The organism is Micromonospora sp. NPDC002296, from assembly GCF_040296145.1.
Taxonomy (GTDB): Bacteria; Actinomycetota; Actinomycetes; order Mycobacteriales; family Micromonosporaceae; genus Micromonospora.
This window is the reverse complement of record NZ_JBEOWQ010000012.1, coordinates 57672-115342: the sequence shown is the minus strand read 5'-3', so window position 1 is coordinate 115342 and position 57671 is coordinate 57672. Positions and strand designations below refer to the sequence as shown.

Annotated in this window: 36 protein-coding genes, 2 pseudogenes and 1 riboswitch (1 of these 39 only partly in view); of the genes and pseudogenes, 14 read left to right on the top strand and 24 right to left on the bottom strand. The window is 70.6% G+C overall.

Features of this window, described 5'->3' with window-relative positions:
- The first annotated feature begins 9 nt into the window (after window positions 1–9).
- From ABT023_RS12935 to ABT023_RS12905, 6 genes are all read left to right on the top strand, one after another.
- Window positions 10–2019, top strand: coding sequence for a VWA domain-containing protein (locus ABT023_RS12935; protein WP_350884772.1), 2010 nt, complete (start codon window positions 10–12; stop codon window positions 2017–2019).
- The gene (gene cobO, locus ABT023_RS12930; RefSeq protein ID WP_350884770.1) at window positions 2019–2633 is read left to right on the top strand and encodes a cob(I)yrinic acid a,c-diamide adenosyltransferase; all 615 of its coding nucleotides are present in this window, start codon (window positions 2019–2021) and stop codon (window positions 2631–2633) included. Before ABT023_RS12935 ends, cobO begins: the two co-directional genes overlap by 1 nt.
- Window positions 2627–5050 (top strand): bifunctional hydrogenobyrinic acid a,c-diamide synthase/histidinol phosphate aminotransferase CobBC, encoded by a 2424-nt coding sequence (gene cobBC, locus ABT023_RS29115; protein WP_502890660.1) that lies wholly within the window; start codon window positions 2627–2629, stop codon window positions 5048–5050. The genes cobO and cobBC overlap by 7 nt, the downstream gene beginning before the upstream one ends.
- Window positions 5041–6063, top strand: a complete 1023-nt coding sequence (gene cobA, locus ABT023_RS12915) for a uroporphyrinogen-III C-methyltransferase (RefSeq protein ID WP_350884768.1) — start codon at window positions 5041–5043, stop codon at window positions 6061–6063. Before cobBC ends, cobA begins: the two co-directional genes overlap by 10 nt.
- 19 nt (window positions 6064–6082) lie before the next feature.
- A riboswitch (adenosylcobalamin (AdoCbl) riboswitch) is annotated at window positions 6083–6170 on the top strand.
- A 39-nt stretch (window positions 6171–6209) separates the two neighbouring features.
- Entirely contained in the window at window positions 6210–6419 is a 210-nt protein-coding gene (locus ABT023_RS12910) for a CbtB domain-containing protein (protein WP_350884765.1), read from the top strand.
- Between the two features lie 102 nt (window positions 6420–6521).
- A complete protein-coding gene (locus tag ABT023_RS12905) occupies window positions 6522–7307 on the top strand; it encodes a CbtA family protein (RefSeq protein WP_350884763.1) in 786 nt (261 codons plus the stop codon).
- A 42-nt stretch (window positions 7308–7349) separates the two neighbouring features.
- Here the strand turns inward: ABT023_RS12905 and ABT023_RS12900 are convergent, their stop codons facing one another.
- A complete protein-coding gene (locus tag ABT023_RS12900; protein WP_350884761.1) occupies window positions 7350–8090 on the bottom strand; it encodes a cobalt-precorrin-6A reductase in 741 nt (246 codons plus the stop codon).
- Between the two features lie 471 nt (window positions 8091–8561).
- Here ABT023_RS12900 and ABT023_RS12895 point away from each other — a divergent pair, with 471 nt between their 5' ends.
- Window positions 8562–9356, top strand: coding sequence for an SCO2525 family SAM-dependent methyltransferase (locus ABT023_RS12895; protein WP_350884759.1), 795 nt, complete (start codon window positions 8562–8564; stop codon window positions 9354–9356).
- Between the two features lie 9 nt (window positions 9357–9365).
- Here the strand turns inward: ABT023_RS12895 and ABT023_RS12890 are convergent, their stop codons facing one another.
- From ABT023_RS12890 to ABT023_RS12880, 3 genes are all read right to left on the bottom strand, one after another.
- The gene (locus ABT023_RS12890; RefSeq protein ID WP_350884757.1) at window positions 9366–9878 is read right to left on the bottom strand and encodes a hypothetical protein; all 513 of its coding nucleotides are present in this window, start codon (window positions 9876–9878) and stop codon (window positions 9366–9368) included.
- Window positions 9868–11676 carry a RyR domain-containing protein gene (locus tag ABT023_RS12885; RefSeq protein ID WP_350884754.1) on the bottom strand — a complete coding sequence of 603 codons (1809 nt, stop codon included), beginning with the start codon at window positions 11674–11676 and terminating at the stop codon, window positions 9868–9870. The genes ABT023_RS12890 and ABT023_RS12885 overlap by 11 nt, the downstream gene beginning before the upstream one ends.
- 117 nt (window positions 11677–11793) lie before the next feature.
- Window positions 11794–15999 (bottom strand): HEAT repeat domain-containing protein, encoded by a 4206-nt coding sequence (locus ABT023_RS12880; protein WP_350884752.1) that lies wholly within the window; start codon window positions 15997–15999, stop codon window positions 11794–11796.
- A gap of 299 nt (window positions 16000–16298) precedes the next feature.
- Between ABT023_RS12880 and ABT023_RS12875 the strand changes: the two genes are divergently transcribed.
- Window positions 16299–17255 carry an SCO2521 family protein gene (locus ABT023_RS12875; protein WP_350884750.1) on the top strand — a complete coding sequence of 319 codons (957 nt, stop codon included), beginning with the start codon at window positions 16299–16301 and terminating at the stop codon, window positions 17253–17255.
- Between the two features lie 9 nt (window positions 17256–17264).
- Here the strand turns inward: ABT023_RS12875 and ABT023_RS12870 are convergent, their stop codons facing one another.
- The 5 genes and pseudogenes from ABT023_RS12870 to ABT023_RS12855 all read right to left on the bottom strand — a co-directional run bounded on the left by ABT023_RS12870 (window position 17265) and on the right by ABT023_RS12855 (window position 22571).
- Window positions 17265–18242, bottom strand: coding sequence for an SCO2522 family protein (locus ABT023_RS12870; protein WP_350884748.1), 978 nt, complete (start codon window positions 18240–18242; stop codon window positions 17265–17267).
- Entirely contained in the window at window positions 18227–19156 is a 930-nt protein-coding gene (locus ABT023_RS12865; RefSeq protein WP_350884746.1) for an SCO2523 family variant P-loop protein, read from the bottom strand. Before ABT023_RS12865 ends, ABT023_RS12870 begins: the two co-directional genes overlap by 16 nt.
- Window positions 19157–20995, bottom strand: coding sequence for an SCO2524 family protein (locus ABT023_RS12860; protein WP_350884744.1), 1839 nt, complete (start codon window positions 20993–20995; stop codon window positions 19157–19159).
- 140 nt (window positions 20996–21135) lie between these two features.
- Window positions 21136–21243: pseudogene (locus ABT023_RS29110) on the bottom strand (transposase); the annotation flags it as partial.
- 47 nt (window positions 21244–21290) lie between these two features.
- Entirely contained in the window at window positions 21291–22571 is a 1281-nt protein-coding gene (locus ABT023_RS12855) for a DUF4386 domain-containing protein (RefSeq protein ID WP_350884742.1), read from the bottom strand.
- 113 nt (window positions 22572–22684) lie between these two features.
- On the opposite strand from ABT023_RS12855, the gene ABT023_RS12850 reads away from it, so the two are divergent.
- Together ABT023_RS12850 and ABT023_RS12845 are read left to right on the top strand one after the other, a co-directional pair.
- On the top strand, window positions 22685–23347 hold the full coding sequence (locus tag ABT023_RS12850; RefSeq protein ID WP_350884740.1) for a TetR/AcrR family transcriptional regulator: 663 nt from the start codon (window positions 22685–22687) through the stop codon (window positions 23345–23347).
- Window positions 23328–23465 (top strand): hypothetical protein, encoded by a 138-nt coding sequence (locus tag ABT023_RS12845; protein WP_350884865.1) that lies wholly within the window; start codon window positions 23328–23330, stop codon window positions 23463–23465. Before ABT023_RS12850 ends, ABT023_RS12845 begins: the two co-directional genes overlap by 20 nt.
- A 50-nt stretch (window positions 23466–23515) precedes the next feature.
- Here ABT023_RS12845 and gdhA read toward each other — a convergent pair whose 3' ends face one another.
- Together gdhA and ABT023_RS12835 are read right to left on the bottom strand one after the other, a co-directional pair.
- Entirely contained in the window at window positions 23516–24862 is a 1347-nt protein-coding gene (gene gdhA, locus ABT023_RS12840; protein ID WP_350884738.1) for an NADP-specific glutamate dehydrogenase, read from the bottom strand.
- A gap of 867 nt (window positions 24863–25729) precedes the next feature.
- The gene (locus tag ABT023_RS12835) at window positions 25730–32200 is read right to left on the bottom strand and encodes an NIDO-like domain-containing protein (RefSeq protein WP_350884736.1); all 6471 of its coding nucleotides are present in this window, start codon (window positions 32198–32200) and stop codon (window positions 25730–25732) included.
- A 411-nt stretch (window positions 32201–32611) separates the two neighbouring features.
- Here ABT023_RS12835 and ABT023_RS12830 point away from each other — a divergent pair, with 411 nt between their 5' ends.
- Window positions 32612–34603, top strand: coding sequence for an acyl-CoA dehydrogenase family protein (locus ABT023_RS12830; protein ID WP_350884734.1), 1992 nt, complete (start codon window positions 32612–32614; stop codon window positions 34601–34603).
- A 79-nt stretch (window positions 34604–34682) separates the two neighbouring features.
- Here the strand turns inward: ABT023_RS12830 and ABT023_RS12825 are convergent, their stop codons facing one another.
- From ABT023_RS12825 to araB, 9 genes are all read right to left on the bottom strand, one after another.
- Window positions 34683–35675: a LacI family DNA-binding transcriptional regulator gene (locus ABT023_RS12825; protein ID WP_350884732.1), complete on the bottom strand. Its 993-nt coding sequence runs from the start codon at window positions 35673–35675 to the stop codon at window positions 34683–34685.
- A 385-nt stretch (window positions 35676–36060) separates the two neighbouring features.
- On the bottom strand, window positions 36061–38148 hold the full coding sequence (locus tag ABT023_RS12820; protein WP_350884730.1) for a family 43 glycosylhydrolase: 2088 nt from the start codon (window positions 38146–38148) through the stop codon (window positions 36061–36063).
- 73 nt (window positions 38149–38221) lie between these two features.
- A complete protein-coding gene (gene araA / locus ABT023_RS12815; protein ID WP_350884728.1) occupies window positions 38222–39724 on the bottom strand; it encodes an L-arabinose isomerase in 1503 nt (500 codons plus the stop codon).
- A 26-nt stretch (window positions 39725–39750) separates the two neighbouring features.
- Window positions 39751–40740: a galactofuranose ABC transporter, permease protein YjfF gene (yjfF, locus tag ABT023_RS12810; protein ID WP_350884726.1), complete on the bottom strand. Its 990-nt coding sequence runs from the start codon at window positions 40738–40740 to the stop codon at window positions 39751–39753.
- Entirely contained in the window at window positions 40737–41807 is a 1071-nt protein-coding gene (locus tag ABT023_RS12805) for an ABC transporter permease (protein WP_350884724.1), read from the bottom strand. Before ABT023_RS12805 ends, yjfF begins: the two co-directional genes overlap by 4 nt.
- Window positions 41804–43345, bottom strand: a complete 1542-nt coding sequence (locus tag ABT023_RS12800; RefSeq protein ID WP_350884722.1) for a sugar ABC transporter ATP-binding protein — start codon at window positions 43343–43345, stop codon at window positions 41804–41806. Before ABT023_RS12800 ends, ABT023_RS12805 begins: the two co-directional genes overlap by 4 nt.
- Window positions 43346–43415: 70 nt before the next feature.
- Entirely contained in the window at window positions 43416–44402 is a 987-nt protein-coding gene (locus ABT023_RS12795; RefSeq protein WP_502890663.1) for an ABC transporter substrate-binding protein, read from the bottom strand.
- Window positions 44403–44500: 98 nt separating this feature from the next.
- Entirely contained in the window at window positions 44501–45193 is a 693-nt protein-coding gene (locus tag ABT023_RS12790) for an L-ribulose-5-phosphate 4-epimerase (RefSeq protein ID WP_350884717.1), read from the bottom strand.
- Entirely contained in the window at window positions 45190–46872 is a 1683-nt protein-coding gene (gene araB / locus ABT023_RS12785; RefSeq protein ID WP_350884715.1) for a ribulokinase, read from the bottom strand. The genes ABT023_RS12790 and araB overlap by 4 nt, the downstream gene beginning before the upstream one ends.
- A gap of 190 nt (window positions 46873–47062) precedes the next feature.
- Between araB and ABT023_RS12780 the strand changes: the two are divergent.
- The 3 genes and pseudogenes from ABT023_RS12780 to ABT023_RS12770 all read left to right on the top strand — a co-directional run.
- Window positions 47063–47200: pseudogene (locus ABT023_RS12780) on the top strand (DUF72 domain-containing protein); the annotation flags it as partial.
- A gap of 507 nt (window positions 47201–47707) precedes the next feature.
- A complete protein-coding gene (locus tag ABT023_RS12775; protein ID WP_502890659.1) occupies window positions 47708–49486 on the top strand; it encodes a family 43 glycosylhydrolase in 1779 nt (592 codons plus the stop codon).
- Window positions 49487–49604: 118 nt separating this feature from the next.
- Window positions 49605–51932, top strand: a complete 2328-nt coding sequence (locus ABT023_RS12770) for a beta-L-arabinofuranosidase domain-containing protein (protein WP_350884714.1) — start codon at window positions 49605–49607, stop codon at window positions 51930–51932.
- 306 nt (window positions 51933–52238) lie between these two features.
- Here the strand turns inward: ABT023_RS12770 and mmsB are convergent, their stop codons facing one another.
- The 4 genes from mmsB to ABT023_RS12750 all read right to left on the bottom strand — a co-directional run.
- A complete protein-coding gene (gene mmsB / locus ABT023_RS12765) occupies window positions 52239–53489 on the bottom strand; it encodes a multiple monosaccharide ABC transporter permease (RefSeq protein ID WP_350884712.1) in 1251 nt (416 codons plus the stop codon).
- On the bottom strand, window positions 53486–55024 hold the full coding sequence (gene mmsA / locus ABT023_RS12760; RefSeq protein WP_350884710.1) for a multiple monosaccharide ABC transporter ATP-binding protein: 1539 nt from the start codon (window positions 55022–55024) through the stop codon (window positions 53486–53488). Before mmsA ends, mmsB begins: the two co-directional genes overlap by 4 nt.
- Window positions 55025–55110: 86 nt before the next feature.
- Window positions 55111–56253 (bottom strand): multiple monosaccharide ABC transporter substrate-binding protein, encoded by a 1143-nt coding sequence (chvE, locus tag ABT023_RS12755; protein WP_350884708.1) that lies wholly within the window; start codon window positions 56251–56253, stop codon window positions 55111–55113.
- A 332-nt stretch (window positions 56254–56585) separates the two neighbouring features.
- A protein-coding gene (locus ABT023_RS12750; RefSeq protein WP_350884847.1) for a glycoside hydrolase family 27 protein crosses the window boundary here: on the bottom strand, window positions 56586–57671 show its 3' portion. The gene runs 426 nt beyond the window's last position; 1086 of the gene's 1512 nt are visible here — the last part of the coding sequence; the start codon falls outside the window, past its right edge; it ends in the stop codon at window positions 56586–56588.

Here is a 57671-nt window from a genome sequence, read left to right as displayed (position 1 = left end):
GAGCCCTATATGCCAGCGCAGTACCCCTTTTGTGCCGTCGTCGGCTCCGACGACATGACTCTCGCCCTCACCCTGGTAGCGATCGATCCGCTCATCGGCGGCGTCCTGGTCCGCGGGGAGAAGGGCACCGCCAAGACCACCACCGTGCGCGGCCTCGCCGAGGTGCTGCCGTTGGTACGGACGTATGCGGGCGACCGGTTCTCGGTCGACCCGGACGATTCCCTGGCGGTCTGCCCCGACGGGCCCGTCGACGCGTCCACGCCCGTCGTGGAGCGGCCGGTGCGGCTCGTCGAGCTGCCCGTCGGTGCGAGCGACGACCGGGTGACGGGCTCCCTCAAGCTCGACGTGGCGCTGCGCGACGGCGTGGTGGCGTTCGAGCCGGGCCTGCTCGCCCGAGCCCACCGCGGCCTGCTCTACGTCGACGAGGTCAACCTGCTGCACGACCACCTCGTCGATCTGCTGCTCGACGCGGCGGCGACCGGCCGGGTCAGCGTGGAGCGCGACGGCTTCTCAGTCGAGCACGCCTCCCGGTTCGTGCTGATCGGCACGATGAACCCCGAGGAGGGCGAGCTGCGCCCGCAGCTGCTCGACCGGTTCGGCCTGACCGTCGAGGTCGCCGCACCGCGCGACCCCTCCCTGCGGGTGGAGGTCGTGCGTCGCCGGCTGGCGTTCGACGCCGACCCGGAGGGCTTCACCGCACGCTGGGCCGACGAGCAGGACGCCCTGCGCGCGCGGCTGGTGGCAGCCCGGCGGCTCGTGCCGGACGTCGTGCTCGACGACCGGACGCTGACGACCATCGCCGAGGTGTGCGCCGCGTTCGACGTCGACGGCCTGCGCGCGGACCTCGTCACCGCCCGCACCGCCGCGGCGCACGCCGCCTGGCAGGGACGCGCGCACGTGACCCGCGAGGACGTCCGCGTCGCCGCCCGTCTCGCGTTGCCGCACCGCCGGCGCCGCAACCCGTTCGACGAGCCCGGCCTGGACGAGGACCGGCTCGACGACCTGCTGGGCAACGACGACCCGGACCCCGGACCGGACGGGCCCGACGACGGGCCCGGTGGTCCCGGCGGCGGGCCGCCGGACGACGCCCCGCAGGACGGCCGGTCCCGGGACGTCCACGACTCCCCCGCCGGAGGATCGCCCGCGCCGGACAACGCGCCGCAGCCTGCCGTTGCCGGATCGGTCGCGTCCGCCGGTGAGCCGGCACGCGCCCGCCTGCTCGTCGTACGGGGCACCGGCGAAGGCCAGGCCGGCCGCCGGTCCCGGGCACGCACCCCTCAGGGCCGGGTCGTCGGGCAGCAGCGCGGATCGTCCGTCGCCGGCCGCCTGCACCTGCCGGGCACCATCACCGAGGCGGCACCGCACCAGCGTTCCCGTGGTGGCTTGGTCGAGGGCCGCGGTCTCGTCTTCGCCCCGGGCGACCTGCGCCGCGCAGAAACCGTCGGGCGGGAGTCGAACCTCGTCCTGCTGTGCGTCGACGCGTCCGGCTCGATGGCCGCGCGACGCCGCATGGAGCAGGTCAAGACCGCCGTGCTCGCGCTGCTGCTGGACGCCTACCGCCGCCGGGACAAGGTCGCGCTGGTGACGTTCCGCCAGCGCACCGCCGACGTCGCCCTGCCGCCGACCGGGTCCGTCGATGTCGCCTCCCGGCGCCTGGCCGACCTGCCGGCCGGCGGGCGTACGCCGCTCGCCGAGGGCCTGGAGCGCTCCGCGGAGGTGCTGCGCCGCGAGGCGCTGCGCGACCCGTCCCGCCGGCCGCTGCTGGTCGTGGTGACCGACGGCCGGGCAACCTTCGGGCCGGACGCGCTCGGTCGTGCCCACCGCGCCGCGACGCACCTGGCCGCTTCCGGCGTGCAGAGCGTCGTGGTCGACTGCGAGACCGGACGGTTCCGGCTCGGCCTTGCCGCGCAGCTGGCCGCATACCTACAGGCCGAGCACGTGCCGCTCGGTGAGGTGACCGCCGAGGGGCTCACCGGCGTCGTCCGCACGGCGACCGCGCCGCGCGAGGGGGTGGCCTGATGCCGCAGGGCAAGCCGCTGGTCGTCCCGGACGACGGCATCAGCACCCGCGCACGGCGCAACCGCCCGCTGCTGATGGTCCACACCGGCAACGGCAAGGGCAAGTCGACCGCTGCCTTCGGCCTGGCGATACGCGCCTGGAACCAGGGCTGGGACATCGGGGTCTTCCAGTTCGTCAAGTCGGCCAAGTGGCGCATCGGGGAGCAGACGGTGCTCGAACGGCTCGGCCGCCTGCACGAGGAGACCGGCGAGGGCGGGCCCGTCGAGTGGCACAAGATGGGCTCGGGGTGGTCCTGGAGCCGCAAGGGCGGCACCGAGGCGGACCATGCCGCTGACGCCGCCGAGGGCTGGGCGGAGGTGAAGCGGCGCATCCAGGCCGAGCGGCACCAGCTGTACGTCCTGGACGAGTTCACCTACCCGATGCAGTGGGGCTGGGTCGACGTCGACGACGTCGTGGAGACACTCGCCAACCGTCCTGGCCGCCAGCACGTCGTCGTCACCGGACGCCGCGCCGACCCCCGCCTCGTCGCGGCGGCCGACCTGGTGACCGAGATGCTGCACGTCAAGCACCCGATGGACGTCGGCCAGAAGGGTCAGCGAGGCATCGAGTGGTGAGGCTGCCACGCGTGCTGCTCGCGGCACCCGCCTCCGGCCACGGCAAGACCACGGTCGCGACCGGGCTCATGGCCGCGTTGGCCGCCCGCGGGCATGCCGTCTCGGGGCACAAGGTCGGGCCCGACTACATCGACCCCGGCTACCACGCGCTGGCCACCGGGCGTCCGGGCCGCAACCTCGACCCGCATCTGACCGACCCCTCGCTCGTGGTCCCGCTGCTGCTGCACGGCGCCCAGGACGCGGACGTCGCGGTCGTCGAGGGGGTCATGGGCCTGTTCGACGGCCGCATCGGCGGCGACGGGTTCGCCTCCACCGCCCACGTCGCGACGCTCACCCGGACGCCGGTCGTCCTGGTCGTGGACATCTCACACGCCTCGCGCAGCGTGGGGGCAGTCGTGCACGGGATGGCGACGTTCCAGCCCGGCGTCACGATCGCGGGTGTCGTGCTCAACAAGGCCGGCTCCCCCCGCCACGCCTCCGAGGCGGCACGCGCGGTGGAGTCCGTCGGCGTCTCCGTGCTGGGGATCCTGCAGCGCGACGATGGGGTCAGCGCGCCTTCGCGCCATCTCGGGCTCGTCCCCGCAGCCGAGCGCGACGAAGCCGCCGCCTCGCTGGACAGACTGGCCGAGCAGGTCGCCCGCCACGTCGACCTCGACGCCGTGCTGGAGGTGGCGCACACCGCGCCCGACCTCGACTCCGAGCCGTGGGACCCGGCCGCGCACGTCCGCCCCTCCGGCACCGGGTCCCCGATCATCGCGGTCGCGGCCGGGCGTGCGTTCACCTTCCGGTACGCCGAGACGACCGAGCTGCTGCGGGCGGCGGGCTGCACCGTCGTGCCGTTCGACCCGGCCCGGGACGAGCGGCTTCCCGCCGGGACGCGCGGTCTGTATCTCGGCGGAGGTTTCCCCGAGATGCACGCGGCCGCGCTGAGCACCAACACGGCCCTGCGTGACGAGCTGCGTCAGGCTGTCCTCGACGGCATCCCGACGGTGGCCGAGTGCGCCGGACTGCTGTACCTGTGCCGCTCCGTCGACGGGCACCCCATGGTCGGGGCGCTCGACGCCGACGCGGTCATGACGCCCCGGCTCACCCTCGCGTACCGCCGGGCCGAACTCGGCTCGGACCAGCTCCTCGGCGCACGTGGAACCGGTGCCACGGCGCACGAGTTCCACCGCACCATGGTCACTCCCGTGCACGGCGAGCGTCCCGCGTGGACGCTGGAGGGCGGCGACGTCGGGTTCGCGGGCCCGACGCTCAGCGCGTCCTACCTGCACGTGCACTGGGCCGGGCACCCGCGAATGGCCCAGTCGTTCGCGGACGCGGTGCACCGGGCGGACGCGATCGCGGCACCCGGTGTGCCACGAACGCACGCCGTCGCCGTGCCGCTGGGTCCCGAACCGCCCGCGGCCCCGTCGCGCCACCACGGCGACGTCGAGCTGTCCGCCGGCCTGCTGGACCTGGCGGCCGACGTCGGCCAGCTCCCCCGCCCCGAGTGGCTCGAACGGGCGTTGCGCGACGCAATCGCGACCTCCGACACCTACCCCGAAGCCACCGCGGCTCACGTCGCTGTGGCGCGTCGCCACGGTCGTGACGAGTCCGAGGTGCTCGTCACGGCCGGCACCGCCGAGGCGTTCTTCCTGCTCGCCCGAGCACGTCCTTGGCGACGCCCGGTCGTCGTGCACCCCCAGTTCACCGAGCCCGACGTCGCGCTACGCGCCGCGGGCCACACCGTCACCCATGTCCTGTGCCGGACCGAGGACGACTTCGCCCTCGACCCCGACGCCGTCCCTGACGACGCGGACCTCGTCGTGGTGGGCAACCCCGCCGACCCGACCGGGCGCCTGCACACCGCCGCGACCCTGCGCGCCCTGTGCCGCCCCGGGCGCGTCGTCGTCGTGGACGAGACGTTCATGGGCTTCGTGCCGGGCGAGCCGCAGACCCTCACCTCGCACCGGCTACCCGGGCTGGTCGTGGTGCGAAGCCTGGCCGAGCTGTGGTCGATCCCCGGCATCCGCGCCGGGTACGTCGTGGGCGACGCCGCCGTGGTCGCCGACCTCCGGACCCAGCAACCGCCCTGGTCGGTCGGCACCCCGGCGCTGCATGCCGTCGTCGCGACCACCGGGCCGCAGGCCGAGGCCGAGGCGGGGCGCCGGGCCGCGCTGTGCGTGCGGCAGCGGCGCACGCTCGTGGACGGGCTGAGCGAGCTCGGCCTCACGGTCGCGGAGTCCAACGCCCCGTTCGTCCTCGCCCGTCTGGGCTCCGGGGCGCACGCGCGCCTCAGGGACGCGGGCGTGGCTGTGCGCCGGACCGACGTCTTCCCCGGTCTCGACGGCTCGTGGGCGCGCATCGCCGTCCGCGAGCCGGCCGCCACCCGCCATCTGCTCACCACGTTGGGACTCACCGTCGCATGGAACTGAACGTCACCGGTCGCAGCGTGCTCGTCCTCGACGGGGGCCCGCGCGCCATTGCCACGGTCGCTGCGCTGCTGCGTGAGGGTGCAGCTGTCACCGTCGCAGCGCCGACCGTGTGCGCCGCGCTGGAGGACCTCGCCCTCCGTCGGCGCCTGACCTGGGTCACGGCACCCGTGGACGAGGGCTGCTTCGATGTCGTGCTGCGGGCCGTCGCGCCCCCGACGACTGACGCACCCGCCCGGACGGGCCGGGCCGGTCATGTCACGCTGGTCGGCGCAGGCCCCGGGGACCCCGGTCTGGTCACCGTCGCCGGACGTGCGGCCATCGAACAGGCCGACGTGATCATCGCCGACCGGCTCGCGTCGTGGGAGGCGCTGGCGTGGGCCCGCCCGGAGGCCGAGGTCGTCGACGTCGCGAAGATCCCCTACGGGCGAAGCACCAGCCAGGAGGCGATCAACGGTCTCCTCGTAGAGCACGCCCGCGCCGGGCGTCACGTCGTGCGGCTCAAGGGCGGCGACTCCTACGTGTTCGGCCGCGGCTTCGAGGAGGTTGCCGCGTGCGCCGACGCCGGGGTCGCCACCACCGTGGTGCCCGGCGTGACGTCCAGCGTCGCGGGCCCCGAGCTCGCCGGCATTCCGGTCACCCACCGCGGACTCGTCCAGGGCTTCACCGTCGTCTCCGGCCACGTACCGCCGGGCCACCCCGATTCGTCGATCGACTACCCGGCCCTCGCCCGCTCCGGCACCACGATCGTGGTGCTCATGGGCGTGCGTACCCTTCCTGCCATCGTCGAAGCGCTCATCGCCGCCGACCTGGACGAGGGCACGCCGTGCGCGGTCGTGGCGGACGCCAGCCTGGCCAGCCAGCAGGTCGTCCGCAGCACCCTCGCCCACATCGTCGCCGACACCGCCGCGGCCGGCATCGGCGCCCCGGCCGTCGCGGTCATCGGTCACGTGGCCGCGCTGGAGCCGGGTCCTGCGCGGACGGTCGTGACAGTCGCCGCACCGTTTCCCGCTTGAATACCTGCTATGGTCGTCCCACCTTGCTGAAGGAAGCCGGTGCGATCCCGGCGCAGTCGCGCTACTGTGACGCCGCTTGCGGCGAAGCCAGACCCTCCAGCCAGGTGAACATTCATCGACGGGACGCAGAATTCCCAAGGAGTGTCATGTCTCAGGCAACCACGGCCGCTCCGGCCGCCGTTCCCACCATCCCCGTGCGCGAGCTCGCCCCCTGGGCGCTGTTCTTCGCGCTGCTCACCGCCGTCGTCCTGTTCTTCGTGGGCGCCGAGCAGGGAGCATTCTCCGTCTTCGAGGGCACCGCCGTCCACGAGTTGGTGCACGACGCACGACACGTCCTGGGCTACCCCTGCCACTGACGCTCGCGCGTCCGCCGTCCGGTCGGCCGGATTCTTCTTCCTCTCGCTCCCGGCCCGCCGGCGGCTCGTGCTGCCCGCAGCCGGCTCTCGAACGGACCCTCGATGGCCCCTCGTACCTTCCTCGTACACGGCCTGCTGGCCGGCCTGATCGCCGGCTTCGCAGCCTTCCTCGTCGCCTACGTCGTCGCTGAGCCTCAGATCGACACCGCCATCGCCCTGGAGGAGGCGGGCTCGGCCGAAGACGGGCACACGCACGACGACGCGACCGCCGAGCAATCCCACAGCCACGGTGAGGAGGCCGAGGTCTCCCGCGACACGCAGTCGACGTGGGGCCTGGCAACCGGCACCATCCTGCTGGGCGCGGTTCTCGGCGGCGCCACGGGGCTCGCTGCCGCGTTCGCCGTCGGGCGTCTGGGCAGGCTCTCCGCACGAGCCTCCACCGCGGTGGTGGCCGGCGTCGGCTTCGTCGCCACGGGGCTGGTGCCGTTCTTCAAGTACCCCGCCACGCCGCCGGCGGTGGGCTCGGGCGACACGATCGGCGAGCGGACCGCCCTGTACTTCGGCTTCTGGGCGCTGAGCCTCGTCGCGGCGATCGGCGCCGTGCTCCTGGCCCGGCGGGTCCTGCCCCGGCTGGGCGTGTACGCCGCGGTGTTGGTCGGTGCCGCCGCGTACCTCGTGGTGGTCGTGATCGCCGGCGCCGTCCTGCCGACGGTCAACGAGGTCGGCGACTTCCCGGCCGACACGCTCTGGTACTTCCGCCGCTCGTCGGTCGTGACCCTGGCCGCGACGTGGACCGTCCTCGGCTTCGTGCTGACCGGCCTGGTCGGACGTGACGCGGACCGAGCCGCCGAGCGGCTGCGCCGCCAGGAACTGGCCGCCACGCTCTGAGCCGCCCCTGGCCGCAGCCGCGCACCACCCGCGCGGCTGCGGTCAGCGTGCCGACAGCGCCCGCACCCAGGCCAGCGCGGCGTCGACGTCGCGGACGACCCGGACACCGCCCGGCGGGCCGGCTCGGCGGACGACGACCACCGGCATCGCCCGCTCGGCGGCGACCTCGAGCTTCGCGACGGTGTGGTCACCGCCGGAGTCCTTCGTCACCAGGACGTCCGCGTCCGCCATCACCTGCCGCTCGTGCTCGATCGTGTACGGTCCACGGCTGCGCAGCAGCATCCAGGGGGCCGGCAGGCGGATGTCCGGCTCGTCCACCACGCGCACGAGGCACGCGTGGCGGCGCAGCGGCTCGACGAAGCGTCCGAGCGACTGCCGCCCGACGGTGAGGAACGGCCGTTCCCCCAGTCCTGCCGCCACTCGGGCGGCTTCGTCGTGGTCGCCGACCCAGTGCCAGCCGGACGCCTCAGGCCGTCCGGCCCAGCCGGGCCGCTCCAGGCGGAGCAGCGGAACGCCGACCGCCGGGCACGCCGCAGCCGCGTTGGCGCTGATCCTCTCCGCGAACGGGTGCGTCGCGTCGACGACAGCACCCACCCCGGCCCCCTCCAGGTACGTCGTCAGCCCCTCGATCCCTCCGAAGCCACCGACACGCACCCCTCCGACCGGCAGCCGCGGACGCGCGACACGTCCCGCAAGCGAGGTCACGACTTCGGCACCGTCCTCGACGAGCGCGGCCGCCAGCGCGCGGGCCTCCCCCGTCCCGCCGAGCACGAGGATCCTCACGCGTGAGGTCCGATCGCCGGGACGGTGGGAACGCCATGCCCGGCCAGGCCCAGCAACGCGTCGACATCGAGATGCTTCCTGCCCGCGTCAGGGGTCGTGCCCGTCACCAAGAACCGGGCGGTACGGCGAGCCTGTGCGTCCACCGCTCCAGTATCGCTTCCCGTCTGCCCGGCGGACCGGCGGGCCCGAAATTCTCCGAGCCGTCCCTCGTTGCCTTCCCTGCCCGGACCTGGGCGTCAGGGTGGGTGAGACCAACGGCGCAGGGCAAGCAGCCCGCCGGGGGAAGGATGCATGCTCATTCGATGATGACCCATCGAAGGACATTGCTGGCGGCAGCGCTTCGTCGATCGCCGGAGTTGCCACGGTGCCGCCACTTGCGAGCCACCACTACCTCCGCTACACAGGGGTCAGTGGGGGAAAGCGCCGCTACGACGACCAATGTGATCCACCAACATGGATGGAGGAGCCTCGATGGCGTTGATCCCGGCGGCGGGCGGCGGTTGTGGCGAGTCGTCGACGCCCGCACCGTCGACCCGGTCTCCGGGGCCGGCCAATTCAGACGTCGAGTGGGACAGCTTCGACCCCCAGGCGTACGTCCGGCACAACTACGCGGTGCTGCGTGCCGACGATCGTGAGCTCCTCCGCCGGACCAGGGACTTCTTCGCTGAGACGACACTCTCCGACGCGTGCTGTGTCGACGTCGGGTCGGGGGCGAACCTCTACCCGGCGCTGTCGCTGCTGCCGATCGCGCGCACGCTCGACCTGTGTGAATGGTCGGCGTCGAACGTGCGCTGGCTGAGCACGCAGATCGCCGGCTACGACGAGCTCTGGGACCCGTACTGGCAGGTGTGCGCGGAGCACCCGGCGTACTCGGCGGTGACCGACCCCCGGGGCCGGTTGGCTCAGGTGGGCCGGGTGCTGCGGGCCAGTGTCTTCGACCTGCCCAGGCGCGCCTGGGACGCCGGCACGATGTTCTTCGTGGCCTGTTCCATATCGGCCGACCAGGCGGAGGCCGAGCACGCCATCGGCAGCTTCCTGCGCGCGCTGCGGCCCGGCTCGCCCTTCGTCGTGGCGGTCATGCTCGGTTCCCGGGGCTACCACGTCGGCGAGCACCTGTTCCCGGCCGTGGCGCTGCACCACGCCGAGGTGGTGGCCAGCATCGCGACCAGCGCGTACGACCTGGACGTCCACGAGGTCCGGCCCCGGACGCCGCTGCGGGACGGATACCTGAGCATGCTGCTGGCCACCGGCCGCAGCCGCGGTTAGGGCATCGCGTCAGTCGCCGGTATTCGTCCGGCGGGCGCCGACGGGCCAGAGGATCGTGATCGGGATGCCCTGCTGCCGCGCCCAGTCGACGGTCCGGTCGGTCGCCGCCGCGTGGCAGCCCGGATCACCGTCCCAGACCGCCACGAGTCGCTGCACCCGTCGCACCAGCTCCCGGTTGGCGGCCACGTAGGCGGCCGTGCCGGAGCGGTCGTAGCCGGGGTGGACCACCGCCGCCGCCCGGGCGAGCAGCTCGTCGAAGGTCGCTCGGTTCTCCGGGGCGATCACGGCGGTGCGGTAGTCGCGGGCGGGTACGATCACCTCGTACGTGCCGCCCATGTCCAGCAGCGTGCGCGCGAAGACCTGGTCGGCGCCGGCGGCCAGGCAGGTGACGCCGTGCACCGGACGGTCGCTGATCCGGCGCAACTCGGTGCGGAGCGCGTCGGCGACGAGCAACTCGGTGTCGCGGGTCAGGTTGATGTGCCCGGCTATGCCGACGCGCACCGGTGCGGGTTCAGTCGGCATCCCTCGGTCCTTCCCGCTGCTCGGGCACCTCGGGCGCCAGCCGGATCAGCTCGAACCCGCTGTCGGAGAGCACGTCGGGCAGGGCCCGGATCTCCGCGCGGTTCTGCTCCTGGACGTCGAGGGGCAGCTCGTCCCAGGGCCGCAGGGCGGGATGCCGTCGCCGGACGTCGTCGCGGAACTCGCCGTGCGTCCAGCCCTCCCCGCGCCGTTCCCGGCACCACCGTTCGTGCTCGAGGCGGGCGAGTTCCTCGATCCGGTCGTCGATGGCCTCTCCGGCGGCGAAAGCGTCGCCGGTGCCGCCCCGCCGGGGCGCCACGACGCACCCGAGGTTACGCAGCTTGGCGGCGATGTCCTGGACGTGGGCCCGGTTGGCCCGTCGCAGCGACTCGGGCAGTCGCGACCAGCCCACCATCGCCGGCGCGCCGCCGGGGCGCACCCCGGCGCGCTGCTGTGCCTGGAGGTACCGCTCGTGGATCAGCCGGGCCAGCCGCTCGGTGAGGTCCTCGGCGATCAGCCGGGCATCGCAGGCGTGAGTCAACACCGGATAGAGGCGGAGCTTGCCGTGCACTTCGTCGAGCAGATCGTGGCGAGCATCGCCGTGGAAGGCGGCGGCAAGCGCTGCCTGCCGGTAGACCGGTACGAAGACCGAACTCTCCGCGCTCTGCCAGAGGGCGGGCGTGTCCAGCACGAACTGCAGCCCGTTGGTCTCGTCCGGGGCGCAGATGTAGATGCGGTCGTAGCGGCGGCGGTCGAGCCGGTCGAACCTCGCGAGCCGGTCGAGCTCCAGATCGTACGCGGTGATCTCGCAGGCGGCGGTCAGGAACGGATAGCGTGACGACACGGCGGCGAGTTCGGTGCTGGCGTCCGGGGCCGCCAGGTCCACCCGCAGCGGGGGCGGCAGGTGGCCGGCCGGGGTGTCGGCCAGGCGTGCCCGCCAGTGCCGGGCGGTTTCCACCAGGAGGGTCCGGCGGAAGCTGCCGGTGCCGGCGATGAGCACCCTGGCGGGCCGGCCCCTGGGGCGCGGCAGCGGGTGGTGTCGGTGCAGTGCGCGGGCCGCGACGTCGTCGACGTGGAAGTAGTCCAGCCGCAGCCGGCTGAATCCGACGGCGCCGAGTCGTCGGGCCTGCAGGGACAGGCACATCTCGGAGTCGTGGACCAGTACGTAGACGCGGGGTGGTTGCCGGCGGTCCTGGATGAGGCGGCTGGCGGTGTTGGCGATCGCGTGGTTGCGGTCGTCGTCCTCGCTGCACACGTAGACGGTGTGGGCCCGGGACAGGCCGGCGCCGCGCAACACCGCGGGGCTGGCCGGGTCGCCGATGACACCGAGATAGCGGCGTAGGCGGTACTCCAGCGGTCCGAACGGTACGGAGCGCACCACGACCACGCGTTCGCCGTCGGCGAAGAGCCGGTCGGCGAGCATGTGGGCGAACTGGGAGTCGCCGCAGACCAGGACGTGGTTGCGGGCCCGCCGGGCCCGCAGGCGGCGGCTCTCGGCGGCCAGCAGCAGCCGGCTTGCCTCCGCCACGGCGAGCAGGGTGAACAGCGGGGCGGCGAACCGCGCGACCTGCAGCTGCCACGGGTAGGGCCCGGCGTCCTGGAAGGGTTCGGCGCCGAGAACGAAGAGCTGCAAATCGTAGTAGAACACGTCGTACGGATTGTGCGCGGTGTCAGGCCGGGACTCAAGCAGGCGCTCGAAGCCGACGTAGCCGAGGATGAAGGCGCCCAGTCCGATGAATCCGAATACGACTCGCAGCCACCATACGGCCAGGCGGGACGAGCCAGCGGCCGGGTCTGTCATGAGCCACATGGTATTTGACGGGATCGATACAACCGGGTTCGGCGCGTACAATCCGACGCCCCCGCCCTGTTCATCGGCGACGCCACCGACGCCGGCCGGGCGGTCGGTCTGGCCCGGTCACGGGAAGTCGTCGGGCCCGGTGTCAGGCAGCGCGGCAAGCAGTTGCCCGGCCAGCCGCCGTACGGTGCCGTCGTCCTCCTGGTGGGCGAGCCGCAGGAGCATGTCCCGGGTGCGGGTGTCGCCACAGTAGTGCCGGGTCAGCGCGAGCAGCGCGGTGCGCCGGATCTCCCAGTCGTTGTCGTCCGCCAGCCGTAGCAGCAGGTCCGGGTCGGCCAGCGTGGCTCCCAGCTGTTCCACGGCCCGACGCCGGACCTCGAGGGCCGGGTCGTCGCGGACCAACCCCACCAGCAGCACCCGGACCTCCGGGTCCGCCCCGAAGTGCGTGCCGAGCGCGGCGGCGATGCGTGCGCGGATCGCCGGGTCCTGGTCAGCCAGGCGGCGCATCAGCCGCAGGGTCACCGCCATGGATGCCGACCCCTGCTCGGTCAGGCAGCGCACCGCCGCGTCGAACACCGTGGGGTCGGTGTCCGACTCGACGCACTCCAGCAGCACGTCGGTCACCACATCGGGGCTCCCGTGTTTGCAGAGAGCCTGCACGGCGGCCAGTCGGATGCCGACGTAGCTGTCCCGGCGGGCCCGCCGGGACAGCGTCTCCACCAGGCCGTCGGTCTCGCCGTACCGGGCCAGCGCCTGGGCGGCGGCGCGCAGCACGTTCGGGTCCGGGTCCCGGCTCGCCTGTTCGGCCAGGCACGCCAGCACCTCAGGGTCGGGCGGGTCGGCGAGGCGGGCCAGGCGGAGGGTGACCCGCAACCGGACGATCGGGTCCCGCTCCTGGGAGGCGCGGCTGATGAGCAGATCACGGGTCGCGTCGCCGCGCGGCGAACGGGCGGTGAGCAGGTCGACCGCGGCGAGCCGGACGCCGGCGGTCGGATCGCGGCGAGCTCGTTCCAGCAGCAGTTCTCCGGTGCGGTGGTCCGGGTACGCCTCGGCCAGCGCGCGTACCGCGGCGAGGCGAACCGTCGCGTCCTCGTCGGCACGAGCCGCGTGCCTGGCCACGTTCCATCCGGTGTCGTCGGCGCGGTCCCGGTCGATCAGTGCGGCCACGGCGGCGGCCCGCACCGCGGCGTCCTCGTCCTGCTCGATCCGATCGATCAGCCGGGCTCGGCAGTGCCCCTCCGGGTCGGTTACGAGCGCCAGCCGCTGCACGGCCACCGCGCGGATCCGCGCGGAGGTGTCGGAGCAGGCCAGCTTCAGCAACAGCTCGGTGCTCCCCGGGCCGGCCCGCCCGGGCAGCAGCTCGGTCACCACGCAACGCCGCACCTCGTCCGGGGCGTCGCCGGTCACCCGCTGCAGCGCCCCCGCGCGGGCGGTCTCGGCGTGATCCGGCAGGGACAGCAGCCCTTTCAGCGCGCACTGCACCACGCCGGGGTCGGTGTCGGTGGTCAGCAACCGCTGCAGTGTCCCAGCTGCGTCCGGCAGGGTGGCGCAGCGCGTGGCGAGCACTTCGGCGGCGGCCCGCCGCACCGCGGCGGCGGGGTCCTCGGTGGCCCTGGCCAGCACCTGGCGGGCGTCCTCGGCCAGCTCGGTCCGGCCGCCGAGGGACTGCACGGCCAACGCCCGCACCGCGACATCGGGTGAGTCGGCGAGGTCGCGCGGCACGTCGACGTAATCGACGTCGGTGCCGAAGTGCGCGACCAGCGCCCGTACGGCGGCCTGCCGTACCGCGGTGGAGACCTCGACCTGCGCCTGGGCGAGCAGCAGGTCCCGGCATCGGCGGCGGCTGCGGCCGGTGACGTCCGGCCGCCCGGCGGTCTCGGCCAGTCCCGCGACCAGGGTGAGGTGGGCCTGCCGCTCGCGGCCCTGCCCGAGCTCCCGGACCAGCAGTTGCGTCAACTGCTCGTCGGCGGTGGAGAGCACTGCGGCGATCCGGGTGGCGAACGCGGAGCCGGAGCGCCAACTGCTCCGCACCCCCCGACGGCGGTACCACTGCAGGAAGGCGTCGCGGCCGGGCCAGCCAGGCCCGAGCACGCGGATCGAGGAGAGCAGCTCCTGCTCGGTGAGTTCCACCAGGTTGGGGTCGTCGGCGGAGATGCCGTGTTCGATCAACCGCACGACCTGGCACAGCACCGCGTCGCCCGCGCCGGCCAGTTCGACGGGCTGCGCCGCCTCCGCCACGCACTGCGCGGCCAGCACCAGGTGCCAGGGCGGGCCGGTCAGATTCAGCGGTGGCCAGGGCTGGTTCGCCTCGGTGGCGAGCAGGGTGACCAGATCGTTGGCGGCCCGGGCGGGCAGGGCGCTGGCGACCAGCCGGAGCACCTCCCGCCAGGACGGATCGGCCCAGTGCTCGCGGAACAGCGCGCGCAGTTGGTCGAGGCCCCAGGCGTCCGGATCGTGCTCGAACCTGTCCACGATCTCCTCAGCGCAGAAGAACTCCAGGAACGTGCGGTGCACGAACCCGAACAGCCGCAATCCGTACCGTTCCAGGATGAAGCTTCGCTGCCGCAATTGGTCGATCATCGAGTAGGCCAGGGTGAACGCCCGCTCGTTGTCAAAACCATAGAAGGCGACGAGGTGATCCCGGAAGATGCGCGCCAATTCGTCGGATTCGACGTAGTTTCCGGCCGGACCCGACCCCCGGAACTGCATCCGATACGCCAGGTGGCGCACCAGCCGGCGCTTCGCCTGCAGATCCAGCTGCGGCACGTCGCCGTGACTCTCCCGCAGTTGTTTGGTCACGTCCCACTCGGAGATCAGTACGTCGGTGACGTGCTCGTAGAGCCGGCGCCGGTTGCGGGGCAGCGGGCGGCCCCGGCCGACGATCGCCATGAGCATCAGCAGCAGTGGGTTGCCGGCGATCTCGTGCATCTCCCGGGAACTGTGCACCACGTCGAGAATCTGTCGCCGCTGCCGGTCCGCCTCCGCCGCCGGTGTGGGCATCACGTAGCGGTACCAGTTGCCGAGGAACCGGGCGATCCGCTCGTCGTCGAGATCCTCCAGGGTGAAGTGGTCGAAGCCGGCGTTGGCGAAGGTGTGCCGCAGGTATCCGGCCGCCCGCGAGGTCACAATCGTCCGCACCCCCGGGTACTCGCTGACGAACGCGCCGATCTGGGCGGCCACCTCCTCCCGCTGCGCCGGGTCGAACACCTCGTCCAGGCCGTCGAATAGGAACAGCGCCTGGCCTCCCTGGCGCAGGTACGCCTTCAGCACGTCCTGGTCGATCCCCCCGGCCAGTCCCTGCTGGTGGCGGTGGCCGACGTAGTCCAGCAGGCCGTCGCACCGCCCGTCGCCGCAGTGCGCGGCGTAGGACCGCAGTTCGATCAGGACGGGCAGGTATCCGTCCAGCGCCGCCAGCCGGGGCTCGGAGCATTCCCCGGCCAGCGCCAGCGCCAGGTACCGCGCGGCCGCCGACTTGCCGGAGCCGGGATCGCCGAGCAGCACGATCGACCGCCGACCCTGATCGCACACCACGTCGAACAACACCAGCGCGTCCTTGGCGGCGTACTCCTCCCAGAGCCGCTCGACCTCTTCCGGGTTGACCACCGCCGGCAGCCCGCGGGCGCTGCCGTCCGCGGCGGAGCCCGCCCAGCGCCACCAGGCCAGCGGCATTTCCGGCCGGGTGTCCTCGTGGACCCGGGGTTCCACGAACACCTCCGACAACCCGACCGTGAGGTAGCCGATGGTGGGGCGGGGCGAGACCGCGTCCAGCGGAACGGCCTGGTATCTCAGCGCCAGCTGCTTGTAGTACTGGCTGCGCACGGCCTCCGGCAGGTGGGTGTCCGGGTCGGCGGGCTCGCGGGCCGGGGACCGCCCGCTACGCACCTCGGCCAGTGCCACGGTCACCTTGGCGGCGAGGTCGTCCACCGAAGAGAAGAAGGCACAGAGGTGGCGCTCCTTGAGCTCCCGACGCAGCGCGACGACCTGCTGCCAGTCAGCGTCCCGGTCGATCATGTGAACCGGCCAGGGCGTGTCCTCCGCGAGCAGGAAGATCAGGCAGGGTTTGCCGGCGGCGAGGGCCTCGCGGTACTCCAGTTCGGTGATGGAGGACCCCTGGCCGGGCGGGCGGAACCCGTACCGCCAGGCGAACAGCCCCACGTAGAGATCGCACCGGCGCACGTCGGTCAGGCAGCGTTCCAGCGGCGGCCGGACGTCCGCGCTGTACGCCTCCATGGCCACGTCCTCGATTTCCAGACGGCGGGCCACGACGTGGACGGCAGCGCGATATTCCAGCAGGTCTTTTTGGGTGGCCGAAATGTAGACCTTCATGGGACGGCAAACTCCAGGGAGTGGCTGGCGACCGCACTATTTAAAATATCAGTTGCTGTCACATCCTTCTGACCCGCGAATTCTCGTCACCTCTACCGCTTGGGAATCCCATCAACCGTGGGCCTATGATGGCCGCCAGGACAGTTACGGATCCGGGCAAGCCGAATCCCGTGCTCGGAGGAGTTCCGGCAAATCCACACAAATCCGTGTCGGTGCGGGTCACGACGGCGGGCATCAATCATCATGGGACCGCAGTCCGCGGGCGACTGCGGACCGGTGGCGGCAATGCGGAGGAAGCCATGCTCACGGTGGGTGAGGTGCACACCAGCCTGCTGCAGCACAGCACGGCACTGTCCCAGGAGCAGAGCTCCGAGGTGCTGAGCCTGATCGAGGGCGAGATGGTGCTGACCTCTCGGCGCCCGTCGCTCTACGCGGTGTCACCGGACGTCCGCACCGGGGTGGACTGCTGGCTGCCCAGCGCCAGACAGCGCCAGCTTCGCGGGGTGGGCGCGGTGGTCACCCGGGCCATCATCACCGGCGGCCGGATCGTACAGGCGTCCTCGGTCATCCAGGTCGTCGACGGAAAGCGCCGCCAGCCCTGGTCGCACTACCTGGCCAATCCCGGTGTCCTGGAGACGGTCGGCAAGTTGGACGCCGCGGACCTGATCGCGGGCTTCCTGCACGGCAACAACGCGGACGTGCTCAACCTCGAGGCGATCACCGGCCGGGTGATCGACGGCGTGCAGATGTCCGACCTGCTGGACCGGCGCCCGCCGCTGCGCGCGGCGCGTACCCGGCTGCGCTGGACCACGCGGGTCGACCAGGGGCCGGACCGAGAGGTCTCGGCGGTGATCACCGTGGACTCCCCCACGCTGCGTACGGTCGAACTCGTGGTCGACCCGCAGGACGTGCCGGCCGCCGTGGCCGGCCTCTGCGAGGATCTCGCGCTGCACGACTGGCTACTCACCATGCTCTCCTCCCTGGTGGAGGCCGCGGTCGCCCGGCCGGCCGCCGGGCAGGAGCACATCGAGCGGCTGCGCCCGGTGCTGGAACACCTGCTTCACCTGTGGCTCCCGGGCGCCCGGGTCCACCCGCGGCTGCGGCCGATCTGGGACCGGCTGGAGCAGGTGCCCGGTTTCAGCCGGCAGTGGAAGTCGTCGGTCAACTGGATCCGGGACCAGATCAGCGTCAGCAACATGACCCTGCTGCGCGACCTGGCCGACCGGATGGCGGTCAACCAGCCCTGCCGGCGCTGAACGCGCCGCTCACTCGCCGATGAACACGTAGCTCAACCGGTCGACCAACTCGCTGGGCAGTCGCAGGCCCTCCCCGCCTGCGCGCTTGGCGACCTGCTGCGCGACGGCCGACGGCACCGCCACCTGGCCGAGGATGGTCCGGACGGCCAACTCCACCGGCAGGTACTGGATGTCCATCAGGGTCAGCGTGCGGTACGCGCAGAACGGCGCGGCGCTCGGGTTGAGCTGGAGGATCGCCGGCAACTCGTCCCAGTTGGTGGGCAGCTCCCCGGTGAGCCGGCGCGGCTGCCGGATCGTCTCGCCCCGGTGTCGTAGCACGCCGAGGCGGGTCAACTGCCAGACCGAGGCAAGCAGCGCGCATGCCCACACCCGGGTCTGCGGCTCGCCGGACCACAACTCGATGTCGACGAAGATGGAGTGCTGGGGATCGCCGGACTGCACCGGCGGGGACCACGGTCGGGGCAGGGTCATCGCCGGGGCGTCGACATGCCCGGGTGACCGCTTGCCGTTGGAGAGCCAGCCCGCCTCGCTCAGCGGTGGGCGACTGCCGGTGGTGTGCCGGGGCGGTTCCACCACCAGTGTGTCGACCACCAACTGGGCCAGCTCGAGCCCGTCGTGACGGGCGAAACTGGACTCCCGGGCGACGTAGTCCAGCACCAGTCCGTGCTCCGCCGCGGCGCTCTGCACCTGCGGGATCACCTCGTGCGGCGTACCGAAACGGTGGAAGTAGTCGTCCACCATGAAGCAGGTGCTGATCCGCGGTTGACGGTTCGGTGGCAGCCCTTGCCGGGCCAGGGCCGGGATGGCGCTCGACCAGACTGCGATCCGCTCGAACTTGCGGCGCAGCTCCTGACACCCGTCGCCGAAGTCCTCCGCGTAGAAGTGCCCCAACTCCACCGACAGGTGCGAGTACGCCACGCTCTCTGTACGACGCACCGCAGCTGCCTCCTGGAACCTGACGTCCACGCTGATCACACAATCTCCCATGCCGTCTCGTCGAAGAGCTTCTCGGTCAGATCGACGAAGGCGTCAACGGTCTTCACGTTCGCGATTTTGCTTTGCACGTCGTGGTCCGAGATGAGCTGCTCCCGCCACTGCAGCAGTGGATCCAGCGGCACCGTGCCGAGCAGCGTGGTGCGCCCGACGCCCCGCCGTCGGGCCAGCTCCGACAGCTCCGCGTCGCACTTGCGCAGGAAGGCCTGCTGCGCGAGGTCGAGGTGGCCGACCTCGGGGCCTCGGGGATCGATCACCGCCGTACGGATGAACCGCAGTGACTCGCGCAGCCGGTCCGGCTCGTGGCCGTACTCCTTGCCCATCGCCACGATCCCACCCGCCTCGAAGGCCAGGTCCGAGGCCGCGGTGACGTGTTGGGGAGTCCACCGATGGAAGACCAGCCAGCGAGCCGTGACCTTGCGCAGGGTCGGGGTGGCGGTCGCGGCCAGCGCGATCTGGCTGGCGTACGACCGGCCGGCGCTGAGATCCACCAGGGTGAGGTCGAACTCCTCTTCGAGACGGAGGAAGAGTTCGGCGCAGCGCTTGGCGATGTCGTTGGTGAACCCGAACTCGCTGCCGTTGCGCTGCCCGGGCAGGAGCACCAGCGGACCGGCCCCGGTGGGCCGCTGGCGCAGGCTGGCCCGCTCCGAGGTGCCCCAGACGTCCAACTGCTCCGGAGACGGGATCTCCCCCCGCAGGTACCGGTGCAGCCCGCCACCGTTGGGCCCCGCGCCCTCCACGCCGTTGACCGCCTGCGGGATCTGGAACGTGATGCCGGCCGTCGGCGAGCCGAAATCGTAGTCGAGGTAGCAGGTGGGGCGGCCGGACAGCGCGCTGCGGTAGGCGATGTTCGCCGCGGTCACCGAACGCCCGGTGCCGCCCTTGTGCGATGTGACGAAGACCAGCATTCAGATCCCCTCGCTGGCTTTCTGCTGCCCGGTGGCGATGTCGTTGAGCAGCAGCAGCAGGGTGTTCGCCAGGGCCGCTGCGGTGCCAGGGCGTTCGTCCACCACCAGCTGCGCCCGGCGCAGGCTGGCCCGGATGCTGCGCATGCTGCGCTGCATCGCATCCCCGGCGAACGTGCCGCGCATCAACTCCCGATCGAATAGGTACTCGGCCTCGTCGATGAGGTCCTGCGCATATGTGGCGAGCCGGCCGGCTCGCGGGAACGGCCGCTCCCAGAGCAGCTGACCGGCGTTGACCAGCCCCTGCACCACCCGCTCGGTCAGGTACCAGGAGGGCGCGTCCGGCTTGGGGGCCAGCCCGGGGAAGGCGCCGCCGGCGTGATCCCACAGGCCACGGTGCCGGCCGTCGGGGATACGCCGCAGCAGCAGGTGATCCCACACCTCGTCGGCCAGTTCGAGCAGCTCGCTGCGCCGCCGGGCGTTGCTGAGCAGACCCGCGACGGTAGTGGCCCGCTGGAGCAGCACCGTGGAGTATTCGTTGACGTTCCACGACATGATCGGCTTGGACCGTTCGGCGTTGAGGGTCACCTGCTTGCCCGGCGCGTGCACGAACAGCGCCGGCTCGTCGGGCGAGGCGCGGCGGGTGATCCGCGCCCGCTGCGCCAGCTCCACCAGCACCGAGGCGATCCGGCCGAGCTCCTCATCGCCGCGCCCGCCGGCGACCAGGCCCTTGACCGCCAACGACGTGGCCTGGAGGGTGTAGTAGTCGGTCCGGTCGCCGTCGGTCGTCCGCCAGGGAATGTCCTCGATGGGCCACCGCCGGCGGTTGCCGAAGGTCGCCACCGTCGCCCAGTAGGTCCGGGTCAGCTCCCAGCGCAGCAGCAGGGCCCGCGACAGCCGCTGCTGCTCCTCGTTGAGCAACCCGAGCAGGCGGGTGCGTTCGGAGTTCAGATCCTCGATCGCGTCCATCGCGATGACGGTGAAGTAGAGGTAGGGAGCGTTCTCCGCCGAGCCCTCGCGCTGCAGGCCGATCGACTCGGTGGTCGGCACCTCCTCGGCTCCGGCGATGATCCCCCAGGACCAGCCGCACTCGAACAGCATCTCGCTGTTGTCCAGATCCTCGGTCACCCGACCCGACCCGATGATCACGCTGCGCAGGCTGGCCATCGTTTCCCGCAGCTGTTCGCGCAGCGACGCCACGAGTTCCCGGCGCGGCAGCTCGTCCTGATTGATCATGTCGCACAGCCGGAGGCCGTATTCGTCGGTGGCGGTGAAGACGAAGGTGCTGAAGCTGCGGAGCAGGCCGACCATGGCCGCGGTGAGCCGCGCGCCGGCCATCTCGTCCAGGGCGTCCAGTTGCGCCAACAGGTCGCGCCGCTGGGTGGAGTTACGGTAGACCTTGACGAAACCGATCGTTGCCAGGGCCAGCGTGACGGACACCGCGAAAGAGTCGACGATGTCCAGGGAGCGTTGCTCGTCGGTGAGCTCCGGGCCGCCGTCCAGCGGGGTGAGGTAGCTTCCGCCGCTGAAGGTCGGGGTGCCGGTGTCGTCGGTGTACCGCGTGAAATAGTCGATCATCACGCCGACCAGCCGGCGGGGAATTTCGATCGCGCCGCCGATCGGGCTGAGCGCCTCGATCACCTCGTCGTCGGCGCGGTCCGGGTCGTCGAGCGACAGCGCGGGGACCTTGGCCGCCGGGAGTAGCAGGGTCAGGAGTTGCTCGGCGTCACTGATCGAGTTGGTGCCACTCCGACCACCCCAGTGCCATTCACCGTTCTGCCAGCAACTGCGCACCGTGGCCCGCCAGATGTCAAGGATCTCCTGGCGCGGCTGTATCCGCACGATTCACCGCCGTCTGTTGTAGTCGTCGACCTGAAAACCGCTGGTCCTGCCGTTCACACGATGATCTACGGTGATCCATACCGACGTTGCAACAACATGGTACCGGGCCAGTCGAGTGCCACTCGATTACTTCGATGGCGCGTCTGCATAACAGTCTGGGGCCACCCGTTCGTGATCACCTCACGCAGGCCCTTCAGCCCGTCGCAGACGAGGAAGAAACACGTCCTGACGCCGTGGCTGCGTAGTTCGGCTCAGGTCACTGCAGCTGGGACAACGCCCGGCGCGGTGGCCGCCCTCAAGCGGGCTGCCGCAACTCGCGGGCGCGGTTTCCGTCCGGGTTGGACCGGCGGTGGCTGCGCGAGCGCGCGGCGAACACGAGCAACCACACCATGAGGACGACCTCACCGCCGAACGTGACTGCGGCGACCTGAATCGTGTACGCGGCCGAGACAAGCGCCCCGATCGAGTCGGCGAGATAGCCCGCGCCGGCGATCGCTACGAGCACCGCCACCCAGGTCGGCACAGTGGGAGACCGCCATGCCAGCCACCCGATCATCAGCAGGTGGATGCCGAACAGGATCAGACCCAGGCTCCAGATCTCCTCGAATTCGGTGATGTACGCGTACACGTTGGGGCTGATCTCGTCGGTCGCCGGACCGTCGTGCAGGAGGCCGGCGGCGGCGATCAGGTAGGTGATCGCGACGGCGAAGACGACCGCGTACGCGGTGCGGCACCAGGCCGAGAGCAGTGGGACGGTGCGGTGGGTGTCATCGAAGAACGCCCGCAGCGCCCAGGCGACCAGCACGTCGAGGCAGACCACCGCGAACAGGGCAACGACGGCAAGGACAAATGCCCGTTGATTCGACAGCATCTGGGTGCTGGTCTCGGCGGCGTCACTGGAGACCAGCCGGTCCACGACGCCGAAGTTGGCCAGCCCGGCGAGAACCGCCATCAGCAGCAGGCCGAGCCCGGCGGCCAGCGCCGCGCGGCCTGCTCGGGAGTCGCCGTCCACGGCCACCGCGCTCGGCGCCCCCACGGGAGCGGCGCTCGGCTGCACAGCGGCGGACGGCACGAAGCCGCGGGCGAGCAACAGCAGACCGAAGACAATCTCGAACAGACCTCCCGGGATCGCCAGGACGACCCCGACCCCGGCCCCCATCAGCTCGGCGGCCGCGCCCGTCGCCAGCAGCGCGTATCCGGCGAATCCCCAGACCGCCAGCCATCTCGGCAGCCAGCGCTGCCGGTCGAGGGCCAGGCAGAACGGCAGGCTGCCCAGCCCCAGCGACAGCATGGCCCCCTGGTAGGCGATGTCGGCGGCACCGGCACCGGCCGAGTCCAGCAGGACGATCCCGGCGGTGAGCAGGAACGCCTCCGCCCCGCGCGCGACAAGGTATGTCCAGGCGGCCCCCGGGCGCGATCGACGCAGCGCCCGGAAGGCCAGTACGCCGATGGCCGCCACCATGACGGAGTTGAGCACCACGAGCGCCGTCCCGGCGAGCTGCCCCGCGAGAGCGCTGCCCATGCCGTAGGAGACGAATGCCAACAGGAAGAACGCACCAGCGCATCCGCCGGTCACGCGGAGTGACATTTTTGCCTCTCAGGCTTTCGTACTAAGTAAGGGGTACTAAGTACGATAGCCTTGGCGGCAAGGCCGGTCAACGCGATGCCAGAGAAGACGGGAACCAATCGGTGGGCGAACCAGCACGGCAGCTGAGTCGCGAGCGGGTGCTGCAGGCTGCGGTCGGCATCGCCGACGCGCACGGCCTGGGGGCATTGACCATGCGGTCGCTGGCCGCCGAGCTGAACGCCAAGCCGATGTCGCTGTACCACTACATCCGCAACAAGGACGAACTCCTCGACGCCCTCGTGGACGGGGTTTTCGCGGAGATCGAACTGCCAGAGGTGGGCGGCGACTGGCGCGCCGAGGTGCGCCGGCGTTCCCTCTCGGCCCGGACGGTCCTCGCACGGCATCCCTGGGCGCTGACCCTGGTGGAGAACCGGACCAGTCCCGGTCCGGCCAACCTGCGCCATCACGACACCATGCTGGGTGTGCTGCGGGCCGGGGGGTTCTCGCTGCAGATGACGGCCCACGCGTACGCGATCATCGATGCATACGTCTACGGCTTCGTGCTGCAGGAGGCGTCGCTGCCGTTCGACGGTGAGGACTCCGCCAACGCGATCGCGGATTCGATCATGGAAGGATTCGCGGCGGGCGACTACCCGCACATGGTCGAGTTCGCCACGCAGCACGTCCAGCAGCCTGGCTACCACTTCGGCGGGCAGTTCGAATTCGGCCTCGATCTGATCCTCGACGGACTGGCCATGCACGGCGGTGCCACACGCCCGTCGTGACTCCCACTACCGGCCCGTCGGTGAGGTGCTCAGCTACTCCAGTGACGACTACGACACCGAGAACAACGGCGTCAACTACGACACCACCAGCACCGCCCAGTTCGTCATCCCCGAGTGATTCCCGGCGGGGCCGGTCCGGACCGGGCCGCCCCGCCGACCTCGCATCTCTCAGATCAGCCCGTGGGCGAGCATCGCCTCGGCGACGAGCCGGAAGCCGTCGATGTTGGCTCCAGCGACGTAGTTGCCCGGCATGCCGTACTCCTCGGCGGTGGCGTAGCAGCGGTCGTGGATGGTCTGCATGATCTCCCGCAGCCGCTGCTCAGAATGGGTGAAGGTCCACGAGTCGCGGCTGGCGTTCTGCTGCATTTCCAGCGCGCTGGCCGCGACTCCACCGGCGTTGGCCGCTTTTCCGGGGGCGAACCGCACCCCGGCCTCGGCGAAACCCCGCACCGCCTCCGGCGTGGTGGGCATGTTGGCCCCCTCCACCACGATGGTGCAGCCACCCGCGATCAGGGTGAGCGCGTCGGCGGCGGTGAGCTCGTTCTGCGTCGCGCAGGGGATCGCCAACTGGCAGGGCACTTCCCAGACCGGGCGACCTGCGACGAACGTGGCGTGCCGGCGCGCGTCGACATATTCGGCGATCCGTGCCCGGCGGACCTCCTTGACCTGCTTGAGCACGTCGACGTTGATTCCCTTTTCGTCGTGGATATAGCCGGAGGAGTCCGAGCATGCCACCACGGTGCCACCAAGCTGATGGACCTTTTCAATCGCGTAGACTGCCACGTTGCCCGAGCCGGAAACCACCACCCGCTTTCCGTCGAGACTGTCGCCGCCGTCGGCGCGTAGCATCGCCTCGGCGAAGAACACCGCACCGTAGCCGGTAGCCTCCCGGCGCACTTGGGCACCGCCGTAACTGAGGCCCTTGCCGGTCAGCACCCCGGACTCGTACCGGTTGGTGATCCGCTTGTACTGCCCGAACAGGTAGCCGATTTCCCGGCCACCGACTCCGATGTCGCCGGCCGGCACGTCCGTATACTCGCCGATGTGCCGGTACAGCTCAGTCATGAACGATTGGCAGAACCGCATCACCTCCCGGTCGGAGCGGCCCTTGGGGTCGAAGTCCGACCCGCCCTTGCCGCCGCCGATCGGCATGCCGGTCAGCGCGTTCTTGAACAGTTGTTCAAAACCGAGGAACTTCACGATCCCCAGATAGACCGACGGGTGGAAGCGAAGACCCCCCTTGTACGGGCCCAGGGCACTGTTGAACTCCACCCGGAAGCCGCGGTTGATGTGGACCTCACCGCGATCGTCCTCCCATGGCACCCGGAAGATGATCTGTCGCTCCGGCTCGCAGATCCGCTCAATAATCTTCGCTTCGGCGTACTCGGGATGCCTCTCCAGGGCCGGCACGACACTGTCGAGCACTTCCCGCACCGATTGGTGGAATTCGTCCTCGCCAGGGTTGCGCCGCACCACCGAGGTGAAGATCGACTCTAGCTTGTCCTGTGCCGACATACATACTCCTCGATGTGCAACCACGGCCGATCTGCCGCACGGGCTGGGCCACCCGCAGGTCACCCGCACCGCCGTGACCATGTCAAGATCACAACATCGCTGTGGGTGGCGATTTCGTGGTACGGCGACTTCGGCATGCTGAGCGGGAAGCTCCGGCAGGACGAGGTTTCCTCACGGCCCTTGTCCTTGACGACGCTTCGTCATGGTTCAGTGTGCCATTCCCGCTGCTGGCCCCGTCATCAGCAGTGCCGTTTGGCGAGGTGACGGCGCTGCGGATGCGTGCCGCGGCCTGTTGGCCGGCGACGAGACGTCTGGCTCCTACCGCTGAGACCGTTATGTCCGCCTACCTTGAGCAGGAGCGGTGGGCGCGCTTCGAGATCCGGCTGGAGGCGCTCCTCGACAGCCTCGCCGCCCATACCGGCCCGCTCCCACATCCGGCGAGCAGAACGGGCGCCCTACTGAGCGGCCAGCGGTGACGGTTGGAAGGGCGGCCGTGACGACCGGGCTCGCGCGGATACACCTCGCCAGAACCGGCGCGCACGGTGTGAGCTGCCGCACTGCCGCACTGCCGCACAGTCGGCACGTGACGCTTCGACTGCGACCGGCCACCCGGCGATGATGCCGGCCCCTCCTACGCCCCGCGCGCATCGCGGCAGATGTGCGCACCTGATCTTGGCCAGGGCCAGTCCGTGCGATGGGTACCGCGTTGGTGACGGCCGGCTCGGTCTGCGCCGAGCCTGGCGTGATGTCCGGGCGGACTGCTCGGCGCTGGACGACGAAGCGTTCGAGCCGTGGGCGCAATCACGAATGGCAGGAGAAGCCGGGAGGCGCCCTCCGGAGAGGGCACCTCCCGTCATGGCGTGGCGGTCAGGGGGTGGGCGGGTTGAACCTCAGTCCCAGTCCGGGCCGGAGGACCGGCTGCCGGTGGGTGTATTGGATGGCGCTGGTGCCGTCCGCGTTCTCGATGCCGATGGTGGCGGCGCCGCCGCGTTCGAGGAAGGTGCCGTCGTTGTCGGTGTAGGCGAAGCTGAAACCGCCGGCCTCGTCGAGGATGACCTGGAAGGTGACCCGGGTGAGGGGGTCCTCGTAGGAGTGGACGTTGCGCCACTCGATGACGAACTGCCGGTTGGGCGCGCTGCCCCGCACGGCGGTGCGGACGCTGGCGTTGCTGTCGACGACCCAGTCGTGCCAGAAGGGGTAGAGGGCGGCGTTGGGTTCCTCGGGGCTGTCCGGCGACGGGATGGGCCAGGCATCCGGCGAGGGTTCACCGGGGTCGACGAAGCTGAGCACGCCGTTGATGTCGGCCCAGGCGGTGGTGTACGTCTGCCCGTACAGGGTCACCGGGAAGGGCAGGGTGACCGGCGTGTACGCGTCGTCGCCGGTCAGCGGCAGGGTGGTGGTGTCGGCGGGGGTGTATGCGACGGCCTGTTCGGTCAGCCGGTACCCGCCGCCGGTCGCGGCGGCGCCGAGCGCGAAGTCGGCGGCGGCCTGGGTGCTGGTGCCGACGACGACCTGCCGCACGTCGGACCCCTTGCAGGCGCCGGTCGCGGTGCTGACCACCGCCCAGGACCCGGCCGGCACGGCGTTGACCAGGTAGGTGCCGTTGGCCGCGGTGGTGGCCGTCAGGCCCGCCACGGCGATGGTCGCCCCGGCCACCGGGGTGCCCTGGCAGGTGACGGTGCCGGCGACGCTGCCCTGTCCCGGCGGGTTGGGTTTGAAGGTGACGCCCTGCCCGCTGGCCAGCCAGTTCTCCCGGTGCAGGTACTGGAAGCCGATGGATCCGTCGCCGTTCTCGATGCCGACGGTGGCCTCGCCGCCGCGCTCGATGGGCTTGGTGGGGTCGATGTCGGCGTAGGCGAGGGTCACCTCCCCGTCCTCCTTGAAGATGACCTCGAAGGTGGCGCGGGTGTTGGTGTCGCCGTAGGCGTGGACGTTGCGCCACTCCACGACCCACTGCCGGTTCGGGGCGGTGCCGCTGGTCTTGGTGGCGATCCGGGCGGCCGAGTCGACCACCCAGTCGTCCCAGAGCGCGTAGACGGCGGCGTTCGGGGAGCCCTCGGCGGCCGGCGACGGCAGGGTGCCGGGGATCGAACCGATCCAGCCGAAGTACGCCGGGTCCTTGAAGCTGACCAGGCCGTTGGCGCTGATCCACGCCGAGGTGTACGACTCGCCGTAGAGCTTCACCGGGAACGGCGGGTTCTTCTGCCACACCGTCTCGTCGCCCGTCCAGGCTTCCGTGATGTCGCCGGGGACGAACGTGGTCGCCCCGGTCGTGCACTTGTAGCCGAACTCGTCGCCGTCGACCATCACCGACAGGTCCACGTCCGAGGTGCCGCCGGGATGGTTGACGATTTCCTTGGCGTACTGGCCGGCGCACCGGTTGTCGCCGGTCGACGCGGCCACCGCGTACTCGCCCACCGGCACGGCCGTGAACTGGTAGCTGCCGTCGACGCCGGTGGTGGCGCTGCGGTTGCCCGGGTTGAGGGTGACCGTGGCTCCGGAGACCGGCTGACCGGTCACGGCGGTGGTGAGGACGCCCTCGACGGTGCCGGCCGGGGCCGGGGTGTAGGTGATGGAGGTGTTGCCGGTGAGCGCCGCCTCCTGGAAGGAGTACAGCGCCGCCACCGTGCCCGAGGCGTTCTCCAGGCCGACGGTCGCGCCCGCGCCCTGCTGGACGGGGGTGGACATCGCGCCGTACTGGTAAGCGATCCGGCCGTCCTCGTGGAAGATCACCTCGAAGGTCAGCCGCCCGGTGCTCGGCGGGCGGAAGTTGACGTTGCGCCACTCGATCACGTACGACCGGTTCGGGGCCGTGCCGAGGGTCTGCGTCCGGACGCTGGCCGAGGCATCGACCTCGAAGTCGTCCCAGAACGGGGCCACCACCGCGTTCGGCGCCGTCGCCGTCGGCATCGTCGGGTTGGCCCAGGTGTCCGGCTCACCGGAGACGGCGCCGAAGCTGACCAGGCCGTTGGTGTGCACCCGGCCGGTCGTGTACGACTGGCCGTGGAACTTCATCGGGAAGGGCAGCGTCACCGACGCCGTGGCGTCGTCGCCGGTCAGGGCAAGGACGTTGGCTGCCGCGACGAAGCCGCCGGCGCCGGTGGCGCAGGCGTACCCCATGCCCCCGTAGTCCGGGCCGAGCTGAAGGTTGCGCACGGTGTCGGTGGACAGCTCCACCTGGCTGCGCACCGCGGCGCCGCACCGGCCGGCGAGCTTCGCCGAGACGGTGTAGCTGTCGGCGACCAGGCCCGTGAAGCTGTACGCCCCGCCGGCGCCGGTGGTGACGCTCAGGCCGCTCGGGTCCAGCGAGATCGTCGCTCCCACCACCGGGGTGCCGACCGCGTCGGTGAGCGCACCGGAGAGGTTGTGGACCTCCAGGCCACCGGCGACGTCCGGGCGGACGAAGGTGATCGCCTGGCCGTTCGCCAGGACCGGCTCACCGGCGGAGTACGTCAGGCCGTCCTCGCCGGCGTCGGCCTCGATGCCGACGATGGCGTTGGCGCCCTTCTCGGCGGCGTTGTCGAGCTGGTCGTAGTTGGTGCTCACCGTCCCGTCCGGCGCCAGCACCGCCTCGAAGGACAACCGCTGGGCGGTGTTGCCCTTGCGGTGCACGTTGCGCCACTCCACCACGAACCGCTGCCCGCTGCCCGTCCCGGTGGTCGCGGTGCGCACACTCGCCGACGCGTCGACGACCAGGTCGTCCCAGAACGGGGCCACCAGGGCGTTCGGGTCGGCCGGGGCCGGTAGCTGCCCGCCGCCGGTGTACGGGTGGGAGCCGCCCGGGTCGGTGAACGACAGCACACCGTTGGTGTCCACCCACGCGCTGCGGTAGGCGCCGCCGTAGAACGGGAACGCGAACGGAAGCTGCACCGTAGCGACGGCGTCGTCACCGGTCAGCGGCAGCACCGTGCCGGCCGCGGTGAAGGCCGTGGCCTGCTCGGTGCAGGTGTGACCGAGGTCGTCGCTGATCACGCCGAGGAAGATGTCCAGGGTCAGGCCCTGGCCGTCGATCTCGATGGGCTCGCTGAACGCCGCACCGCACCGCCCGCCGAACGCGACGGTGATGGTGTACGAGCCGGGCGCGAACCCGGTCAGGGCGTAGCTGCCGTCCGCGCCCGAGGTGGCCTGGTGCCCACCCGGCTGGAGCTGAACGACGGCACCGGCCTGTGGCAGGAAGTTCGGATCCCACACCGTGCCGGACAGGCTCGCCGCGGACGCGACGGTGAACTGGCCCTGGTTCATGTCGCCGACCCGGTTGCCGTCGTCGACGGCGACCGCGTAGACGGGTCGCTCACCGGTGGTGGCGCCAACGTTGACGGTGACGGTGGCCGTGCCGCCCGCAGCGGTGGCGTTGACCGTGGTGCCCAGGCCGGTGCCGTCGACGCTGTACTTGAACTTCGTGACGTTCGTGTCGCCACCGGCATCGAACGTGACGGTGAGCTGACCGCCCGCGGTGACGGCTGCGCCGCCCGGGAAAGTGATCTTCGGTTGCAGGGGCACGGCCAGCTTCGCCAGGTTGGCCGGGGTCTCGATGAAGCTGTAGAACCGCACGTCGTCGACGGCGCCGGTGAAGAAGCCGTCCGCGCTGCCGTTCCACAGCCGCCTGCCGACCGCCACCTCGCTGGTGGCGTTGAAGCCGCCGATCAGCGTCGCGGTGGCGGTCTGGGCGACGCCGTTGACGTAGAGCGTCATCTTCTTGGTCGCCCCGTCGTACACGCCGGCCAGGTGGGTCCACTTGCCGGCGGTGGGTGCCGCGTCCGACAAGACGCTGTACAGCGCCGGGTTGTCGGTGTCGGTGGCCGCCATGGTGAACCGCCACCGCTGGTTGCTGCCGGCGTAGGCGAGGTGGTATGCGGACATTCGGGAGCCGCTCGCGCTCACCACGGTCTGGGGGTTGGTGCCCGCGATGGAGCTGATTTTCGCCCAGGCGGTGACGGTGAAGCTGGAGTCGGTCCGGACCGGGGTGGAGACGCCCGTGTCAGGGTGCGGGGCGCTGATGGTCCCGGTACGGGTCGCCCCGGTGGTTCCCGGCAGCGACAGGGCGGTGCCGTCGCCGGAGCGGCCGGCGACCCGGGTGGCGGACGCGCCGAGGGTCAAGGCGTTGCTGTGGCCGGAGACGTCGGTGGCGGTCGTGCCGGTCTCCTCGAACGTCCACTGAGCAGCAGGGCCGGACCCGCCACGGACGCTGAACGTGTGGGTCACCGGGGTGGCGAAGCGCCCGGCGTGGTCCTTGGACCAGACGTAGAGAACGTTCACCCCGTCGTGCAACGGCGTCACGGTGATCGACGCGCCGAAGTCAGTGGTACGGGCAGGGACGGTCTTCGCCGCGGTCAGCACGCCCGAGTCCAGGCTGTAGGCATACTCCTTGACCTCGTACGGCCGGGTGGTCGGCGGGCTCACGGCGAACGTCCCCGGCAGACCGACGCCACCGCGCGGGACGCCGTCATCGGGGTAACTGGTGGAGGCGACATCGGCGGCCGGTGGCGGCGGTGTCGCGTCGACGGTGAACTCACAGGTGCCGGACCAGGGGCTGTAGTGGGTGCCGTCCCACGTCCGGGCCTGCCACACGTAGCTCGTGCCGTCGGTCAGCTTGCCCGCCGGGATCGCCTTCGACGCCGCCGACGGGTTGCCCGCCGCCTGGGAGACCTTGTTCGTCTCGTTCCGCGCGCCGCCCACCGGCCACCAGTAGAAGTAGGTGGTCAGCGACTGCTGCGAGGTGTCCGGGTCGGAGTGCTTCGCCGCCAGGATCGGCGTCGTGGTCAACACGTACGGCCGCGAGGTGCCGGTGGCGCAGACCTTACCGTCGGACTTGCGGTCCCCGGGCGCGTTCGGGTCGGTGTTGTAGGTGATCGCCAGCTTCGGCGAGGCGTGGTTGAACCGCTTCCACTGGTTCTTGGTGCCCTCGTCGATCGCCCGCAGGCCAACGGTCAGGTTCGACCACTTGCTCGCCGCCGCCTTCTCCACCATCGACTTGACGTTGAACTCGATCGTGCCGGTGCCGAGGCAGCCGTGCGCCGACCCGTACTTGCGGTTGCCCACGCTCTGCGCGGTGTAGGCGCTGTACCAGGTCGGCTGCTTGTTCCACGTCGTGCCCGACGAGATCGACCCGGTCATCCACAGCTTCGCGTTCGTCTTCGGGCTGCACGTCCACGACCACCGCTGCTCCACCCGGAACTGCGCGCTCAGGATGTGCTTGCCCGCCACGGCGGAGGTGTTCATCCGGAACATCGAACGGATGATGTGGTCCGCGCACCCGGAGCAGTCCTCCGTGCGGCCCGCACCCGCCGACCCGACCAGCTTCCCGTTGGACAACGCGGAGGAGTTCTGCCAGAACGAACTCGACTTGTACTTGCTCCACACCGACGTCCACGCGTTGCTCGCGATCCCGCCGGTCCACGACGGGTCGATGTAGATCGGCAGCTTCGTGCCCCGGTCGGCGAGCATGGCCTTGTCCGGAACCAACGTCATCACGTCACCGTCGACCCGTACCGGCATGACGGCCCGACGGGCACTCTCGGGCACCGCGTCCCGGTCCGGCGCCACCTCGGCGGCGCGGTCCGGCACGGCGGGTACGGGCTTCGTCGGCTTGGGCCGCGGGGCGGCTTCCTGCTCCCGCTTCTCCGGGGCCGGCGTCGCGGCCGTGCGATCCTCCGGGTCCGAGGAGTCCCACATCAGGGGTGCCGGCGCGGCGAATACGGTGCCGCCTTTGGCGTCCCGGGCGGCGAGCCCGCCGCCGGCGGCCGAGCGGACCGACAGGCCCTTGGCCTCGATCCCGAACCGCAGGGACGCCAGCTTGGGGTTCGCCGCCGCCTCCCGCGTGCGGACGACCAGCACCTCGGAGAAGCCGAGCGGCTGGGCCGTGACCTGAAGGTCGACGTCGGGCAGGACGTCGCGGTACGTCGCGGTGGAACCGGCGAGCACCGGCGCCGGAAGCTTCCCGGGCCAGGAGACAGCCAACTCGCGGGAGCCGTCGCGCAACCGGGCGAACGGCCCGTCACCCTTGGCGGAGAACACCATCGGCAGGACCGTCGCCCGCGGGACGACGCCCTCGGACGTCAGCTTCAGCGTCGTGTCCACCGGCGCCCAGGACTTGCCCTTGCGCACCCGGGTCGGCTCGATCGTCTGCTCCAACGTGCGGGAGCCATCAGGGTTCAGGAAGGTCTGCGACCACTCCGTACGCTCGGAGAGGACCTCCACCCGCCGGCCACAGACGTCCAGCATCCGCCGGGCCGCCCCCGCATCCGGCTGCTCCTCGACGCAGGGGCCCCTCTTCGGCTCAACGGCGGTAGCCGGGGCGGCGGGCGCCACGAGCGTCGTGACGGTGGTCGCCGCTGCCATCGCGACAGCCAGCCGACGCCGGAAAGAACCTGTTCGAGCCCGCGCTACGCGCGCAGGCAGATACCCACCAGCCACCGACGACCCCCGTGATCACGTCTGACAGTACGCAGACCCTAGATATAGAAGTCGCCCAATGTAAAGGGGTTGCTACAACCTGCAACCACACAACGGGCATTTGGCGGCCAAGGATCGATCTGGATCACAGAGGGTCATCTCGGCGGAACGTGCACCACTGCCGAGAGAGCGCCGGGCGATCTCGGTGCGGGTCTACCCGGGCTGCTGGGGCACGACATCCTGATCAGCCCCGAGGGCTCGGACATCGGCACGCCGGCCCGGGCAGGTCCGCGGCGGGCCGGTATTCTTGATCGGTACCGGACTGTACCCATATGTCCGCCATTCCGAGGGGTGACCATGCCCGATCACGCGTCCGGCCGCATCGACCTCGCGCGCCTGCAGCAAGTGCTCGACGGGCCGTGGGCCGAGGTTCGCAACGCGCACCGGAACCACCTCGACGAGCGCTTCCTCCCGGTGTACGGCGAAACCGGCGACCAGGCACGTGAGCGGATCAGCCGGCTGCTCACCGCACTTCCCGTCGAGCTGGGTATCGCGTCGGCGTTCCCCACCGAGTACGGCGGCAGATCCGACGTCGGCGGCTCGATCGTCGCCAGCGAGATGCTGGCGCAGGTCGACCTGTCGCTGATGGTCAAGGCGGGCGTGCAGTGGGGCCTGTTCGGCGGCGCGGTCGGGGCCCTCGGCACCCGGCGGCACCACGACGCCTATCTACGGGACATCATCTCGGGCAAGATCTTCGGCTGCTTCGCGATGACCGAGACCGGCCACGGCTCCGACGTCCAGCAGCTGCGCACCACCTGCACGTACGACCCACGGACGCAGACCTTCGACCTGCACACCCCGTACGAGGCGGCCCGCAAGGACTACATCGGCAACGCGGCCCGGGACGGGCGGATGGCGGTGGTCTTCGCGCAGCTGATCACCGGCGGGCGGCGGCACGGCGTACACGCGTGGCTGGTCCCGATCCGCGACGCGCAGGGCAACCCGATGCCGGGCGTGACCATCGGCGACGCCGGACCCAAGGCCGGCCTGCTCGGCGTCGACAACGGGCGACTCAGCTTCGACCACGTGCGAGTGCCGCGGGACATGCTGCTGGACCGGTACGGTCAGGTCGCGGAGGACGGGACGTACGCCAGCCCGATCGAGAACGACTCCCGGCGCTTCTTCACCATGCTCGGCACCCTGGTCCGCGGCCGGGTGAGCGTGGGCGGCGCCGCGTCCGCGGCCACCAGGTCGGCGCTGACCATCGCGGTGCGCTACGGCGACCTCCGCCGCCAGTTCGGCACGCCCGACGCGGACCGGGAGGTGCTGCTCAACGACTACCTGGCCCACCAGCGCAAGCTGCTGCCCGCGCTGGCCACCACGTACGCGCTGCACTTCGCCCAGACCGAGCTGGTCACCGCGCTGAGTGAGGTGCAGGGCGGCGACGGGCCGGTCGACGAGCGCCGGCAACGGGAGCTGGAGTCCCGGGCCGCCGGTCTCAAGGCCGCGCAGACCTGGCACGCGACCCGCACCATCCAGGCGTGCCGCGAGGCGTGCGGCGGCGCCGGCTACCTCGCCGAGAACCGGCTACCCAGTCTCAAGGCCGACACCGACGTCTTCACCACGTTCGAGGGCGACAACACGGTGCTGCTGCAACTGGTCGCCAAGGGGCTGCTCACCGGCTACCGCGACGAGTTCGGCTCGTTGGACGGCTGGGGGCGCGCCTCCTTCGTCGCCGAGCAGGTGCGCGAGATGGTGCTGGAACGCACCGCCGCGCGGTCACTCATCGAGCGCCTGATCAGCGCCGTGCCCGGCCGCGACGACGAGGTCGCCGTCACCGACCGGGGCTGGCAGCTCAAGGTTTTCGAGGACCGCGAGAGGCACCTGCTCGACGGCGCGGTCCGCCGCCTGCGCAACGGCGCGGCCACGAAGAAGGACCGGCCCTTCGACATCTTCAACGACGTCCAGGACCACGTCCTCGCCGTCGCCGCCGCGCACATCGACCGGGTCACCCTGGAGGCGTTCGTCGCCGGCATCGAGGACACCACGGACCCGGCGGTCCGGGCGCTGCTCTCCCGGGTCTGTGACCTGTACGCGCTCAGCGTCATCGAGGCGAACAAAGGATGGTTCCTGGAACACGGCCGTCTCACGCCGGCCCGCGCCAAGGCGATCACCGGCGTGGTGAACGGTCTACTCAAAGAGCTGCGCCCGCACATGCGGACACTCGTGGACGGCTTCGCCATCCCGGACACGTGGCTGCACTGCGCCATCCTGCGCGAGGAACCCCGCCGGCAGGAGACCATGGCCGCCCACGACGCCGCCGGCGATCCGCAGGCAGTCCCGGCGTAGGCAGAAAGGCTCGTGTGCGGTGGGTGCCCGACCATCGGCTGCGCGCCGGTCCGGCGGACGCGCCAGTCTTGGCTCGCGGTTATCCCATCGCCCGGGGCGCGGCGACGCTGTCGCGGGCGACGAGGGTCGGGGCGATGGTCTGCCGCAGCGCGCCACCACCGCCGGTCTCGATCTGGGTGAGCAGCATGTTCAGGCTCGCCCGGGCCACGGCGTCGAAGTCCGGCCGGACGGTGGTCAGCGGCGGAATGAAGTATGCCGCCTCCGGCACATCGTCGAAACCGACCACGCTGAGGTCGTCGGGCACCCGCTTGCCGGCCTCGTGCAGGGCCCGCAGCACGCCGAGCGCGAGATGGTCGTTGGCGGTAAAGATCGCGGTGACCTCGGGCATCCGGGCCAGCATCTGCCCGCACCGGTAGCCGGAGGCGGCAGACCAGTCCGCCGACATCAGGGGCGGCTCCTCCGCCCCCGCAGCCGACAACGCATCCCTCCAGCCGTCGATGCGGCCCGCGCTGTCGAACCAGTCCGACGGCCCGGACACATGCCAGACCGTGCGGTGCCCCGCGTCGAGCAGGTGCCGGGTGGCCTCCCGGGCCCCGGCCACCTGGTCGACCGTCACCAGCGGCATCGGCCGGCGCGGATCACCGTCGACGGTGACCAGCGGCACGCCCTTCGGCAGCCGCTCCAACGCCTCCCCGGCCGACTCGACCGGGGCGATGACCACGATGCCGGCGACCCGGTGCGCCAGGTGCCGCTCGACGGCGTCGGAGATGGACCGGTGGTCCAGGTTGCGCACGCTGCCCACGCTGACGGCGAAGCCCTGCTCCGCTGCGGTCTGCTCCAGCGCGGCGAGCAGCGACGCCGGTCCGTACAGGGTGGTGTTCTGCGCGACCACCCCGATGACCTTCGACCGGCCGGTGACCAGGGCCCGCGCGGCACTGTTGGGCCGATAGTCCAGCTCGACGATCGCGGCCTGCACCCGCAACCGGGTCTGCTCGCGGACGTTGGGGTGACCGTTGAGCACCCGAGACACCGTCTGATGGGAGACTCCGGCCAGACGGGCGACGTCCGTCATCGCAGGACCGTGCACGGCCATTGTCACTCCCCCCGCCGACGTCCCCAGCTACCGCGGCCGGTCGACGTCGACTCACGCGGACTCGTGCCCGGTCCCCTCGCGCGGCCACGATGCCGGCGCCGATGCCCTGGGTGACCAGCGTTGCACCGCCGCCAGTCTACGCCAGCCCTCGCACTGGGCATGGCACGACCGAGCCCTCTCGGTGGTCACCCGCCAGAGGTCCGACGAATACCGTGGGTGGGTTCCCGCGGGCCGGGCCGCGCGAGACGAAGGGCCCGTCTCCCCGCCCTTCGGGGGCGCGGAGACGGGCCCGCACGGCTGAGTCGCGCGTCGCCTCCGGAGGAACATCCCTCCTCCGGAGCGACCGGTCAGGACGCGGTCGGTGTCACGGTGTGGCCAGTTCGAACCGGCGTACGGTGACCGCGCCGCCCAGGGACTGCGTGGCGTGGTTGAAGATGGCGAACCGGTAGCCCATGAAGAACTCCCAGTTGTTGGCCAGGGTCAGCGCGTTCCCGAGTCGGGTGAAGGTCACCCCGTCGGTGCTGTACGAGAAGGTCGCCTGCCGGCCGGCCCCGGGCCTGATGTCGGCGGTGGCCCGCAACCAGATCCGACCGCCGGAGACCGGCGCGCTGGCCACCTCCGTACCGGTGCTGGTGGTGTTCCAGTTGCCGTCCATCGTCAGGCCGTTCTGCATGACCACGCGGGTGCTGCCGTTGTCGCGTCTGACGCCGACCCAGGCCGACGTGTTACGGAACACCGACAGGCCGGCGCGGTCCCCGTTCGCCATCGCGGAGTAGTCGAGTTCGACCGTGGCCGTGGAGCTGGGGCCCTGGACGCGGTGGGTCAACGTGTTGCGGGCCGCGTAGAGGTCGCTGGTGACGGTGGCCGTCTGCAGCCGGAGCCCGTTGTTGACCGAGAACCGGCTGGTGTCCGGGTTGTGGTTCCACTCCCACTGCGGCCCCAGGGTGGTGCCGGCGAACGTGTCCACGCCGGTGAGCGGCTTCACCGCCCGCGGCGGCGCGGGCAGGTTCGGCACCGGGTACGAGCCGCCCCAGGCGCCGTTGACGGTCTGGACCTGCGGCCAGCCGTCGCTGGTCCAGGTGATCGGGGCCATCGCCGGCATCCGCCCACCGGGGTAGGCGTCGACGAAGGCCATGTAGTACCAGTCGCCGTTCTGGGTCTGCACCAGCCCGCCCTGGTGCGGCACGCCGCCGCCGGAGATCGGGCCGGGCATGTTGAGCAGCACCTGGCGCTGCTCGTACGGGCCGAAGGGACCGTTGGTCGACTTCAGCACGTACTGCCCGTTGGCCGGGCGCGTGAGCCAGATGTAGTAGGCGCCGTTGCGCTTGTAGAAGCGGGCGCCCTCCAGGGTGCCGATGCTCGACGGGGTCGTGTAGACCTGCTGGTTGCGGACCTGGGTACGCCCGTCGCCGGACAGCTGCGCGACGCTGATGGTGCCGTTGCCGTACGCCACGTACATCGTGTCGTTGTCGTCGATCAGCATGCCGGCGTCGTAGTAGCAGTTCGGGATGGTCGCGTGCCGGCTCCAGGTGCCGTCGACGGTGGACGCGGTGTAGATGTGGGTCTGGGCGAAATCGATACACCCCGCCCAGTAGAACGTCCGGTTGCTCGGCCGGTAGTTCAGCGTCGAGGCCCAGATCCCGTCGACGTAGGCCCGCCCGCTGCCCATGTCGTACTTCGAGCCGAAGTCCAGCCGGGGCACCGAGTGGCCGGCGAACTCCCAGTTGACCAGGTCGTACGAGCGCAGCACCGGCGCGCCGGGCGAGTAGTGCATGGTGGACGCCGACATGTAGTAGGTGTTGTCCACCCGGATGATGTCGACGTCGGCAAAGTCCTGCCAGACCACGGGGTTGGTGTACGTACCGCCGGGGTTGCCACCGTCGCCGACGCGGATCAGCTGCCACTGCTGGTGCGAGCCGTTGAAGTCGTCGTACTGCACCACGTTGCCGCCGTCGGCGGTGGAGGCATTCTGCATCTCCACCGCCTTGTTGCTGTTGCGGTTGATCAGCCGGACGTAACCACCGGCGGAGTCCGCCAACCGGAACTGCTGGTTGACCCCGTTACCGTCGCCCCACTGCACGATCGACGCACCGTTGGCGGTGGAGAAGTTGTAGACGTCGAGCACCTTGCCCGACAGGCGAGACTTCAACCGGTAGTAGCCGCCACCGGAGTCGACGAACTGCCACTGCTGGTTGGTGCCGTCGCTGCGCGTCCACTGGGTGATCCGCGCGCCGTCGGTCGTCGCCCGGTTGTAGACGTCCAGAGCCTTGCCGCTGTTGCGGTTCACCACCACGTACCAGGCGTTGGTGTCCACCGTCGCCGCCGCGGCCGGCGAGGTCGGGCCCACCGCCGCGAGCGCCCCGCCCACCACCACCGCCATCGCGGCGGCGACCCGCGACAACCACCCGCGCCGCCGCGGCGCGGACCACCGGAGCCTGCCGATGGAAGTCATGATCCTCCTTCGATGACCTTCAGTTCGGGCGAGTCGGAGCGGGCCACCCGTCCGGGGCGCCCGGGTCGCGGTGTCAGAAGCCGCGGGCGAGTCGGTAGTAGGCCTGGTTCCAGCGCAGCTCGTCGGCGAAGCGACGCGGATCGGTGTCCGCGTCGATGACGACGAGTTCGGTACGGCTCATCTCGGCCAGGTCGTGCAGTTCCTCCACACCCACCGCCTGCGACAGGACCGTGTGGTGCGGCGCGCCGGCGGTGATCCACGCCTCGGCCGAGCCGGGCAGGCTCGGGCGGGGGCGCCAGACAGCACGGGCCACCGGGAGTCGACGCAGCGGGTGCGGCGGCGACACCACGTCGATCTCGTTGGCCACCAGCCGGAAGCGTTCCCCCATGTCCGCCAGCCCCAGCACCACCGCCGGGCCGGGCGCGGCGTCGAAGACGAGCCGGACCGGGTCCTCCCGCCCACCGATGCTCAGCGGGTGGATCTCCACCTTCGGCACGTCCGCCGCGATGGTGGGGCAGACCTCCAGCATGTGGGCACCGAGCACCAACTCCTCGCCGGGAGTGAGGTCGTAGGTGTAGTCCTCCATGAACGAGGTGCCGCCGTCGACGCCCACCGACATCGCCTTCAACGTCCGCACCAGGACCGACGTCTTCCAGTCACCCTCGCCGCCGAAGCCGTAGCCGTCGGCCATCAACCGCTGCACGGCGATGCCGGGCAACTGGCGCAGCCCCCCGAGGTCCTCGAAGTTCGTGGTGAACGCCCGGAAGCCGCCCGCGTCGAGGAACGTCCGCAGACCGATCTCCAGCCGGGCCGCGTAGCGCAACGAGTCGTGCCGCTCCCCGCCGACCCGCAGCTCGGCGGGGACGCGACAGGTGTCGTCGTACTCCTTGACCACGTCGTCGACCTCCGCCTCGGCGACCTCGTCGACCACCCGGACCAGGTCGTTGACGCCGTAGGTGTTGACCGAGACACCGAAGCGCAGCTCCGCCTCCACCTTGTCACCCTCGGTCACCGCGACGTCGCGCATGTTGTCGCCGAACCGGGCCAGACGCAGCGACCGCATTGCCGACCAGCCCACCGCGGCCCGGGCCCAGGCACCCACCCGCGCGGCCACCCGAGGGTCACTGACGTGCCCGGCGACCGTCTTGCGGGCGACCCCGAGCCGGGTCTGGACGTACCCGAACTCCCGGTCGCCGTGGGCGGCCTGGTTCAGGTTCATGAAGTCCATGTCGATCTCGTCCCAGGGCAGCCGGACGTTGGCCTGGGTGTGCAGGTGCAGCAGTGGCGTCCGCAGCGCGTCCAGGCCGCCGATCCACATCTTCGCCGGCGAGAAGGTGTGCATCCACGCGATGACCCCGATCGCCCCCCGCACGGCGGCGTCGCGGCAGACCTCCAGGATGTCCGCGCTGGTGGTCAGGACCGGCTTCCAGACCACCCGCACGGGGACGTGGGGTGAGGCGTCCAGGGCCGCAGCGATCTGGCGGGACTGCTCCGCCACCTGGCGGAGGGTGTCCTCGCCGTACATGCCCTGACTACCGGTGAGGAACCAGACCTCGGGTTGCGCGTGTGTTGCCATATGGTTGCCTTCCGCGGGAGGGGCGGTCACTTGTAGCGGATTCCGACGAGACGCTGGAGCAGGATGAACGCGAAGAGCAGACCGCCGATCACGATCCGCGTCCACCAGGAGTTCAGGCTCCCGTCGAAGGTGATGAGGGTCTGGATCACGCCCAGCGCCAGCACGCCGAGCACCGTGCCGAAGACGTACCCCGAGCCACCGGTGAGGACGGTGCCGCCGATCACCACCGCCGCGATCACGTCCAACTCCATGCCGACGGCGATCAGCGGGGCGCCGGAGAGCGTGTAGAAGGACAGCAGGATCCCGCCGATCGCGGAGCACAGACCGCTGATCGTGTAGACCGCTATCCGGGTACGGCCGACCGGCAGCCCCATCAGCAGCGCCGACTGGGGGTTGCCACCGATGGCGTACACGTTGCGGCCGAGGCGGGTGTAGGCCAGCGTCCACGCCGCCGCGATGACCACGGCGAAGGCGATGAGCACGCTGATCGACACGAAGTTGCCCTGCGGATCGCCGATCCGCTGCTGGGACATGGTGGTCCAGAAGCCGTCCGTGATCGGGATCGACGACCCGCTGATGAAGGTGCACATGCCGCGGGCGAAGAACATCCCGGCGAGGGTGACGATGAACGGCTGGATCTCGAAGAAGTGGATCGCACAGCCCATCAGGAAGCCGAGCAACGGCCCGATGAGCAGCGCGACGACGAGCACCACCTCCGCCGGCAGGCCCTGCTGGAGCAGGGACGCCGACACCATCGCCGTCATCGCGACGACCGAGCCGACCGACAGGTCGATGCCGCCGGTGAGGATCACGAAGGTCATCCCGACCGCGACGACCAGCAGGAATCCGTTGTCGATGAAGACGTTGAAGACCACCTGGACGTTGGAGAACGCCCGGTACTGCGACACCCCGATGCCGTACATGACCAGGAGCAGGACGAGGGTCGCCAGCACCGGCACCTGCCGGCGGGGCAGCCGCAGTTTGGCCCGCCCGAGCGTCAGCGACGTGCTGCTCATGCCGGCACCTCCTCCTTCTCCCGCGCCGGGGTCGGCGGGCTGGTCGGGGCGGCTCTGCGCCGGCGGGTGATTCGGGCCCGGAAGGCCGGGGCCTGGATGAGGCAGACGGCGATGACCACGACCGCCTTGAACAGCAGCGCGGTCTGCGGCGAGATGTTCATGGCGTATACCGAGGTGGTGAGGGTCTGGATGATCAGCGCACCGAGGATGGTGCCGCTGAGATGGAACCGGCCGCCCGCGAGGGCCGTGCCGCCGATGACCACCGCGAGGATGGCGTCGAGTTCCACCCAGAGACCGGCGGCGTTGCCGTCGGCGCTGGACACGTTGGCAGTGATCATGAATCCGGCGACCGCGGCGCAGACGGCGCTGAGCACGTAGGCGAGGAACACGACCCGCCCCGAGCGGATGCCGGCCAGTCGACTGGCCTCGGCGTTACCGCCCACCGACTCGATGATCATGCCGAGCGCGGTCCAGCGGGTGAACGCGGCGACCAGCAGCGCCGCCGCCAGCGCGATGAGGATGGCCAGCGGCAGGGTCAGGACGTGGCCGAGCCCGATCGCCCGGTACGGCCCGGAGTTGATGGTGATGATCTGGCCCTCGGTGATCAGCTGCGCGAGACCCCGGCCGGCCACCATCAGGATCAGGGTCGCGATGATCGGCTGGATGCCGATCACGGCGACCAGCACCCCGTTCCAGGCACCGAGCACGAGCGCGATCCCCAGACCCATCGCGAGCGCGGTCAGCACTGCCGGAAGGCTGTTCTGGTCCGGCTGCTCGCTGATGTACAGGCAGGCGGTCGCGCCGCTGATCGCGACCATCGAGCCGACCGACAGGTCGATGCCGCCGGTGGAGATGACGACCGTCATGCCCAACGAGACGAGGATCAACGGCGCGCTCAGCCGCAGGATGTCGATCGGGGTGCCGTACAGATGCCCGTTGTTGACCTCGACGGAGAGGAAACCGGGACGGTAGATCGTATTCGCGGCCAGCATCACCACGAGCACCGCGACCGGCCAGAACAGCTGGTGCCCGGTCACCGCACGGTAGCGGCTCCTGGTGCCGGTCATCGGTTCACCTCCTCGCGGTGGGAACCGTTGGCGATCGTCTGCATGACGCGGTCGGCGTCGAGGCTGTCGTCGTTGGCGAGCTGCGCGACCATCCGCCGGTCGCGCATCACGACCACCTTGTGGCTCAGCCGCAGTACCTCCTCCAGCTCGGCGGAGATGAACAGCACGGCCATCCCGCCGTCGGACAACTGCGTGACCAGCTTCTGCAGCTCGGTCTTCGCCCCGATGTCGATGCCCCGGGTGGGTTCGTCGAGGATCAGCAGCCGTGGCTCGGTGATCAGCCAGCGGGCCAGTAGCACCTTCTGCTGGTTACCCCCGGAGAGGTTGCGTACCGGCGCCTCCGGGTCGGCCGGCCGGATCTGCAATGCCCTGATGTACTTCCCGACCAGCTCGTCCTGGCGGCGGCGCGGAATGGGCCGGAGCCAACCGCGGGCGGCCTGCATGGCCAGGAGCATGTTCTCCCGGACCGAGAGTTCCGCGACGATGCCCTCGGCCCGGCGGTTCTCCGAGCAGAAGCCGATGCCCCGGTCGATGGCCCGCGCGGGGGTGGGCAGTCCGGTCGGTTGCCCGTCCATGGCGATCTCACCGCGGTCGGCCCGGTCCGCGCCGAACAGCAGGCGGGCGACCTCGGTACGACCGGAGCCGAGCAGCCCGGCCAGGCCGACCACCTCCCCGGCGTGGATGGTGAGGCTGAACGGCTCCACCGCTCCGGACCGGCCCAGGTCGGAGACCGCCACCAGCGGCGTCCCCCTCTCCAGCGCGGCCACATCGCGCTTGGGCTGCTCGTCGATGCCCTCGAGGATGTCGAGCTCCTTGCCGATCATCTTCTCGACCAGGGTGAGCTGGGGCAGCTCGGCGGTCGGGTACTCCCCCACCAGTTGGCCGTTGCGCAGCACGGTGATCCGGTCGGCGACGGCGTAGACCTGGTCGAGGAAGTGGGTCACGAAGAGGATGGCGATGCCCTCGTCGCGCAACTGGCGCATGATGCGGAAGAGCTGCGCGACCTCACCCGCGTCGAGGCTGGAGGTCGGCTCGTCCAGGATCAGCACCCGAGCCTGGACGTCGATCGCGCGGGCGATGGCGACCATCTGCTGGATCGCCAGCGAGTACGACCCCAGCGGCGCGCTGACGTCGAGGTCGAGGTCGAGGCGGGACAGCAGCGCGCGGGCCCGGCGGCGCATCTCGCCCCAGCGCACGGCGCCGAGCCGGCGGGGTTCCCGGCCGATGAAGATGTTCTCCGCCACCGACAGGTTGGTGCAGAGGTTGACCTCCTGGTAGACGGTGCTCACCCCGGCCGCGGTGGCCTGCATCGGGCCGGCGAAGGAGACCTCCGTACCGCCGAGGGTGACCGTGCCACCGTCGGTGTCGTAGACGCCGGTCAACACCTTGATCAGGGTCGACTTGCCGGCCCCGTTCTCGCCCATCAGGGCGTGCACCTCACCGGGGAAGAGCCGGAAGTGGACGTCGTGGAGTGCGCGTACCCCGGGAAAGGACTTGCTGATCCCGGTCATCGTCAGGACCGGACGGCTATCCGTCATCCCATCAGACCTCTTCTGAGTTCGCGTCGCGGCGGGGCCGCCACGTCACCGCGGCGGCCCCAGGCCGCGATCAGTACTTGCGGTTGGGCAGGGCCGCCTTGGCCTGGTCCTGGGTGAAGGTGGTCTCCTCGGTCTCGATCCGGGGCGGCACCTGCTCGCCGTCGTGGGCCTTCTTCACGAGGTCCATGAGCTGCGGGCCGAGCAGCGGGCTGCACTCGGCGATGAAGTTGAACCTGCCGTCGGCCAGGGCCTGCATGCCGTCCTTGACCGCGTCGATGGTGATGATGGTGATGTCCTTGCCCGGCACCTTGCCGGCTGCGGTGATCGCCTCCAACGCGCCGAGGCCCATGTCGTCGTTGTGCGCGAACAGCACGTCGATCTTCGGGTTGGCCTTGAGGAACTGCTCCATGACCTGCTTGCCACCGGCCCGGGTGAAGTCACCGCTCTGCGAGGCGATGGTCTTCAGGCTCGGGTTGACGGCGGTCGCCTCGGCGAAGCCCTTCTTGCGGTCGTTGGCGGGCGCCGAGCCGGTGGTGCCCTGGAGCTCGACGATGTTCACCGGGCCCGACGTGCCCTTCTTCTGTTCGACCAGCCACTCGCCGGCCAGCCGGCCCTCCTTGACGAAGTCGGAGCCGATGAAGGTCTTGTAGAGGCTCTTGTCGGCCGAGTCGACGCTGCGGTCGGTGAGGATCACCGGGATGTCGGCGTCCTTGGCCTCCTTGAGCACGGTGTCCCAGCCCGACTCCACCACCGGCGAGAAGGCGATCACGTCCACCTTCTGCTGGATGAAGTTGCGGATCGCCTTGATCTGGTTCTCCTGCTTCTGCTGCGCGTCGTCGAACTTCAGCTCGATGCCCGCAGCGGCGGCCGACTCCTTGATCGAGGTGGTGTTGGCCGTCCGCCAGCCGCTCTCCGCGCCGACCTGGGAGAAGCCCAGGACGATCTTTCCATCGTCGCCGGCGTCGCCGGTGTCGCTGTTGCCGCAGGCCGCCACGCTGCCGACGAGCAGCACGGTGGCCAGGGCCGTGGCGGCGGCGCGCCAGGGCCGGGAAGGCATTCGCATCTTTCGCATCAGTTCTCCTCGGATTGGTGTGGTGGGGTGTGGTGGGGTGGCGCCGACCGTCCGCCGGACGGACGGTCGTACCCGGGGGCGGTTCAGGAGGTCGCCGCCGAGGTGCCGCGTTGGCCGTAGGCGTTCTGGTAGCGGTGGTACAGGGCATCGATGTGAGCCTGCGCCATCGGCGCCGGGTCGCCGAGGACACGGGTCAGGTGCGCGGTCCGGGCGACGTCCTCGCACATGACGGCGGCCTTGACCGCCGCACGGGCGTCGCGGCCGATGGTGAAGACGCCGTGGTTGCGCATCAGCACCGCCGGCGAACGGTGCCCGGAGAGGGTGGCCACGATGCCCTTGCCGATATCGTCGCCGCCGATGAGCGCGAACGGGCCGACCGGGATCTCGCCGCCGAACTCGTCGGCCTGCGCGGTGAGATGGCAGGGAATCGCCTCACCGCGGGCCGCCCAGGCGGTCGCGTACGCGCTGTGGGTGTGCACGACACCGCCGACCTCGGGCATGGCCCGGTAGACGTAGGCGTGCGCGGCGGTGTCGCTGGACGGCGCGAAGTCTCCCTCGACCAGGGTGCCGTCGAGGTCGCACACCACCATCGTGGCCGCCGACAGGTCGTCGTAGTCGACACCGCTCGGCTTGATCACCATGAGGTCGCTGCCGGGCACCCGTGCCGAGACGTTGCCCGAGGTCCAGGCCACCAGGTTGTAGCGGGTCAGCTGGTGGTGCAGGCGGGCAACGGTCTCGCGTAGCTCGTCCACCTGTCGGGTCGCCTCGGCATTCATCCGACCATCTCCCACAGGGTCTCGGTCCGGCCCGCCGTCGTGTCCAGGGCCGCGTTGCGGATGGCCCGTAGGCGGAGCATCACGTCGTTGCCGCCGCGACCGAAGTGGTCGTGCAGCCGCCGGTATTCGGCGTAAAGCGCGTCGTAGGCCCGCGCCCGCTCCGGGTCCGGCCGGTGCACGGCCTCGTGCACCCGGCCCATGGCCTGCGACGCCTCCTCGATCGTGGGGTACGCGCCGGCGGCGACGGCGGCGTGGATCGCCGAGCCCAGCGCCGGCCCTTGCGCGGAGGCGATGATGCCCAGCGGGCGGTCGGTGACGTCGGCGTAGATCTGCATCAGCAGGTCGTTGGAGGTCAGGCCGCCGGCGATCACCAGGTCGTCGACCGCCACTCCGGCGGCGGCGAACGCCTCGATGATCATGCGGGTGCCATACGCGGTGGACTCCAGCAGCGCCCGGTAGACGTCCTCCGGCCGGGTGGCCAGGGTCAACCCGACGATCATTCCGCTGAGGTCGTGGTTGACCAGCAGCGACCGGTTGCCGTTCCACCAGTCCAGCGCGATCAGGCCGTGGGCGCCGACTGGCTGGGCGGCGGCCAGCTCGGTGAGGCGTTCGTGGCTGGCGACACCGGCCGGGGCGGCCTGCGCGACGAACCAGCCGAATATGTCCCCCACCCCGCTCTGCCCCGCCTCGTAGCCCCAGGAGCCGGGGCTGATGCCGCCGTCGACGACGCCGCACATGCCCGCCACGCTGGCGGGGCGGGTGCCGTTGACCACATGGCAGGTGGACGTGCCCATGATGGCGACGAGCCGTCCGGGTTGCACCGCCTGCGCGGCGGCGGCGGTGACGTGGGCGTCGACGTTGCCGGCGGCCACGGCGATCCCCTCCGGCAGACCGGTCCACCCGGCGGCCCGGGCGGTGAGCGCCCCGGCGCGGGCGCCCAGCGGCAGCAGGGGGCCGTCCAGTTTGGCAACGAAGTCGCCGAAGGACGGATCGAGGGCGGTGAGAAAGTCGGTGCACGGGTAGCGGCCGTCCTGCCGGATGCCCTTGTAGCCGGCGGTGCAGACGTTGCGTGTCTCGGTGCCGCACAGCTCCCAGACGATCCAGTCCGCGGCCTCGATGAAGCGCTCGGCCCGGTGGTAGACCTCCGGGTCCTCGCGGAGGATCTGCAACCCCTTGGCGAACTGCCACTCGGCCGAGATCTTGCCGCCGTAGCGGCCGATCCACGGCTCACCGCGCTCGTGGGCCAGGGCGTTGATCCGGTCGGCGTCCGCCTGCGCGGCGTGGTGCTTCCACAGCTTTACCCAGGAGTGTGGACGCTCGCGCAGCTCGGGGACCTCACACAGGGGCGTGCCGTCGGCGAGCGTCGGCAGGACCGTGCAGGAGGTGAAGTCGATGCCGATGCCGATGACCTGTGCGGGGTCGACGCCGGCGGCGGCCAGGGCCGCGGGCACCGCGTGGCGCAGCACGTCGCGGTAGTCCTGCGGGTTCTGCAACGCCCAGTCCGGGGGCAGCGGCTGCCCGCCGGGAAGGGCCGCGCTGATGACCCCGTCGCCGTACTCGTGCACCGCGGTTCCCAGTTCGGCACCGTCGCGGACCCGGACCACGAGGGCCCGGCCGGACAGGGTCCCGAAGTCGACACCGACGACGTAGCCGTCGCCCGCTCCATCGACACGGTCCATGTTCACCTCCACCGTTTGACGCGGATAGTGTTAACGCTCACATCCACTTCCGTCAAGGCATCTGTTCGCAACAGCTGCGTAACGAGGCGGTTGCGGGGGGTCGGCGTCGCGGCACGGGGGGCTGCGGCTGCCGGAATGCCCGGGGTGGCGGGAGGGGGCCGGGATGGTGCGTCTTCAGGTCAGCTGCGCGATGTGGAAGCACCGGTCGCGGCAGAGGCGGCTCCTGGCGCACCCGCTCGCGCCGCACGAGCGCCTGCGGCACTACGCGAGCCGACGCGACGCGGTCGAGGGAAACACCACCCTCTACGCGACCCGGCCGGGGAGACAAGGATCCCACTCGACACCACCGTGTTCTTCCAGAGCCCGTCGACCAGCGACGCGGAGCGGGATGCCAGGGCCAGGAAGCTCCGCCCGCCACGACGGACGGCGGCGCTGACGGCCGGCCGACGGTGGCCGCGCGATCAGACCCCGGTCCGGCACCACGCCGAGTCACGTACGTCTACGCATTGCGCATGTTAGCGCTAACAGATACCGTCGGCCACGGAGGCGAAGGGCACGCCTCCACGCTCACCCGACCCGCACCCGGCCTGGTGGAGCGATACACGGCCAACGCCGGCCGATCGCCTCCGGGCGTCTCCGGCGGGCGCTGCGCGCATGGCGGGTCGGGCCGGCCGCCCGACCCACCCGGGAGCCACGGCGCGCGCCGCCCACCTCCGCGCGCCGACCCCGCCCCGACCACCCGCCGACCCACAGTGCCGGCCGGACAGCGGACGGCCGTCGTCTCCACCCGGTCGTGCTGAACAGATGTTCCCATCCACCCCCCTGGGAGGCACTGGTGAAACCCCCACCGCCACCGCTGATCAGACTGCGGCGCTCTGTCGCCTGGTTCGTGAGCCTGCTCCTGGTCTCCACGTTGCTCCCGGCCACCGCCGCCAAGGCCGACAACCCGATCGTCCAGCACATCTACACCGCCGACCCGGCCCCGCTGGTGCACAACGGCCGGGTGTACCTCTACACCGGCCACGACGAGGACGGCTCCACGAACTTCACGATGAAGGAGTGGCGGGTCTGGTCGTCCGCCGACATGGTCAACTGGACCGACCACGGCTCGCCGCTCAACGTCGGCACCTTCAGCTGGGCGAAGGCGAACGCGTGGGCTGGCCAGGTCATCGCCCGCAACGGCAAGTTCTACTGGTACGTGCCGGTGACAGCCAAGTCGACCAACTCGATGGCCATCGGGGTGGCGGTGGGCGACAGCCCCACCGGACCGTTCCACGACGCCATCGGCCGTCCCCTGGTGGCCAACGGCGAGATCGACCCGACCGTCTTCATCGACGACGACGGGCAGGCGTACCTGTACTGGGGCAACCCGAACCTTTGGTACGTGAAGCTGAACGCCGACATGATCTCGTACTCCGGCGGCGCCACCAAGATTCCCCTCACCACCGCCGGATTCGGCACCCGGACCGGCAACGCCAGCCGGCCGACGCTGTACGAGGAGGGTCCCTGGGTCTACAAGCGCAACGGCCTCTACTACAACGTCTTCGCGGCGGAGTGCTGCTCGGAGTTCATCGCCTACTCCACGGCCACCGGCCCCACCGGGCCGTGGACCTACCGAGGCACGATCATGCCGAGGCAGGGCGGCAGCTTCACCAACCATGCCGGGGTCGTCGACTTCAACGGCGGCTCGTACTTCTTCTACCACAACGGCGCACTGCCCGGCGGTAGTGGCTACACCCGGTCGGTAGCCGTGGAGAAGTTCGCCTACAACAGCAACGGCACCATCCCGACGATGAACATGACCACCACGGGCGCTCCGCAGATCGGCACGCTCAACCCGTACGTGCGTCAGGAGGCCGAGACCATCGCGTGGGGCTCCGGCATCGAGACGGAGCCGGCCAGCGAGGGCGGGATGAACGTCGGCTGGATCGAGAACGGCGACTACACCAAGGTCAAGGGCGTGGCCTTCGGCACCGGCGCGTCGTCCTTCACCGCCCGGGTGGCCTCGGCGACCAGCGGCGGCACCATCGAGATGCGGCTGGACAGCCCCACCGGCGCCCGGGTGGGCGCCTGCGCCGTACCGGGCACCAGCGGCTGGCAGACCTGGCAGACCGTCTCCTGCCCGGTGACCGGCGCGTCCGGCACCCACGACCTGTACCTGCGCTTCAGCGGCGGCAGCGGCTACCTGTTCAACGTCAACTGGTGGCAGTTCCAGAACGCGTCCGGCCCGACGCCGACGGCAACGCCCACCCCGACGCCCACGCCCACGCCGACCTTCACCCCGACGCCGACCCCGACGGGCCCCGGGGGGCTGTCCTGCGGGGTCACCAACGAGGTGGTCAACACCTGGCAGGGCGGCTTCGAGGGCCGGCTGACCATCACCAACGGGCCCGTCCCGGTCACCGGCTGGCGGGTGAGCTTCACCTTCCCCGGCGGACAGACGGTGTCGCAGACCTGGAACGGCACCTACAGCCAGCAGGGCAACCAGGTGACCGTCACCAACGCCAGCTACAACGGCCAGCTCGCCGCAGGCGCAACCACCGCCGTCGGCTACGTCAGCGCCACCACCGGCGGCAACCAACCGCCGACCAACCTGACCTGCACACCCGCCTGACGATCGTGATGGTCCGCCCCGCCGCGCCGGGGCGGACCATCACCCCACCACCGTCCACCGCCCAGAACGAGTCCCCCCGGCCGGGCCCTGGTCCGAGCCGCAGTCCCATGGAGGTTCCATGTCATCCCCGTCCCTCAGCCGACGCCAGCTGCTGCAGGCCGCCGGTGCCACCGCCCTCGTCTCCGCCGCCGGCGGCACCATCCTCGGTCAACTGCCGGCCGCCGCGGCGGTGGTCCCCCCGGCGCGGGCGGACATCGGCGTCTCGGCGTACCCGTTCGACCTCGGTCAGGTACGGCTGACCGCCGGCCGCTTCCAGGACAACCAGAACCGCACGCTGAACTACCTGCGCTTCATCGACGTGGACCGGATGCTCTACAACTTCCGGGCCAACCACCGGCTCTCCACCAACGGGGCCGCGACGAACGGCGGCTGGGATGCCCCGAACTTCCCCTTCCGCACCCACATGCAGGGGCACTTCCTCACCGCCTGGGCGCACGCCTATGCGGTGCTGGGCGACACCACGTGCCGGGACAAGGCCAACTACATGGTCGCTGAGCTGGCCAAGTGTCAGGCGAACAACAGTGCTGCCGGGTTCAACACCGGCTACCTGTCCGGCTTCCCCGAGTCCGACATCAGCGCGGTCGAAGCGGGCACGCCCGTCGCCGTGTCGTACTACTGCATCCACAAGACCCTGGCCGGACTGCTCGACGTCTGGCGGTACATCGGCAACACCCAGGCCCGCGACGTCCTGCTGCGGGTCGCCGGCTGGGTCGAGTGGCGCACCGGCCGGCTGAACTACAACCAGATGCAGACGGTCCTGAACACCGAGTTCGGCGGCATGAACGAGGTGCTGACCCAGCTCTACCAGTACACCGGTGACGGGCGCTGGCTCACCGTCGCCCAGCGGTTCGACCACGCCGCCGTCTACGACCCGCTCGCCGTGAACTCCGACACCCTCAACGGCAAGCACGCCAACACCATGCTGCCCAAGTTGGTCGGCGCGGCGAAGGAGTACAAGCAGACCGGCACCACCCGGTACCGCGACATCGCCAGCAACTCGTGGAACATGATCGTCGGGGCGCACACCTACGCCATCGGCGGCAACAGCCAGGCCGAGCACTTCCGGCCACCCAACGCGATCGCCGGCTACCTCAACAACGACACCTGCGAGCACTGCAACACCTACAACATGCTCAAGCTGACCCGGGAGCTGTGGCTGCTCGACCCGAACCGGGCCGCGTACTTCGACTACTACGAGCGTGCTCTGCTCAACCACCTCATCGGCGCGCAGAACCCGGCAGACAGCCACGGTCACATCACCTACTTCACCCCGCTCAAGCCGGGCGGACGCCGGGGGGTCGGCCCGGCCTGGGGTGGCGGCACCTGGAGCACCGACTACAACTCGTTCTGGTGCTGCCAGGGCACCGGCATCGAGACGAACACGAAGCTGATGGACTCCATCTACTTCCACAACGGCACGACGCTGACCGTGAACCTGTTCGTGCCGTCGGTGCTGACCTGGTCGCAGCGCGGGATCACCGTCACCCAGAGCACCAGCTACCCGGTCAGCGACACCAGCACGCTCGCCCTGTCCGGCACGATGAGCGGGTCGTGGAGCATCCGGGTGCGGATCCCGGCGTGGACCACCAACGCGACGATCGCCGTCAACGGGGCGACGCAGAGCGTGGCCACCACGCCCGGCAGCTACGCCACGGTCACCCGCACCTGGGCGGCGGGCGACACCATCACCGTACGGCTGCCGATGCGGGTCGTCGTGCAGGCCGCGAACGACAACCCGAACGTCGCCGCGATCACGTACGGCCCGGCGGTGCTCTGCGGCAACTACGGCAACACCGCGCTCAGCGCACCGCCGACGCTCAACGTCTCGTCGATCACCCGGACCAGCACCAACTCGCTGACGTTCACCGCCACCGCGAACGGGTCCACGGTCAACCTCGGGCCGTTCCACGACGCCCAGGGCTTCAACTACACGGTCTACTGGAACACCAGCGGCGGCTCCGGTGCCAGCAGCCACCGCCTCGTCAACGTCGGCACCGGCCTGGTCCTCGGCATCAAGGACATGTCCACCGCCGACGGCGGGCTCGCCGTGCAGTGGGGCGACAGCGGGACGGCCGACCACAACTGGGTCATCGTGACCGATGGCGAAGCGGTCCGGTTCCGCAACGTCAACAGCGGCAAGGTCCTCGGCGTGCAGAACATGTCCACCGCCGACAACGCCACCGTGTTGCAGTGGGCCGACAACGGCACCGCCGACCACCGGTGGACCCTCCTGGGCCAGGGCGACGGCAGCTACAAGATTCGCAACACCAACAGCGGGAAGCTGCTCGGTATCCTCGACGGCTCGACCGCCTGGGGCGCGCAGGCCGTGCAGGACTCCGACAACGGCAGCGCGGACAACCGCTGGCGGCTCGTCGCCAACCAGTAGGCGGCGATCGGTCGGAACCGGGCGTCGGCCCGAGTCGCCGGGCGGGACGGCGAGGGCCTTAGGTCGCACGAATGGCAACGCGCCAGGAGATCGGACGCATGCCGGCGAACCTTCGTCGACCTCACTCCGCTGGTCATGGGCACTGAGCGATGACTTGATTTGTCGAGACGAAACATCCGCGACGCGGAGCCCTTGGCAGAAGCGCGGCGGCCCCGCGACACGGCCGGTACGTCCGACGTGTCGCGGGGCCGCCGAGAGGGTGTCTGTCCCCGGATCGGAGCGCGTGGGGTGGCCGCCGCGCCGCGCTCAGCGGGCCGTGCCGGCGCGACGCTTGTTGTAGACGTCGAAGGCCACGGCGACCAGCAACACCAGCCCCTTGACCACCGACTGGACCGACTGGTCGACGCCCATGAGCTGCATACCGTTGCTCATCACCGCCATGATCAGGCCGCCGACCACGGCACCGACCACGGTGCCCACACCACCGGTGACGGCCGCGCCACCGATGAAGGCGGCGGCGATCGCGTCCAGCTCGAACATGTTGCCCGCAGCGGGCTGGGCGCCGTTGGACCGCGAGGAGTAGATGACCCCGGCGACCGCCGCCAGGAAGCCCATGTTGACGAACATCCAGAAGTTGACCGTCCGCACCTTCACCCCGGACAGCGTCGCCGCCGACAGGTTGCCGCCGATGGCGTAGACCTGCCGGCCGAAGACGGTACGCCGGGTGAGCAGTCCGTAGACCAGGACGAGAACGGCCAGCACGATCAGCACGATGGGCAGCCCCCGGGCGTGGGCCAACTGCCAGGCGAAGTACATGATGACCGCCCCGACCGCCGCCACCCGGGCGACGAACAGTGGGAACGACTCCACCGGCTGCTGGTACCGGACCCGGGCCACCCGGGTCCGGAAGCCGCTGACCACGTACCCGGCCACCGCGACGGCCCCGATGAGCAGGGTGAACGCGTCGAAGCCCTGACCGCCGAGCAGTCCGTTGAGGAAGCCGGCGGCGACCTGCTGGTAGTCGGCCGGGAACGGCGAGAGCGAGATGTTGTCCAGCACCCGCAGGGTGAGGCCGCGGAACAGCAGCATGCCCGCCAGCGTCACGATGAAGGCGGGGATCCCGGCGTACGCGACCCAGAAGCCGTGCCAGGCACCGACCACCACCCCGACCGCCAGCGCGGCCAGGATGCCGACCCACCAGGGGTAACCCTCCCGGATGACCAGCACGGCGGAGACCGCCCCGGTGAGCGCGACCACCGAGCCCACCGACAGGTCGATGTGCCCGCCGATGATCACGATCACCATGCCGATCGCCAGCACCAGGATGTAGGAGTACTGCAGCACGATGTTCGTGATGTTGCCGGGGCTCAGCGACACCCCGTCGGTCAGCACGGCGAAGAGCGCGACGATGACGACCAGGGCGACGTAGATGCCGCTCTGCCGCAGGTTGTTCAGCACCAGCGCCCGAAGGTCACTGGTGCCGGTGTGCAGGGCGACGCCCGGGGTCTTCCCGGTCGGCCGCGGGGCGGGGGCCGACGAGGTCTTGACGCTGGTCATCCCACGCGCTCCTTGTCCTTCGTCATCAGGTCCATGAGGTACTCCTGGGTCGCCTCGACCACCGGCACCTGGCCGGTGATCCGGCCGGCGGCGAGGGTGTAGATGCGGTCGCACATGCCCAACAGCTCCGGCAGCTCCGAGGAGATCAGAATGACCGCCTTGCCGGCGGCGACGAGCCGGTTGACGATCGTGTAGATCTCGAACTTCGCCCCGACGTCGATCCCCCGGGTCGGTTCGTCGAGGATCAGCACGTCCGGGCTGGTGAACAACCACTTCGACAGCACGACCTTCTGCTGGTTGCCGCCGGAGAGCTTGCCGACCACCGCCATCACGCTGGTCGTCTTGATGTTCATCTCGCGTCGGCTCCGCTCGGCGACCTCGATCTCCTCGTTGCCGTTGACCCAGCCGAGGCGGGCGAGCCGGCCCAGTGCGGCGGCGGAGACGTTGCGCCGGACGTCGTCGATCAGGTTGAGGCCGAAGCGCTTGCGATCCTCGGTGACGTAGGCGATGCCGTGGCCGATGGCCTGCGCGACGGTGTGCGCCCGGACCTCCCGGCCACGCACGAACAGCCGGCCGCGCACGTCCCGGCCGTACGACCGGCCGAAGACGCTCATCGCCAGCTCGGTCCGCCCGGCCCCCATCAGTCCGGCGATGCCGACCACCTCGCCGGCGCGTACGTCCAGGCTGACCCCGTCGACGACCAGCCGGTCCTGGGTGGGGTGCCGCACGCTCCAGTTCTCGATCCGCAGCACCTCCTCCCCCGGCGACGAGACCCGATCGGGGTAGAAGGTGTCCAGATCCCGGCCGACCATCCCCCGGATGATCCGGTCCTGGGCGACGGCCCCCGACGCCATGGCGAGCGTCTCCACCGTCCGCCCGTCCCGGATGACGGTGGTCGAGTCGGCGATCGCAGTGACCTCGTTGAGCTTGTGCGAGATCAGAATGCAGGTGATGCCCCGATCCCGCAGCCGTCGCAGCAGGTCGAGCAGGTGTGCCGAGTCGACGTCGTTGAGGGCTGCGGTCGGCTCGTCCAGGATGAGCAGGCGAACCTTCTTGGACATCGCCTTGGCGATCTCGACCAGCTGTTGCTTGCCGACGCCGAGCTGGATGACCGGGGTGACCGGGTTCTCGTGCAGGCCGACCGAGGCCAGCAGGTCGGCGGCGTCAGCGTTGGCCCGGTTCCAGTCGATGAGGCCGCCCAGCCCACGGCGCTCGTTGCCGAGGAAGATGTTCTCGGCGATCGACAGGTGCGGCACCAGGGCGAGTTCCTGGTGGATGATGACGATGCCGTGGGACTCGCTGTCGCGGATGCCCCGGAAGTGCACCGGCCGACCGTCGAAGACGATCTCGCCGTCGTAGGAGCCGGTCGGGTGTACGCCGGAGAGCACCTTCATCAGGGTGGACTTGCCGGCGCCGTTCTCGCCGCAGATGGCGTGGATCTCCCCTCGGCGCACCGCGAGGGAGACGCCCTGCAGTGCGGTGACCCCGGGGAAGGTCTTCGTGATGCGTCGCATCTCGAGGATGGTGTCGTCCATGGTCAGCGTCCTGATCGTCAAGGCCGGGGGCGGGCTCGCGGTGCCGTCGGGCGCGGCGACGTCCGTCACCGCGCCCGACGGCCGGCTCACTTCTTGGTCTGGCCGGCGGCGACCTCCTCGGCCGTGTAGTAGCCGGAGTCGATCAGCGCCGTCTTGATGTCGTCCTTGTAGACGGTCTGGATCGGCAACAGGTACGCCGGGACGACCTTGACCCCGTTGTCGTAGGTCTTGGTGTCGTTGGCCTGCGGCTGCTGGTCCTTCAGGTACGCCTCGGCTGCGAGGACGGCCTGCTCGGCGAGCAGCCGGAGGTCCTTGAACACCGTCGAGCTCTGCACCCCGTCGTTGATCAGCTTGATCGAGGCGACCTCGGCGTCCTGGCCGGTCACCACCGGCAGCTTCTTCTGTCCCTGGCCGTAGCCGACGTTCTGCAGTGCGGTGATGATGCCCCGGGAGATCCCGTCGTACGGCGCCAGCACGCCGTGGACCTGCGTGCCGTCGGCGTAGCTGGAGGTGAGCAGGTCCTCCATCCGCTTCTGCGCGGTCTCCTGCTGCCAGCGCAGGGTGGCCGCCTGCTCGATGCGGGTCTGGCCGGACCTCACCCGCAGCGAGCCGTTGTCGAGGAACGGCTTGAGGGTGTCCATCGCCCCGCCGAAGAAGTACTGGGTGTTGTTGTCGTCGAGCGAGCCGGCGAACAACTCGACGTTGAACGGGCCGGTGGCGCTGCCCTTGGAGCCGTCCTTGTTCTGCAGGCCGAGGCCGACCAGCAGCGCGGTCGCCTGGGCGACGCCGACCTTGTAGTTGTCGAAGCTGACGTAGAAGTCGACGTTCTTGCTGCCCCGGATCAGCCGGTCGTACGCGATGACCGGGATCTTCGCGTCGGCGGCGGCCTGCAACTGGCCGCTGAGGGCGGTGCCGTCGATCGCCGCGATGATCAGCACGTCGGCGCCCTGGGTGATCATCTGGTCGACCTGCTGGGACTGGGTCGGGATGTCGTCGCCGGCGTACTGCAGGTCGACCTTGTAGCCCTTGGCCTCCAGCTTTTCCTTCACCGCCTTGCCGTCGGCGATCCACCGCTCGGAGGTCTGCGTCGGCATCGCGACGCCGATGGTCAGGTTGGCGGGTTTCTCCCCGCTGGTGTCACCGCCGCTGCCGGCACCTTCGCCACTGCACGCGGCCAGGCTGAGCGCCATTGCCGCGGAACCGAGAGCGACCAGGAATTTCCTGCGCACAGGTTTCTCCTCTCCGGAACTCCCGTCGAACGCCGGGACCACCTGTCACCTTGGGGTGAGTGTTAGCGTTCACATAGCCCCTCGTCAACACCCCTCCGGAAATCCGGATGTCACGGTCCCGTAACGGGAATCTTGCGAATTGTCCGCCCCGGTCCCACCCCGCCGGCCGCCGTCCAACAAGGAGGACCAGAGGCCACCCGCCCTCCCAGTAACCGATCCGGGCATCGGCCGGCCACCCGCCGCCCGCAGCCGGGCGGCGACGGTGGCCGGCGGAGGAGGCCGGCGCGGACCGCGCCCCGTTCGTGGTCCACGTCGGCGGCTGCGGCACCCGGCTAGCGCTGGGTCCACCGCTGGTTCGCCGCTGCCGTGCAGGACCAGAGGATCACTGCACTGCCGTTGACGGTCCCGTTCTCGTACACGTCGAGGCACAGGCCGGACTGCCCGTTACTGATGGTGCCGTTGGCGTTGAGCGTCCACCGTTGGTTGGCCCCGCCGTTGCAGTCCCAGATCTGGACCTTGGCGCCGGCGGTGGCGTTGAGCGGGGCGTCCAGGCACTTGTTGAGGGACTGCAGGGTCTGCCCGCTCACTGTCCAGCGCTGGTTGGCGGCCCCGTTGCAGTCCCAGATCACCGGCTGGGTGCCGTTGGCGGTGTTGCTCTGCGGGACGTCCAGGCAGCGGCCCGAGGAGACGCTCGCCAACGCGCTCGACGTGGACGGCGGCGGGGTCGTCGTCCCGCCGCTGACGCGGAACACCACCGTGCCGTGCGACGGCACGCTGGCGCTGATGGTCCCGCTGGTGGTGGTAGTGGCGTTGGTCCAGGCGTCCAGCAGCGTGAAGGAGGACCCGGACTTGCCGATGGCGGCGGCGGTGGTCGAGATCGTCGTCGTCGAACCGCCCTGGTTGAACAGGGCGACGGCGACGTCACCGTTGGCCAGCCGCTTGGCGAGCACCCGCCGGGTGCCGTCGAACGAGACCTGGGCGGCCTGCAGCGCCAGCGGGTCCTGGTTGATGGCGATCAGGTTGGCGTTCTTGAGGATGGTCTGGGTGGCCGACGTCATGTTGCGGATGTCGTTGCCGGCGATCAGCGGGGAGGCCATCACCGCCCACATCGCGAAGTGGCTACGCATCTCGGTGTCCGTCATGCCACCCCGGCCGACCTCCATCATGTCCGGGTCGGTGAAGGCCCCCGGCTTCGCGTACGGCGCAAGCGGGACGGTCACGTCGATGATGTTCTGGACGCCCATCGGGTAGCCGTTGGTCTGGCCGGTGTTCCAGGCGTTGGTGATGTCCTCGGTGGTGCGCCACATGTTGGCCACGTCGCCCCAGTTGCGCTGGGGGCCGGTCTTGGCGTGGATGCTGTTCGGGTTGATGCTGTAGACGATCGGCCGCCCGGTCGCCGCCAGCGCGTCCCGCATCTT

Coding starts and splice junctions, on each gene's coding strand:
- ABT023_RS12935 (WP_350884772.1), top strand. CDS start 10: ATGCCAGCGCAGTACCCCTTTTGTGCCGTCGTCGGCTCCGACGACATG.
- cobO (WP_350884770.1), top strand. CDS start 2,019: ATGCCGCAGGGCAAGCCGCTGGTCGTCCCGGACGACGGCATCAGCACC.
- cobA (WP_350884768.1), top strand. CDS start 5,041: ATGGAACTGAACGTCACCGGTCGCAGCGTGCTCGTCCTCGACGGGGGC.
- ABT023_RS12910 (WP_350884765.1), top strand. CDS start 6,210: ATGTCTCAGGCAACCACGGCCGCTCCGGCCGCCGTTCCCACCATCCCC.
- ABT023_RS12905 (WP_350884763.1), top strand. CDS start 6,522: ATGGCCCCTCGTACCTTCCTCGTACACGGCCTGCTGGCCGGCCTGATC.
- ABT023_RS12895 (WP_350884759.1), top strand. CDS start 8,562: ATGGCGTTGATCCCGGCGGCGGGCGGCGGTTGTGGCGAGTCGTCGACG.
- ABT023_RS12890 (WP_350884757.1), bottom strand. CDS start 9,878: ATGCCGACTGAACCCGCACCGGTGCGCGTCGGCATAGCCGGGCACATC.
- ABT023_RS12885 (WP_350884754.1), bottom strand. CDS start 11,676: ATGACAGACCCGGCCGCTGGCTCGTCCCGCCTGGCCGTATGGTGGCTG.
- ABT023_RS12880 (WP_350884752.1), bottom strand. CDS start 15,999: ATGAAGGTCTACATTTCGGCCACCCAAAAAGACCTGCTGGAATATCGC.
- ABT023_RS12875 (WP_350884750.1), top strand. CDS start 16,299: ATGCTCACGGTGGGTGAGGTGCACACCAGCCTGCTGCAGCACAGCACG.
- ABT023_RS12870 (WP_350884748.1), bottom strand. CDS start 18,242: ATGGGAGATTGTGTGATCAGCGTGGACGTCAGGTTCCAGGAGGCAGCT.
- ABT023_RS12865 (WP_350884746.1), bottom strand. CDS start 19,156: ATGCTGGTCTTCGTCACATCGCACAAGGGCGGCACCGGGCGTTCGGTG.
- gdhA (WP_350884738.1), bottom strand. CDS start 24,862: ATGTCGGCACAGGACAAGCTAGAGTCGATCTTCACCTCGGTGGTGCGG.
- ABT023_RS12835 (WP_350884736.1), bottom strand. CDS start 32,200: ATGGCAGCGGCGACCACCGTCACGACGCTCGTGGCGCCCGCCGCCCCG.
- ABT023_RS12830 (WP_350884734.1), top strand. CDS start 32,612: ATGCCCGATCACGCGTCCGGCCGCATCGACCTCGCGCGCCTGCAGCAA.
- ABT023_RS12825 (WP_350884732.1), bottom strand. CDS start 35,675: ATGACGGACGTCGCCCGTCTGGCCGGAGTCTCCCATCAGACGGTGTCT.
- ABT023_RS12820 (WP_350884730.1), bottom strand. CDS start 38,148: ATGACTTCCATCGGCAGGCTCCGGTGGTCCGCGCCGCGGCGGCGCGGG.
- araA (WP_350884728.1), bottom strand. CDS start 39,724: ATGGCAACACACGCGCAACCCGAGGTCTGGTTCCTCACCGGTAGTCAG.
- yjfF (WP_350884726.1), bottom strand. CDS start 40,740: ATGAGCAGCACGTCGCTGACGCTCGGGCGGGCCAAACTGCGGCTGCCC.
- ABT023_RS12805 (WP_350884724.1), bottom strand. CDS start 41,807: ATGACCGGCACCAGGAGCCGCTACCGTGCGGTGACCGGGCACCAGCTG.
- ABT023_RS12800 (WP_350884722.1), bottom strand. CDS start 43,345: ATGACGGATAGCCGTCCGGTCCTGACGATGACCGGGATCAGCAAGTCC.
- ABT023_RS12795 (WP_502890663.1), bottom strand. CDS start 44,402: ATGCCTTCCCGGCCCTGGCGCGCCGCCGCCACGGCCCTGGCCACCGTG.
- ABT023_RS12790 (WP_350884717.1), bottom strand. CDS start 45,193: ATGAATGCCGAGGCGACCCGACAGGTGGACGAGCTACGCGAGACCGTT.
- araB (WP_350884715.1), bottom strand. CDS start 46,872: ATGGACCGTGTCGATGGAGCGGGCGACGGCTACGTCGTCGGTGTCGAC.
- ABT023_RS12770 (WP_350884714.1), top strand. CDS start 49,605: ATGTCATCCCCGTCCCTCAGCCGACGCCAGCTGCTGCAGGCCGCCGGT.
- mmsB (WP_350884712.1), bottom strand. CDS start 53,489: ATGACCAGCGTCAAGACCTCGTCGGCCCCCGCCCCGCGGCCGACCGGG.
- mmsA (WP_350884710.1), bottom strand. CDS start 55,024: ATGGACGACACCATCCTCGAGATGCGACGCATCACGAAGACCTTCCCC.